The organism is Candidatus Symbiopectobacterium sp. NZEC135, assembly GCF_025962695.1.
Genome location: NZ_JAGFPF010000006.1, coordinates 1 through 57,671, shown reverse-complemented (window position 1 = coordinate 57,671; position 57,671 = coordinate 1). Strand labels below are relative to the sequence as shown.

The window sequence follows — 57,671 nt, the reverse complement described above, 5'->3', positions numbered from 1 at the left end:
CCAGTAGTTGGGATTGCGTTTATAGACAATGTGGCTGCCGCGTACCCATTCGCTGAAAATATACGGACCGGTGCCGACCGGCGCATTGTTATTGGCATTTTTCAGCGGATCGCTGCCCGGCACGTCATAGATGTGTTTTGGCAGAATCGGTGTTTCGCCGGCGGCAAACGCGCGCAGCAGATAAGGAGCCGGGTGTGATAACTCAAAGACGGCAGTCAGCGCATCGGGGGTTTTAATATCGCTGACGTTAGCAAAGGTGCTTCTGGCGCGCGGGTGTATTTGTTTAAGCAACTGAATAGAGTAGGCCACGTCAGCGGAGGTAAAAGGCTGACCATCGTGCCATTTTACACCCTGACGCAAATGAAAGGTGTAGGTTTTACCATCGGGGCTGATGTCCCAGGACGTTGCCAGCTGCGGTTGTGGATTAAGATCGTAATCGTAGGTCAGCAACCCTTCCGTGACTTTGCCACTGACCGCAATTGCCGGTTGAGCGACAGTCGCCAATGAAACCAATGTGGACGGCTCACTGGACAGTATCAGCGTCAGTGCACCACCGCGCTGCGGCGTGGTGGCGGCGTGTGCGCTGGCTGCCAGCCATCCTGAAAGCAGCAGTGCGTTGCCTCCCCAGCGAGACAAACGGGTAAACCATGACATAAAACCCCCTGGTTGAAGATCAAAAAAGCAAAAATGGACGAATGAAATTCAACCTAACAAATATATATTTTATATTGTATAAACTTTATGGGATAACCAATTGCGTAAACTGGAAATGCACGCCACGCGGTCCGTCTATGCCTGTCCTTTAACCGCTCACAGCGCTTTTTCTTCCCCCCCGAGCACAATCATTTCCTGAGAGGCGTGAAGCCACACGCTTTTCACATGAGTCGGTTGGCGAAAGGCGATTGTGCCAGCAGGGGGCATCGGCATGCGTTGGCAATGCGTCAATTCAATACCACCGTTATCTATCTGAGCGAGTTGGCTCAGGCAATGAGGTTTTTGGCGCGCGCGGGGCATAAATTCCCCTTTGCTGACGTGGAACAAGCGGTAAAGGCTGTCTAGCTTCATTAACTTCACATCCATAGACGCTCAGGTGGCAACATGCCCCCGAAATAACGGCGCTATTATGCTGATAAATAAAGGTATGTCTGTCAAAAATCGGTCTGTTGGATAGACCGTATAGCAAACAAGTTACGGATGCGCCGTCGTGCTTGGTTGTACGGCGCTTGCGGGGATGATGGGGAGCTGTTCATCATGGTGGATACGAGCACGTAACGAATCGTCCGGCTTTTCTTTGCCCGAACGCGAATAGTCATAAGGCAACAGCAAGGTATCCATAACGGCAGAAAACGGCATATCGAGGATCACCAGTGGCGTCATGGCCCAACTGGCATCTTCACTGTGCAGGGCGTCCATATTGGCACGCGTACCGGGATAATAACCCTGATGGGGGCCGGTATGTGTCATCACGCTGGAACAGCCGCTGGTAAGTGCCAGCCCGCTTCCTGCTATCAACAAAGAGAGTGCAGTACGCCTCAGTACTTTCATATCGCTGTCCATTGAGAAATGGTTTGCCTTTGTGCCATGGGCTCTATGTAAGATGTCATGTTTTGTGTTGTGGCGGTAGTACTTCATTTTCCGATAAATTTTTTGGAAAAGGAAAAATTGCGTCGATCGTGGCCTTGAAAGTTTGAACCCGGTCCCCATCTTTATGGTAACCCCAGATTATGACGCTATGCCGACAGGGTAGCCGATGGGGTGTAGGGCCTGTCTATCAAAGAAGGTTCATATCAATCCTCGCTGAAGGTTTAGGAGGCTGTAATGCGTAATTTTGATTTTTCACCCCTGTATCGTTCCGCCATCGGTTTCGATCGTCTGTTTAATCTGCTGGAAGCCGGACAAAGTCAGGGTAACGGTGGGTATCCTCCCTACAATGTTGAACTGGTGGATGACAACCATTACCGCATTGCCATCGCTGTCGCTGGTTTTGCCGAGCATGAGCTAGAGATTACCGCTCATGACAATCTGTTGATTGTGAAAGGCGCACACGACGGTGAGCCGGTAACACGTAACTATCTCTATCAGGGCATTGCCGAGCGCAATTTTGAGCGCAAATTCCAGTTGGCTGAGCACATTCAAATTACCGGTGCCAATCTGGAACACGGTTTGTTGTACATCGACCTGGCGCGCGTGGTGCCGGAAACGATGAAGCCGCGCCGTATTGATATCAAATAAGACGACGTTAACGTTTTAACACCCAGTTTAACGCCCGCCCGCCGTTAGGGGGCGAATTCGGTGGAGCCTGTCTGCTCCTCTGAAGGCACACTCTCGCTTCAAAGAAGGAGTCACATTATGCGTAACTATGATTTATCACCGCTGCTGCGTCAGTGGATCGGTTTTGACAAATTGGCCAGCTCAATGCAGGGCAGTCAGGAGGCCGTTGAGTTTCCTCCCTACAACATTGAGAAAAAAGACGACAACCACTATCGCATCACGCTGGCCCTGGCTGGGTTTCAGCAAAGCGAACTTGCGATCGAAGTGGAAGGGCCACGTCTGACGGTCAGTGGTACGCCGACGCCGCCGGAGAAGAAAGTGGAATATCTGCATCAGGGACTCACATTTAAACCGTTCACCCTGAGCTTTACGCTGGCGGAGCACCTGTCTGTCTCCGAGGCGAAATTTGAACTCGGTTTGCTGCATATCGATCTGGTGCGTGAAGTGCCGCTAGAACTGCAACCGCAGCGTATCGCCATTGGCGGCAGCCGCCCTGAGTTGACGCACGCGCCTGACTCGGCCAGTGAGGCTTAATTCGTAAAATAACACGGCGAGTCTGTTACCTATCCCCGGCTTTGCCGGGGATTTTTGTTTTTATAGATAGGCTAAGGTTAAAGCCTGGTGTTAATTTATTTTTTGATGTTTTATTGTTTTGTATAACATGATTTTTTTTGAGTTATTATATGATTTATGTATTTTAATTTGTCTATAGACTCATCTCTTATTGAGAGTGAATAGATTTTAGATTCCTGGTGTTGGCTTATTTTGCCGTCTGGCCCTTGTGGCCAGTTTTTTATTTATAAGTACTATAATTTGTTGATGTCACTTGGTAAATAGGCTGTTTTTACAGGGTGTTGCTGTCCCTTTGGACAGTGGCTGTTTTAATCATCGTATGAGTTCAGTGCACATGAGGTTTACACTTGATAAAAATGCTAATGAAGTTTTACGTTCTTACTTAGAACAAAAACTAAAAATCATCAAAGGCGTGGTTTTCGCTTATAGCATAATAAATAAAAGAAATCTTTCGGAGATTTCTGTTATCTCCAATTATCATGAGGAATGGGTAAAGACTTATTTGGATAACAAATTTCAGTATATAGACCCGGTTGTGATAATGGCACTTAGACGTAGTTCTCCGTTTGCATGGAATGAAGATATTACAATCTTTTCAGATATCAAATCCACAAAGATCTTTTCTCTTTCTAAAAAATATAACATTGTGAATGGATATACATTTGTATTGCACGATCACGCAAATAACTTGGCGACATTATCGTTAATCCTTGACGCGGATTCAAATAGAAATTTGGAAAGTGAAATCCAAGAAAACAAAAGTAAATTACAGTTATTGCTCATTGAGAGTCATGAAGAAATAGCAACATTTTATGCTGATAACAGTAAGGCTCCATTCTCGAACAGAGCCTTATTAACAACAAGGGAAAATGAGGTTTTATATTGGTGTAGCATGGGTAAAACTTATTCAGAAATAGCTCTGATTGTAGGTATCTCACCAAGGACGGTTAAGTTTCATATGGCAAGCGTGACATCAAAGCTTGGTGTTATTAATGCAAAACAAGCAATCCGTCTTAGCATGGAGTTAGATCTAATCAAAAGGCCGCAATGATAGAGGCCATGTGTGTAGCTCTGAATTAGAGCACGATAGCTTAGCGCTTATTTTTGATGATAATTCCATCTGGTTTTCTATTCCAACCGGAAGGAATAATAAATAGATGCGTTCCTGTTCCGATAAACATCCCTCTTTTATATTTTCAAATTTCCATCCGGATCGTTTTAAAATCGACAACATTGCCTTGCTTACGATAGTGTAAATGCCATCAAATCCATGATGGCGAGAGTAGTTTATCATTGATAATAGAAGGATTGTGCTAATTGGATAATCACAGCTTAAGAATTTTTTTGCTCTATCTTTTTGCACAAAAAAGCGACTTGATTCTATATAATTTCCATTTTTAAAATCAACCTCCCCAAAATAGGAATGGAAAGTATGTGTTATCATATTAGGTTTATTTATTCTTATAAAGCGTACGCTACAAATGATTTTTGATTGTAATGTTCCTATTATATAGTTTGTGTCCATGTTATCATATTCATCAAATTCCATATCATTTTTGCATTTCACCTGCCAATTTAGCCTCTCTTTGAAAGTTTTCCTTCTCAGATGAAATATATTATTATGATTTTTTTTAATGTCATTGTAACTGGTTTCAAAAATTTTGAACATAATATCCTCCATAAAAAACATATTAAGTTAATGAAATTATAATTTTATGATTAATTATTGTTAAGTTCGTGGTTGCTACATTCCATGTGAAAATTTAACATATCTTAAAATAAAAATCACTGCTGGCTTAATTTAATTGATATTATCGTAAGTATAAAACCTTAAATATGATGGAAAACACTTAAAATATTATCGCTGATCACTTCGATTATCATTTTGTTGAATGAGTGAGCCAATTAATTAGTTAATTTTTTGGTAGCAATAATCGACATGTATGTAAACAATGACCATAAGTTAGCTAGGTCCAACCCCCTTGCTCTTTTGCCGTCGGGGGATATTTGTTGAGAGCACTTAAGGAATAACAAAAGTTTAGCTAGCGTTATTTTTGGAACTAAATAATCATAATTACGGGAGAGTGTAGATTATAATCGACTGAATGTGCACGTCATATGATTGTTTTTGCTAAATATTATTAACAAAGCTGCTTAATCATACAGTGATTTTTTATTTCCCCATCACTCATAAGGATTTGTGCTGGAAGGCACGGATTCTCGCTTCCCCTTCTGCCAGACTGCCTGTCAGTGGCGCTTTTGTCGCGTCGGTCTAGACTGATTTTCAAGCGAAAGACGGCTGCACAAGGATACGGCTATGAGTGATATCGCACTGACCGTGAGTATGCTGGCGTTAGTAGCAGTATTGGGGCTGTGGATAGGCAATTGGCGTATCTACGGCGTTGGGTTGGGCATTGGCGGTGTGCTGTTTGGTGGCATTGTGGTGGGGCATTTTGCCCAATACTTCCAGTTCACCCTCAACAACGACATGCTGCACTTCATTCAAGAGTTTGGACTGATCCTGTTTGTCTACACCATCGGTATTCAGGTGGGCCCCGGCTTCTTCTCTTCATTACGCGTTTCCGGCCTGCGGCTAAACGGCTTCGCGCTACTGACCGTGCTGTTGGGCTGTATTGTCACCATCATCATTCACAAGCTTTTCGCTGTTCCGTTGCCGATTATTCTGGGGATTTTCTCGGGCGCGGTGACTAACACCCCGTCTCTGGGGGCCGGGCAGCAAATCCTGACCGACTTAGGCTCGAATCCGGGGCAGGTCACCCTGATGGGAACCGGATATGCGATGGCTTATCCGCTAGGTATCTGCGGCATCTTGCTGGTGATGTGGCTGCTGCGCGTCGGGTTTCGCATCATGGTTGAGGCAGAAGCCAGGCAATTTGATAACCGTAACGGCCATCACCATGAGCAGTTGCAAACCATGAATATCAAGGTGAACAACCCGAACTTGCAGGGGTTGGCGATTCAAGATGTGCCGATGCTCAATAGTGATGCGATTGTCTGCTCCCGGCTGAAACGCGGCGATACGCTGATGGTGCCTGCACCTGCCACCTTGATTCAACTGGGCGATTATCTGCATCTGGTAGGAGCCCGACATGATTTGGATCAGGCGCGTCTGGTGATAGGCGATGAGGTCGATACGTCGCTCTCCACGCGTGGTACCGATCTGCACGTAGAGCGTGTGGTCGTGACGCATGACAAGGTGCTTGGGCGAAAAATTCGTGAGTTGAATCTAAAGCAGAACTACGACGTCGTGATTTCACGGCTCAATCGTGCCGGTGTGGAATTGGTCGCCAGCAATAATGCCACGTTGCAGTTTGGCGATATTCTTAACCTGGTGGGGCGCAAGTCGGCCATCGATGCGGTCGCGGATATTGTTGGCAATGCCCAGCAGAAGCTACAGCAGGTGCAAATGCTGCCGGTGTTCATCGGCATTGGTCTTGGCGTGTTGGTGGGGTCTGTGCCCCTGTTTATTCCCGGTTTCCCCGTTGCTCTGCGGCTTGGATTAGCCGGAGGGCCTTTGGTGGTGGCGTTGATCCTCGGGCGTATTGGTGGCATTGGTAAGCTCTACTGGTTTATGCCACCCAGTGCGAATCTGGCATTGCGCGAATTGGGGATTGTGCTGTTCCTTTCCGTGGTGGGGCTAAAATCGGGTGGTGATTTTTTTGATACCCTTATCTACGGTGAAGGTATCTGGTGGGTGGCCTACGGTGCCTGCATTACTATCATTCCGCTGTTAATCGTCGGTGTGTTGGCGCGAACGCTTGGGAAAATGAACTATCTGACGCTGTGTGGGATGTTAGCCGGTTCGATGACGGATCCGCCTGCGCTCGCCTTTGCCAACGGATTGCATGCCACCAGCGGGGCCGCCGCGCTCTCGTATGCGACGGTTTATCCTCTGGCGATGTTTTTGCGCATTATGTCCCCTCAACTGCTGGCGGTATTATTTTGGAGCCTGTAAGTGAGAAGGGTTAGAGCGAGAGAATAACGCGGTATTATTTACCGCGTTATTCTCTTATTTAGTATATCACTTTTTCTAATAACTTAATTTCCATTTATTACACTGTGACTGATCGCCCTTTTTTTTCGTAACACATGATGCTAAATGACCAATATATTTAAACTATTAAATCGGTTTAGTAAGTAAAATAACGATCATTAAACTGCCGTTTACTTTATTATGTTCAACGTTAATCATACGATTTGATGGGGCGAGAAAAATACCCTGACCAATTGTTTTCTCGCCTTTTTTTCTGCTGCTGATGTATCCGCTTTACAAAATATCCTTATTACCGAATTAGAATGACAATCAAGAGAATAAGATATTGGTAATCGGGGTGATGAAGGAAGAATAACGAAACACCGCTCCTCCGCACTGCATTGGGTGGGAAAAAACGAATTCCGTTTTAATCTTCTAGCGTGGTGTTTTTATGTCTGCAAACAGTAGCAGGTTAGTTAAGCTCCTCATCATTATCGGTATTGCTATCGCGTTATGGTTATTGCCTGTGCCGGAGGGCGTCAAGCCTGATGCTTGGCACCTGATGGCCATCTTCATTGCCACCGTTATTGGTCTTATTCTCTCCCCGTATCCCCTCGGTGCCATGGCGATGTTCAGTTTGACGTCCGTGGCGATCCTTGGTTTGCTCTCGATTAAGGACGTGTTGGCTGGCTTTAGCGACCCGACCATCTGGATGATCGCCTGCGCCTTCTTTATCTCGCGCGGCTTTATCAAAACCGGCTTTGGCCGTCGTATCGGTTTGTTGTTCATCAGCAAACTGGGTAACAGCTCGCTCGGTCTGGCTTATGGTCTGGTGTTTACCGACCTGTTGTTTGCCCCGGCGATGCCTTCCACCTCGGCGCGCTGCGGTGGGATTATCACGCCGCTATTCCGCTCTATCTCTGAGGCTTATGATTCTACGCCGGAGAAAGGCACCCAGCGCCGTATCGGGGCGTTTCTGGTGCAGTCCATTTTCCAGTGTAACGCCATCACTTCAGCCATGTTCATGACCTCCATGGCGGGTAACCCAATGGTGGCGAAGCTGGCGGCGCAGCTCGGTATTCACATCAGTTGGACCGATTGGGCGTTGGCAACGCTGGTGCCGGGTATTCTCTCCTTGGCACTGATCCCTTATCTCATCTATCGCTTCTATCCGCCTGAATTGAAAAAAACCACGGAAATGCGTGCCATTGCCGTGGAGCGTTTGCGTGAAATGGGGCGCATGACACGTGACGAATGGGTGGTCTTAGGCGTATTCCTTGGGCTGGTGACCTTCTGGGTGTTGGGTTCCACGCTGAATATCGATGCAACCTTGACCGCGCTGGCGGGGCTGAGCGTGCTGTTGTTGAGCCGTGCGCTGAGCTGGGATGACGTGGTCGGCGAGAAAGAAGCCTGGCACACCGTAGTATGGTTCGCCGTGCTGATGACCCTGGCAGGGCAGCTGAACAAGATGGGGCTGATCGCCTGGTTAGGTCAACTGGCGGGCAACGCTGTCAGTGGGTTCCATTGGTTGCCGATGCTTGGCATCTTGCTGCTGGTGTACTACTACAGCCACTATCTGATGGCGAGTGCGATTGCCCATATCAGCGCCATGTATGCCATCTTCGTTTCCATTGCCTTAGCCGCAGGTGCACCGCCGATGTTGACCGTGCTGGCATTTGGTATCTTCAGTAACCTGTTCATGTCCACCACGCACTATTCAAGCGGTCCGGCACCGATTCTGTTTGGATGTGGTTATATGCCGTTGGCAACCTGGTGGAAAATCGGCTTCTTTATCAGCCTGGTTGTGATTCCTATCTGGCTGGGTATTGGCGGTATGTGGTGGAAGGTATTGGGATTCTGGTAATCCCTGTCGGCCTGCGATTTTCGTTGCCCCGTCACGCGGGGCAATAACGCAGGACGATAAATATGGCAAAACAGGTTAAGATAAGGATATCCAAGGTGATTCCGGAGCAAGACATGAGCAGGACAAAAGCACCGATGAAGCTGGGAACATCCGTTTTTCTGATGGTCTCTGTCGTGCTAGGCGCCGTGTTGCTGGTGGTCTATGCTCTGCTGTTTTTCCGCATTAACCAACTCTCCGAAGACAGCCTGCGCGATAAGGCGTTTGCCATTGCGCGCACCTTTGCCGCTTCCCCGGTGGTGATTGATGAGCTGCAAGGATTGGGTAACCCCGAAGCGGTGCAACGCGCCGCCGAGACCATCACGCACCGCAATCAGCTTCTGTTTGTCACCGTGACCGACATGGACACGGTGCGACATACCCACCCGGAACGGGAGCGTATCGGTGAACATTTTGCCGGGCGAGACATTTACCCGGCGCTGTTTGGGCTGGAAAATACCTCGATCAATCGCGGCACGCTGGACCCGGCGCTGCGGGTATTTACACCGGTTTTTAACAATGATGGCAAGCAGGTTGGCGTCGTAGCGTTAGGGATTGCGCTGACCAGTGTGCAGAAAGTGATCAGCGAAAACCGTTGGATGATCCCCTGGGCGCTGTTGGCTGGGGCGTTAGTTGGCGGGCTTGGCACGTTAGTGCTGGTGAAAATCCACAAGCGCATCATGCTGGGGTTTGAACCCTATGAAATTTCCAATCTGTTTGAACAGCGCAACGCCATGCTGAAACAGATTAAGGAAGGGGTGATTGCCGTGGATGACAGTGGTCGGATTACGGTGATTAACGATGAAGCGCGCAGGCTGTTCCGACAAGGCAATATGGCGGCCAATGCCTCGGCAGAAACCATCAGCGAGCAGTGGATGGAGCACCTTCGACTCAGACAAGTGCTGGAAAGTGGTATCGCCCAGCGCGATGAAGAGATCAATATCAACGGCAACTTGCTGCTGACCAATACTGTGCCAGTGACGGTGAAAGGTAACGTGATTGGTGCTATCGCCACGTTCCGCGACAAGACTGAAATTGGCCAGTTGTTGCAGCGTTTGACGGGGATGTCCTATTACGCCGATGCGTTACGGGCACAGTCCCATGAGTTTATGAATAAGCTGCATGTGATTTTGGGCATGCTGCATTTGAAATACTACTCGCAGTTGGAAGACTATATTTTAAAAACGGCGAACAACTATCAGGCAGAAATCGGCTCGATTATTCGCAAGGTGAAATCGCCGGTGATTGCCGGGTTCTTACTAGGTAAAATCAACCGGGCGCGCGACCTTGGCATCCAGCTATCAATCACTGAAGAGAGCCTGTTGCCCGAGACCGACGATATGGATGCCACCAATGAGTTGATCACCGTTTTGGGTAACCTGATTGAGAATGCCATGGATGCAATGAGTAACATGGAAAACGGAGAAATCAGCGTGAGTTTCCATCATCAGGATGGGCGCTTGCACTGCATCGTGGGCGATGATGGCCCCGGCATTACGCCAGAAAATCAGCACCGTATTTATGAACAAGGATTCTCCACCAAGGGATCCGGGCGCGGAATCGGTCTTTACCTGACCAAGCAGAGCCTGGAAAAAGTGGGCGGCAGTATCGATTTTGAGTCGGAACCTGAGGTGTATACCCAGTTTTTCGTGAATATCCCTTATCAAGCCAAGGCTGTTTAACCATGATAAATGTACTGATTGTTGATGACGATGCCATGGTTGCAGAACTTAACCGTTCCTATCTGAGCCAGGTGCCCGGTTTCAACTGTTATGCAACGGTGCCAACGTTACAGCAGGCGCGAAATTTACTGATGCAGCCGGATTCCGAGATTGATCTGGTGCTGCTCGATATCTATATGCAGCAGGATAACGGGTTGGATCTGCTGCCGACCATTCGTGAGTTTAGCGAACAGACGGATGTGATTATCATCTCCTCCGCCAGTGATGTGTATACCATTAAGAAAGCACTGCATTACGGCGTAGTCGATTACCTGATTAAACCGTTCCAGTTCTCTCGCTTTGAGCAGGCGCTGACCGCCTACCGCGAAGAAGCAAATCTGCTGAAACATCGAGAATTTGTTGCTCAGTCGGATATTGATAGCCTGATTCGTCGCACCAGCGGCGGCGTGGCCGGCGAGCGTAAAAAGCTACCGAAAGGGCTGACCAGCCTGACGTTACGCACCGTCTGCGAATGGATTGAAGGCAATCAAGGGGCTGAGTTTTCCACGGAAATGCTGGCGAACGCGATTGGTATTTCCCGCGTATCTTGCCGTAAATATCTGATATATCTCGCTGATACTAATATTCTCGCCACCAATATCCTCTACGGATCGACCGGCCGCCCTGTCTATCTCTACCGCCTGCTGCCCGAGAAACAAGACGCGCTGCGTCAGTATTGCGAGTAATCGCTGTTTCTCTCTTCGTGCTATCGTATAGGCGATAGCGCGATGTTTTTATCATCATGTTCTTTCTATATTATTCGTGTATTCTCATCAGTTGGCATTGGTATCTCCACACAGCGTTCTCCTCTTTTTCGTATTTCAATCAAGACTAAATAAAGAAGTATTTTCTATAAATAAATAATCTCTAGTGATGCTAAGTTTAACCCGTAATTGCTAACGTTGATTCGTTTTAAAATAGAATATGACTTTGGCAGAGACTGTCCGTTGGATATGGCGTAGAAAATATAATAGTCGAGGAGTATGGATGCGCTCGGACCTAAAACTATATGGCCTATTTGTTGGTTTAAATGTTACCATAATGGTAACCTGCGATACGCTTGTATATAAGGTTTATGAAATAGGTGATTTTAAAATAACAGCAAGCGGTATTGTTTTTTCATTTTGCTTCCTGTTTTCAACGCTTCTCACTGAGGTTTATGGATACAGGCTGGCTGTCCGTTCTATATGGATCATGGTTTTTTGTCAGTCGTTATATGTTATTTTATTAAATATAAATGCATTGATTCAAATTAACAACAATGAAATCTCAAAACACTATTACGGGCTTTATTATGATTTTTGGCGCGTAATGATTGGGTCGTGGCTTTCAGTTCCAATTTCTTATTTTATAAATGGCTTCATTATCTCTAAAATGAAGGTGATATTCTCCGGGCAATGGTTTTTTGTCCGTTATGTTCTCGGTTCAATGTGCACACAAGCTGCATTATTGCTGACATCCTATCCTATTAGCCTCTCGGGCAAGTATTCTTTTGATGAGTTGGTGAATATAATATCTACCACATGGAGTTATAAAGTTGTTATATCTATTTTGTTATTGCCCTTGGCAATATATTTGGTAGGGTTGGTGAAGAGAGTGGAAAAAATAAATCATTTCGATTTTAAAACATCGTATAACCCATTTAATGTTTATGGTGCTAAAAAAGATAAGGAAGATTAAATGCGAGTTTTACACATCACCGACACACACCTTTTTTCAGATGAAAATAGCGTGCAGGCAAAAATTCATTATGAAAACTTTATAAATGCTCTCAGCCATTTTAATGCAAATAGAAATATATTTAATGTTGATCGTATCATTGTCACAGGCGATATTTCTCACGATGGCGGCACATTAAGCTATGAACTGTTTTTTAAAAATATGGACAGGCTGAGTCTTCCTTATGCTGTTTTGCCTGGAAACCACGACGATATAGAACATTTAGATGCTGCAATGAAAGCTGCCAAACATGCAGTGACTGTAGAGCAGCTATCTAGTGCATCATGGGCGCTATTTGGCCTAAACAGTGTTGTACCGGGCGAAGACTATGGAGTAATAAGAAAAGAGACATTGTACAAGCTGCGGGAGGATTTAACAGGCACGGCATGTGAGAATATTGCAATTTTCTTACATCATCATTTGATACCTGTTGGTACACCATTAGTTGATGTTTGTCAGTTGATGAATGCCGATGACTTGCTGAGTATTTGTCATGATAGCCCAGTAAAATTTATCGGTACGGGTCATGCTCATACTTTGTTTCAGCGTAAGATAGGGAACATTCTGGTGTCTGTATCGCCTGCGCTCTGCTCACAGTGGGAAAATGGGACATCAACTGTCAATGTTGTGAATAATTCTGGTTTCAGTATTATCTCTTTTGATGAAAATTTATTTATAGAAACGCATTTTATTTAATGATCGTTAACGTGGGTTTACCTCCTTCTTTTTTTGATAAACTTGGAGTGGAAAGATATTCAGCGATCTCTCTGCCCTTTTTAAATCCGGTGTGATAGGCTATTCTTGATGCATCCATGACATCTGTATAGTTTACAATTTCACGATCTTTGATAAATTCTTGACCAGTGATAGTAATTTTTTTCCCTGTGCTGGTTAATGTCCATATATCCATTCTACTTTCTTTACTGATATAAAACTTATCACTATTTATTTTTCTCATCGCTTCAACCTCAGCGATAATCGCTATATCTCTTGGGTTTACCTGTCGTAGAAAATAACCACCTTTCAGTTGCGCCCAACTCTTTTTTACAAAAGTATGAGTGCCATATTCTTTAAAAACCCAATTTATTTCATTGGTATAGTCAACAGTTCTATCAAGAGTATAAATGAAGGCTGGAGAGAAAATTCGTTTAATTTTGTTTGTTATGAATAATAAATAAAGTCTCATTTACTTTAACCTATTTATTTTGTTAAGTAATACGCCGACTATGACATATTCTGTACATTCAGTAATGTTAATCTCTGACTCTAGAGAAATATTGCAGAACTGAAACCCATTAACACCAACAAAAACGCGGCGAAAGCATATGGGATATTCTTTAATTTTTACTAATACGATATCGCCATCACAAACATTTTCATTAGCTGAGACAATGCAGATGGTACCTCTTTCAAACTCCGGTGATAGTGCATTGTTTGATATTTCTATGGAGAATAAAGAATCATCTTGCAGGTTATCAACTTCTGTGGAATATGTTTTTGTCGCAAAGAAGGTCTTAGCAAGATATCCATCTATTTCATCATATCGTATTAATGGTAATGATTTTACTTTTCCATAAGAATTTGATTCTTCTAAAAGATTGTTGTCGGTTAAATCCCCTATGCTTACTTGAAAGAAATCTGCTATTGAAGACAGTGTCATAATCGTTGGGTTGCCATGCCCTTTCTTAAGGTTGTTAATGGTCGCAATACCAACGCCTGTTCGATCGCTGATTGATTGTGCATCTATATTTTTTAATGACATCAAATAATTTAAATTTTTACCAATGTTTTTCAGATGGTTACCTGCTTCTTCTTCAGAAATGTCATTTTTTGATTGCATTATATTACCTGTTTTCTACATTATAATGTTAGTGTTGATGATATATTGTACAGGAGGGTGTTATCATAGCATCGTAATTTTATAATAACTAGGTATGCTAGTTGAATGGCACATGATTTTTGGTATTCGGCACCAGGGATGTTTTTTTGAAAATAATTTTATAATGATAATTGAATAGATGTAGTAATAATGTTTAGCCCAATGAAGTGACACTCTTTGTTATTTGGTTTTTCTGTGTGTGACTTAGCCATTTGCTTATGCGAAAAAGTGTTTTTTGGATAATATGAAGAAATCGTATTTTCAGCCATGAATATTTTTTCGGCACTAGTGAACAGTCTGCTTATCTCTACCGCCTGCTGCCCGAGAAACAAGACGCGCTGCGCCAGTATTGCGAGTAATCAGTGCATTTACGTGAATAAGAGAGACCGCGACAAGCTGAGTTATTCCCCCCCTGTCGCGGCCCTGTTTTATGTCACCGAGCGTTCAACGATTACGCTTCTTCTTCGAGAAAACAGACTCTGAGCCGGTGACCGTCAGGATCGAGAACGGCAAAGGAATACCCAAAGTCGAGTTGGGCCGGTTTTTGGATCACGGTTACCTGATGCTGCGCTCCCCAGGTTTGATAAAGCGCATCAACTTCTGACTTATCCTGTACCGTAAACACAATCTCACCCGAAGGTATACTGGCAATCTGGTTGACGCTGGGTTCTACGGTATAGCATGACCATAGGCCGAGCTTGAAGCCATTTTCAAACACAAACAGCGCGAAGGTGGGGCTTTTTTCTACGGGGTTGATGCCAAACAGCCCGGTGTAGACGTCGGCACTTTTCATTACGTTACTGACATAGAGAATGGAAATATCGGCGGATAGCATGGCGGTCTCCTTAGTGGTAGACCGCCATGTTAATCGGGAGTAGTGACAGTTTTTGTCAGCAACCTGAGCTTACAACAACCAGCCCATCAGCAGCGTTGCGCCGATCACGGTAGAGGCACCACCGATGCGCGTTGCGATTTGTGCAAACGGCATCAGCGACATACGGTTGGACGCCGAGAGAATGGCGACGTCTCCTGTGCCGCCCAGACCGCTGTGGCAGGTGGTGACGATGGACGCTTCAATCGGATACATGTTCAGACGCGGTGCAATCAGGAAACTGACCAGCGCCATAGAAAGTACGACTGAGCCGCAGACGATAACGTAGCCCACAGAGAACACGGCGACCACGCTTTCCAGCGGGATGTAGAGCATCCCCAAGCCAATCATCAACGGCCAGACCAGTGAACTGGAAACGAATTTATAGACGCTGTGCGCGCCGGTTTCCATGCTTGCGGGAATAACGCGGCTGTATTTACAGAACACAGCGATCAGGATCATCAGTACCGGGCCGGGAATGTGCACCAGCTTTTCAAACAGGCCACCGATAATAAAGAAGGCGCAAATCATCAGCAGGCCGCCACCCATCAGATGGAAATCCACCGGTTTTGGTGTGTCGTTGACTGTGAACAGGTTCTGCTCTTCGTCGCTGCGCACCAGACGCCCTTCGCCGTTCAGATCCTTACGACGCATGCCGAGGCGAGACAAGATACCCGCGCAGAAAATAGCGAAGATATTACCCACCACCGCCGCAGGAGCCAGTTGTGCCACATAGACATCCGGTGCTTGACCCAGCAGTGCAGAATACGCCAAGGACAACGGTAAAATGCCTTCGCCGATACCGCCACCAATAATGGGCACAATGATAAAGAAGAAGGTGTGATACAGGCTGTAGCCGCACAGTTTACCCACCAGCAGACCCGTTACCACGGCGGTGACGGTGCCGATGACCAACGGTACAAACATGCGCACCATTCCTTGAATCAGGATCTTGCGGTTCATGCCTAAAATACTGCCGACCACCAGACACGCGATGACGAAGTAGAGAAAGTTGGCTTCCTTCATCAGCAGGTGCACGGTCTTCATGGTGTTGTCGTTAAACAGATGAAAATAGACCAGAATAGAAGGCACCATCAAACACAGGATTGCCGGGCCACCGATATCTTTAAATACCGGAATGGTATGGCCAATATGCGCCAGTAGAAAACCCAGCGTCATAATAACAGCGAAGCCACCGATCATATTTCTCGGCAGATAGCCTTCATACGCGGCAGCAAAAACGACTGCTGCGATAGCAATAAATAATGCAACGGGTACGGCACCAATTTTAGTTTTTAAAAACTGGGTGAAGAACGACAGTTGCGACGTTGAGTCGGCAGCGAGCGTGCTCTCATAGAGGACATCGGTTTCAGTTCTTTTCATTATGTTTACTCCGCGTAAACGGGTTATATATTTACGGGTTGTTTTTATTGTTAGAAAGCTAAGTGTTTTACTATCAAAGAGTAAGGTGATGCTTAAAGTGAGTGGTTGAGTCAGTGGAGATATTATCCCTGAGTAACCTGTCATGATTAAATGTTAAATATAATAAAACATCCATGAGTAAATGAAGTAATTGTGAGGGCGGCGACAACTCTTTTTTAAATAAGTTATCTCAAACTAATGTAATTAAATTTATTTTTATTCTCTGGGCAGGGTTAAATTGATTGCATTACTATTTATTAAATTATTCTATTTGTAATATAACTAAACAATATGATTTTTAATTTAAATAACCATTCTTTTTAAGTGGTTTTTGGTGGTTGATTCGTCTATTTTTAATGGATATTGCTAGGAATTGCTATGAGAAGTTTTTTCAAGTAGCGTAACTAGTTAGTGCCAGGCTAATGATGTCTGTGATGCTTATCACTAATTCTTATGTTATTTCAGGATTTTTACCTGCCATTAACGTTTTTAACAAGCGTTGTTGCTCATTGATTCATCATTTGACATAAGATGTTTCATGTTTTTTTTGTGGTGATAATTTCTGCCTTAACAAAAACTTGAAGAATATTATCTGGCTTTTTTGTTGTTGGTTATGATTTTGTTTAGTTTTTTTTATAGTTTTTCAGATTGTATGCTATTGTTGAAGATGTGGCGATTTTGTAAATCCACACCCATTATATTGACGTTAGGGTGATCTGTTGCCACATTGACGGGGTTGGAAGGGGGGACAACGGATTGTCAGGCTGATGCCGGGTTCGCAAACCTATCCGCAGGCCACTCACATATACTGCCTCGTCTCCCTCCTTATTAAGTGAATTTTATATCCAAAATCATTCGAGTTGCAGGATGACGGATATAGCCTTCGGGCAAAAAGTACAGACCACAGCCACCACATGACGCGCTGCGTCGATGCTGATGAGAACGGCCTCTTGTCGGCGGCGAGTAAAAATATCCTGGTCTGACTTTCATCAACACACAACATCCACAATGGAGTACACGTAATGGAAAAATCCTTGGCAAAATCAAGGGTGCTCAAAATCGGACTCGGCTTGCTGGCCATGTCTGTGGCAGCCGGTCTCCAGGCAAAAACCCTGGTCTATTGCTCCGAAGGTTCTCCTGAAGGTTTTAACCCACAACTGTTTACATCCGGCACCACCTTTGATGCTAGCTCAATTCCTATTTATAACCGTCTGGTTGAATTCAAAAGCGGTACGACCGAAATTGAACCGGGTCTGGCAGAAAAATGGGACATCAGCGAAGATGGCAAAACCTATACCTTCCATCTGCGTAAAGGCGTGAAGTGGCAAGACGGTAAAGAGTTTAAGCCGACGCGTGAATTCAATGCGGATGACGTGCTGTTCTCTTTCCTGCGTCAGCAAGATCCAAACCACCCGTACCATAAAGTGTCTGGCGGCAGCTACGAATACTATCAAGGTATGGGCATGCCGGAGCTGATCAGCAAAATCGAAAAAGTGGACGATTACACCGTTCGTTTCGTGCTGACCCGTCCGGAAGCGCCATTCCTGGCTGACCTGGCGATGGATTTTGCGTCGATTATGTCCGCAGAGTACGGTGCCAACATGCTGAAAGCTGGCACCCCGGAGAAGATCGACCTGAACCCGATCGGTACCGGTCCGTTCCAGTTACAGCAGTACCAGAAAGACTCCCGTATTCTCTACAAAGCGTTTGATGGCTTCTGGGGCAAGAAACCGGGCATCGATCGCCTGGTATTCTCCATCACGCCGGATGCGTCCGTGCGTTATGCCAAGCTGCAAAAAGATGAGTGCCAGATCATGCCGTATCCTAACCCGGCCGATCTGTCCCGCATGAAAGAAGACAAGAACATCACGCTGCTGGAAAAACCCGGCTTGAACGTGGGTTACCTCTCTTTCAACGTGCAGAAAAAACCGCTGGATAACGTGAAAGTGCGTCAGGCACTGACCTACGCGGTAAACAAGGGCGCCATCATTGACGCGGTGTATCAGGGCGCGGGCCAGGCGGCCAAGAACCTGATCCCACCGACCATGTGGGGCTTTAACGACGATGTGAAGGATTACTCCTACGATCCGGAAAAAGCCAAAGCGTTGCTGAAAGAAGCGGGCATGGCGGATGGCTTCACTGTGGATCTGTGGGCAATGCCGGTTCAACGTCCGTACAACCCGAACGCGCGCCGTATGGCGGAAATGATCCAGTCTGACTGGGCCAAAGTTGGCGTCAAAGCCAAGATTGTCACCTACGAGTGGGGCGAGTACCTGAAACGCGCCAAAGCGGGTGAACATCAGACGGTGCTGATGGGATGGACCGGCGATAACGGGGATCCGGATAACTTCTTCGCAACCCTGTTCAGCTGTGACGCGGCAGAAAAAGGCTCTAACTACTCCAAATGGTGCTACAAGCCGTTTGAAGATTTGATTCAGCCTGCGCGCGAAACATCCGATCACCAGAAACGTATTGATCTGTACAAACAGTCACAGGTTGTGATGCACGATCAGGCTCCTGCGCTGATTGTTGCTCACTCCACGGTCTATGAACCTATCCGTAAGAACGTGAAAGGTTATGTGATCGAACCGCGTGGCGTACACAGCTTCAATAACGTGACCCTGGATTAATTCAGCCTGCCATTTCATGGGCACCCTGGCCCTGCCCTGAACGTACCGTTGGTGCGTTTGGGGCGGGGCTTTGGTGCCCGTAAAAATCTAGCTGTGAGCATTGATAAGCCTGTCAGCCTATGAGCCGTCAGGCACTTATATACAGAGAGTTCGGGATATGTTTCAGTTCATACTCCGGCGTTTGGGGCTGGTTATCCCAACGTTTATTGGTATTACCCTACTGACGTTTGCCTTTGTGCACATGATCCCCGGCGACCCGGTGATGATTATGGCAGGCGAACGCGGCCTTTCTCCTGAGCGCCATGCGCAGCTGCTGGCTGAGCTGGGGCTTGATAAGCCGTTATGGCAGCAATATGTCACCTATATCAACGGTGTGCTGCACGGCGATCTGGGTATTTCCCTCAAAAGCCGCATCCCGGTGTGGGATGAGTTTGTGCCGCGCTTCAAAGCCACCCTGGAACTGGGTGTCTGCGCGATGCTGTTTGCCGTGAGTGTTGGTATCCCGGTGGGGGTGCTGGCGGCGGTTAAACGCGGTTCCATTTTCGATCACACGTCTGTCAGTCTGGCACTGACCGGTTACTCCATGCCGATTTTCTGGTGGGGCATGATGTTGATCATGCTGGTGTCGGTCAATCTCAATCTGACGCCCGTCTCGGGCCGCATCAGCGATACGGTGTTTCTCGACGACAGCCTGCCGCTGACCGGCTTTATGCTGATCGACACCCTGGTGTATGGCGAATCGGGCGAGTTTATCGATGCCGTGATGCACATGATTCTGCCTGCTATTGTGCTCGGTACGATCCCGCTGGCAGTGATCGTGCGTATGACCCGCTCCGCCATGTTGGAAGTGCTGGGTGAGGATTATATCCGTACTGCGCGCGCCAAAGGGCTGAGCCGTCTGCGAGTGATTGTGGTGCATGCGCTGCGTAATGCGATGCTGCCGGTGGTCACAGTGATCGGCCTCCAGGTGGGGACCATGCTGGCAGGGGCCATTCTGACCGAAACCATCTTCTCCTGGCCGGGATTGGGGCGCTGGTTGATTGATGCGCTGCAACGCCGCGACTATCCGGTGGTGCAGGGGGGCGTGCTGCTGGTGGCGACCATGATCATTCTGGTCAACCTGCTGGTCGATTTGTTGTACGGCGTGGTGAATCCGCGCATTCGACACAAGAAATAAGGGGAGAGGCGAAGATGACTCAAGTCACTGAACCGGCTGTTGATAATGCGCCCGTGCCGATGACCCCGTTACAGGAATTCTGGCATTATTTTAAACGTAACAAAGGCGCTGTCGTGGGCCTGGTATACGTCACACTGATGTTTATTATCGCCATCGGTGCTAACGTGCTGGCACCGCACGCGCCCGCCGAGCAGTTCCGCGATGCGTTGCTGCGCCCGCCGGTATGGCAGGAAGGCGGTAGCTGGCAGTTTATTCTGGGTACCGACGATGTGGGTCGCGATATTCTTTCGCGCCTGATGTACGGTGCACGCCTGTCGCTGCTGGTTGGCTGTCTGGTGGTGGTGCTGTCGCTGATTATGGGCGTGGTACTCGGGCTGATGGCGGGCTACTTTGGCGGCATGGTCGACACCCTCATCATGCGCGTGGTGGATATCATGCTGGCACTGCCCAGCCTGCTGCTGGCATTGGTGCTGGTGGCGGTGTTTGGGCCGTCCATCGTCAATGCGTCGCTGGCGCTAACCTTCGTGGCGTTGCCGCACTATGTGCGCCTGACGCGCGCGGCGGTGCTGGTCGAGGTCAACCGCGATTACGTTACCGCTTCCCGCGTGGCGGGGGCTGGCGCGATGCGCCAAATGTTCATCAATATCTTCCCCAACTGCCTGGCACCGCTCATCGTGCAGGCGTCATTGGGCTTCTCCAACGCCATCCTCGACATGGCTGCATTGGGCTTCCTCGGCATGGGCGCACAGCCGCCAACGCCGGAGTGGGGCACCATGTTGGCCGACGTGTTGCAGTTTGCGCAAAGTGCCTGGTGGGTCGTGACCTTCCCTGGCCTTTCGATCCTGCTCGCAGTGTTGGCGTTTAACTTGATGGGGGACGGCTTGCGTGACGCTCTCGACCCCAAACTCAAGCAGTGATCCGGGGGAAGAGATGGCATTACTCAACGTAGAAAAACTGTCGGTGCATTTTGGCGAAGGGAATAACCCGTTCCGCGCCGTTGACCGCATCAGTTACCAGGTAGAACAGGGGCAGGTGGTCGGCATTGTCGGCGAATCCGGCTCCGGTAAATCGGTCAGCTCGCTGGCTATCATGGGGTTGATTGATTTCCCCGGCAAAGTGATGGCGGACAAGCTGGAGTTTAACCGGCGCGATCTGAAAAGCATTTCGGAGAAAGAGCGACGTCAGTTGGTCGGCTCCGAAGTGGCGATGATTTTCCAAGATCCGATGACCAGCCTTAACCCCTGCTACACCGTGGGCTACCAGATTATGGAAGCGATCAAGGTGCATCAGGGTGGTAATCGCAAAACGCGCTATCAGCGTGCTATCGATTTGCTGACGCAGGTGGGTATTCCCGATCCGGCTTCTCGCTTAGACGTGTATCCGCACCAATTGTCAGGTGGGATGAGCCAGCGTGTGATGATCGCAATGGCGATTGCCTGTCGGCCCAAACTGCTGATCGCCGATGAACCGACCACCGCACTGGACGTGACCATTCAGGCGCAGATCATTGAACTGCTGTTGGAGTTGCAGCAGCGGGAAAACATGGCGCTTATCCTGATCACCCACGATTTGGCGCTGGTGGCGGAAGCGGCGCACCACATCATCGTGATGTATGCCGGTCAGGTGGTGGAATCCGGCAAAGCGGCAGATATCTTCCATGCGCCGCGCCACCCGTATACTCAGGCGTTGCTACGCGCACTGCCGGAATTTGCGGTCGATAAAGCACGTCTGGCCTCGTTGCCGGGCGTGGTGCCGGGCAAATATGACCGACCGTTGGGCTGCTTGCTTAACCCTCGCTGCCCCTACGCCAGTGCGCGTTGCCGTGAAGCAGAGCCCGAATTGCGTGACATTCCGGGCCGTCAGGTGAAATGTCATACACCGCTCGATGATGAGGGGAGGCCCGTCGCATGAGCCAGAGCATGAATGCCGCCGGGCAGCACTACCTGTTGCAGGCGATCGATTTAAAGAAACATTACCCGGTTAAAAAAGGGTTCTTTGCCCCCGAGCGTGCGGTGAAAGCGCTGGACGGCGTCTCCTTTACGCTGGAGCGTGGCAAAACGCTGGCGGTCGTGGGGGAATCGGGTTGTGGTAAATCGACCCTTGGCCGCTTGCTGACCATGATCGAAACCCCGTCCGAGGGCGAACTTTACTATCAGGGGCAGGATCTGCTGAAACCGGATCCGGCGGCGCAGAAGTTGCGTCGCCAGAAGATCCAGATCGTGTTCCAGAATCCTTACGGATCGCTCAACCCGCGCAAGAAGGTGGGGCAGATCCTGGAAGAGCCGTTACTGATCAATACCGAGTTGACCAAGGCAGAGCGCCGTGAAAAAGCACTGTCGATGATGGCAAAAGTTGGCCTGAAAACCGAGCATTACGACCGCTATCCGCACATGTTCTCCGGCGGCCAGCGTCAGCGTATCGCGATTGCGCGTGGTCTGATGTTAGACCCTGATGTGGTGATTGCCGATGAGCCGGTATCGGCGCTGGACGTGTCGGTGCGTGCACAGGTGCTGAACCTGATGATGGACCTGCAACAAGACCTGGGTTTGTCTTATGTGTTCATTTCCCATGACCTGTCGGTGGTTGAGCATATAGCCGATGAAGTAATGGTGATGTATCTGGGCCGCTGTGTGGAAAAGGGTAGCAAGGAGGCGATTTTCAACAACCCACGCCACCCTTACACCCAAGCGCTGCTGTCAGCAACGCCGCGCTTGAACCCGGCGCTGCGCCGTGAGCGTATCAAGCTGATTGGGGAACTGCCCAGTCCGTTGAATCCGCCGCCGGGCTGTGCGTTTAACGCGCGCTGCCAGCATCGTTTTGATACCTGCGTCCAGTTCCAACCCACGTTGAAAGCCTATGGCGACCAACTGATTGCCTGCTTTGCCGTCGACAGGGATGAAGCCGGTTCACGGTGAGTTTGTTTGATATGAAAAACGCGGGCAAAACAGCCCGCGTTTTTTTACGTGAAGAGCGCGTACTATTCGTTAAAGAATATCGTCGACCACACCGCCATCAACACGCAGCGCAGCGCCCGAGGTGGCAGACGCCTGCTGCGAACAGATATAGACCACCATGTTGGCGACCTCTTCCACGCTAGCGGCACGTTGGATGACCGAACTGGGGCGATGCGCCATCACGAATTCCCGCGCCAAGACCTCAAGGGATTTGCCGGTGCGTGCCACTTCATCTTGCATCATGGTGGCGAATCCGTCGGAAATTGTAGGACCCGGCAGCACGCTGTTCACCGTCACGCCAGAGCCCGCCACCCGTTTTGCCAACCCGCGCGCCAGCGCCAACTGCGCCGTTTTCGATACGCCGTAGTGGATCATGTCGGCAGGAATGTTGCGTGCGGATTCAGAGGAGATAAACACCACCCGTCCCCACTGTTTTGCCACCATGCCCGGCAGAAAGGCACGTGACAGACGAACGCCCGACATTACGTTGGTTTGCCAGTAGTCTTCCCACACCGCATCGTCGGTGTCATAGAAATCACGCGGACCGTAAATACCGGCGTTATTCACTAGAATATCCACGAACGGCACCTGATCCAGCAGCGCGGTTACCCCTTCGGCACTGCCCAGATCGGCCACCGCGCCGCGAAGATGGGCCTGCGGGAACTGCTGTTGCAAACGGGACAGTGCCGCATCAACCGACGAACTGCTGCGGCCATTGACGATCACCTCGGCATGGCTTTCCGCCAGTCCTGCTGCAATCGCATACCCAATGCCGCCGCTGGACGCGGTGACCAACGCTGTTTTTCCTGACAGATCAATATTCATACAGAAACCTTCCTCCGAGGAATGGACGCCGTGCCTTGCGCGGCGTTAGCGACGACCCAAAACCCGGCCGTCAACCGGAAACCGTCCCCCATTGTAGGCCACTCTGTTCTGTTTTTTTATCTCTACGCAGGCGAAAGACCTTTGCTAAAACGTTGATAATCGCCCGTTCACCCACGGGCAAGGCGCTGTAGTCATAAGATTCGCTTACTTGTGTTTTTGTGAGCGATGTTTCATTTTAGAATGATGAAATCGCGCGAGCGAAGCTGTCGCGCATCCGCTGGGGAATGAAATGTCGGTAAAAGATTGGCTGTTGGCGCTGTGCGTGGTGGTTGCCTGGGGCGTTAACTTTGTGGTTATCAAAGTCGGGTTGCAGGGGATGCCGCCTTTTTTGCTGGCGGGGCTTCGTTTTACACTGGTGGCGCTGCCCACCGTTTTTTTTGTGCCGCGTCCTCGTTTGCCGCTGCGCTGGCTGGTCGCCTATGGCATGACCATCAGTTTCGGCCAGTTTGCCTTTCTGTTTCTGGCGATAAAACTCGGTATGCCTGCGGGCATCGCCTCGCTGGTACTGCAAGCTCAGGGCTTTTTCACTCTGTTGCTGGGGGCGCTGTTGCTGGGTGAGGTGCTGCGTTGGAACCATTTTCTTGGCATTGCCATCGCGACATTGGGCATGTTTGTGCTGGCGGAAGGCGGCATGCTGAACCAGACCACTACCGGGTTAACGCTGCTCACGCTGCTGCTGACGTTAGGCGGTGCGCTCTCCTGGGCGTTTGGCAATATCAGCAATAAAGTCATTATGAGCCGCCACGGTGCGGGTTTGAATGTGATGTCGCTGGTGGTGTGGAGCGCACTGGTGCCGATTGGGCCGTTCTTTCTCTGTTCTTGGCTGTTCGACGGGCAGCAGGCGATAGTTGCCAGCCTGACCAGCGTGCAGATGAGCACGGTGCTGGCACTCGGTTATCTGGCGTTTGTTGCCACCATCATGGGATTTGGTATCTGGAGCAGTCTGCTCGGGCGTTATGAAACCTGGCGCGTTGCGCCCTTAACGCTGTTGGTGCCGGTGTTTGGCATGCTGAGCGCTGCGCTGTTTCTCGATGAACACATGACCCTGCTTCAGGTAGCAGGTGCGCTGTTGATTATGGTCGGGCTGTTGGTCAACGTGTTTGGTGGGCGTCTTGCGGTGCTGGTGAGGGCACGCAGCGCACCGTAGCGAAAGCGCATTCCCCGATGCGCTTATGACGTTTTTAGTATTCTCGAACACGGCGTTCCTGACTCTGCATTTTTCCCCAACCGCTTAGCGCGCAATTCTAACCGCTTAATAGGCTATGCCGCCGTCGATACAAATTGGTTCTGCGCGCTCGCTCGCACTGCCGTATCGTCGCGCCATCACCACACCCCACACAGTCAACGATTCCTGCCTTGTCCAACATGGACGCCAACGGCGTGGTGGATGCTCGATATTGTTCGATAAAGATTAAAAAACAGACCATTAAGACTTAATTTGCCTGAAGGATGTCTTATGAAAAGCAGTACCATACTCAAACATATTCCCTGGGTGATGCTTGCCGTCATCGGGGCATCTTGCCTTGGCGTGGTAGCACTACGCCGTGGCGAACACGTAAGCGCACTGTGGATTATCGTCGCTTCCGTGTCCGTCTATCTGGTGGCTTATCGCTACTACAGTCTCTATATTGCACAGAAAGTCATGCAGTTGGATCCGACCCGCGCAACGCCTGCGGTGGTGAACAACGATGGCCTGAACTATGTGCCGACCAACCGTAACGTTCTGTTCGGTCACCACTTTGCGGCTATCGCAGGCGCTGGTCCGCTGGTAGGGCCGGTGTTGGCGGCGCAAGTGGGCTACCTGCCGGGCACGCTGTGGCTGCTGGCCGGTGTGGTGCTGGCCGGTGCCGTGCAGGACTTCATGGTGCTGTTCCTCTCCACGCGCCGTAACGGTGCGTCATTGGGCGAAATCGTTAAGAAAGAGCTGGGTCCGGTTCCGGGCACCATCGCGCTGTTCGGTTGCTTCCTGATCATGATCATCATCCTGGCGGTGTTGGCGTTGATCGTGGTGAAAGCGCTGGCAGAAAGCCCGTGGGGCGTGTTCACCGTATGTTCTACGGTGCCGATCGCGTTGTTTATGGGTATCTACATGCGCTTCCTGCGCCCAGGCCGTGTAGCGGAAGTGTCCGTTATCGGTATCGTGCTGCTGGTCATGGCTATCTGGTTTGGCGGCGTAGTGGCTCACGACCCGTACTGGGGCCCGGCGCTGACCTTTAAAGACACCACCATTACCTTTACGCTGGTGGGTTATGCCTTTGTTTCTGCTCTGCTGCCGGTATGGTTGATTCTGGCACCGCGCGACTATCTGGCTACCTTCCTGAAAATCGGCGTTATCGTTGGCCTGGCTATTGGCATCGTGATCCTGAACCCGGATCTGAAAATGCCGGCAGTGACCCAGTTCGTTGACGGCACCGGTCCAGTATGGAAAGGCACCCTGTTCCCGTTCCTGTTTATCACCATCGCCTGTGGTGCAGTGTCGGGCTTCCATGCGCTGATTGCTTCCGGTACGACACCGAAACTGCTGGCGAATGAAAACGACGCGCGCTTTATCGGTTACGGCGCAATGCTGATGGAATCCTTCGTAGCGGTCATGGCACTGGTGGCGGCGTCCATCATTGAGCCGGGCCTCTACTTTGCCATGAACACCCCGCCAGCGGCGTTGGGCATCACCATGCCGAACCTGCACCAGTTGGGTACGGCGGATGCGCCGATGATCATGGCGCAGTTGCAAGAGGTCTCTGCGCACGCCGCAGCAACCGTGAGTTCCTGGGGCTTCGTTATCTCTCCTGAGCAGATCATGCAAACGGCGAAAGATATCGGTGAACCTTCTATTCTGAACCGTGCAGGCGGCGCACCGACGCTGGCAGTCGGTATTGCTCACGTGTTCCACCAGATTATTCCGGGCGCCAACATGGGCTTCTGGTATCACTTCGGTATCCTGTTTGAAGCGCTGTTTATCCTGACGGCTCTGGACGCAGGTACCCGTTCTGGTCGCTTCATGCTGCAAGACCTGTTGGGTAACTTCGTACCGTTCCTGAAGAAAACCGATTCACTGGTAGCCGGTATCATCGGTACCGCGGGTTGTGTCGGTCTGTGGGGCTACCTGCTGTATCAAGGCGTGGTCGATCCGTTGGGCGGCGTGAAGAGCCTGTGGCCGCTGTTCGGTATCTCCAACCAGATGCTGGCTGCTGTGGCGCTGGTGCTGGGTACCGTGGTACTGATTAAGATGAAACGTACGCAGTACGTTTGGGTGACCGTCGTGCCTGCTGTGTGGCTGCTGATCTGCACCACCTGGGCGCTGGGCCTGAAACTGTTCAGCGACAACCCGCAACTGGAAGGCTTCTTCTACATGGCGAACATGTTTAAACAGAAGATTGCTGACGGCGGTGCTGACCTGAGTGCACAGCAGATTGCTAACATGAACCACATCGTTATCAACAACTACACCAACGCGGGCCTGAGCATCCTGTTCCTGTTCGTGGTGTACAGCATCATTGCCTACGGTGTGAAAGTGGCGATTGAAGCGCGTCAGGAAGATAAGCGTACCGATGGCGAAACCGATTATGTACCGGTTCCGGCAGGCGGCGTGAAGATCTCTAACGGTCACTGATTTGTCACTTTCTGCGCCTAACCCGCCAGAAAGATGACGAGTTGCGCTACCCCGTATAAGATATATACGGGGTAGTTTTTTTAGGAGACCAGCTATGTTTGGCAATCTTGGCAAAGCGGGAAAGTATCTGGGACAAGCAGCGCGCATGCTGATTGGGATTCCGGACTATGAAACCTATGTTCAGCACATGCAGACCAACCATCCCGATCAACCACCGATGACCTACGAAGAGTTCTTCCGTGAGCGGCAACAGGCGCGCTACGGTGGCGATGGCAAAGGCGGCATGCGCTGCTGTTAACCGGGTTCAGCACAGGAAGAAAACGCATTATTATCAGGAGCCGCGATGACGCAGCCGATTCATGTCACCATTCTGTCCGGGTTTCTTGGGGCAGGTAAAACCACCCTACTCCGGCATATTCTCAATGCCGACCATGGTTATAAAATTGCCGTTATTGAGAATGAGTTCGGCGAGGTGCCGATCGATGATGCGCTGATTGGCGAACGTGCCAGCACCATCACCACACTCAGCAACGGTTGTATCTGCTGCACCCGTGCCAATGAGCTGGCGGATGCGCTGCTCGACTTGGTGGACGGTATTGATAAAGGCACACTGGATTTCGATCACGTCGTGATTGAGTGCACCGGTATGGCCGACCCCGGCCCGATCACTCAAACCTTTTTCTCCAACGAGCTGATTTGTGAACGCTTTATGCTGGATGGCATCATCACGCTGGTGGATGCTGTGCACGCGCAGCAACAGCTCGATCAGTTCACTATCGCCCAATCGCAAATTGGTTACGCCGATCGCATCTTGCTGACCAAAACCGACGTGGCAGGTCAGGATGAAGCACTGCTACAGCGCTTGCAGCGTATCAACGCGCGTGCGCCGATTTACACCGTGGTTAACGGCGAAATCGATCTTAGCCTGCTGTTCGATGTCGATGGCTTTATGCTTAATGACAAGCTGACGGTGAAAGCGCCGCTGTTCCGTTTCGTGGCACCGCAACAGAACAACGTGGAGTCCATCGTGGTGGAATTGGATCACGCGGTAGATTTTGCAGCGGTTTCCGACGTGATGGAAGGTTTCTTGCTCAAGTATGCCGATAACCTATTGCGTTACAAAGGTATTCTCGCTATCAACGGCGACGATCGCCGCCTGCTGTTTCAGGGCGTGCAGCGCCTGTACAGCGCGGATTGGGACAGAGAGTGGCTGCCGGAAGAAACGCGCGGCTGCATCATGGTCTTTATCGGACTGGAATTGCCTGAGCAGGAAATCCGTGACGGCTTTGCCCACCTGATGTGACTTATCGTCAACATTCCGCCTCTCCATGGCTTGCGAGAGGCGGTGTGCTGAATGTGCTAGGCCGCCCTGGCCTCCTGCGCGGGTTCATTATGCAACCGCTGACGCTGGCGCAGTGACGGGAACCATTTCATCCACAGTGCGACCACCAACAGCGTGCCAATGCCGCCAAGCGCCGCGGCGGGCACCGCGCCTAACCACGCCGCCAGCAGACCGGATTCAAACTCGCCCAGTTGATTCGACGTATTGATAAAAATGGAATTGACCGCACTCACGCGACCGCGCATGTCGTCCGGGGTATCAAGCTGCACCAGCGAGCCGCGAATCACCATGCTCACCATATCAAATGCCCCGAGGGCAAACAGCGCCAGTAACGACAGCCACAACTGAGTGGACAGCGCAAACACCAGCGTGGCGACACCAAAACCGGCCACGGAGGCGAACATAATCTTGCCTACGTTACGTTCCATCGCATGCCGGGTGAGCCAAAAGCCCATCAGTAGCGCTCCAACAGCGGGTGCGCCGCGCAGCAGCCCCAATCCCCACGGACCGGTGTGCAGGATATCCTTGGCAAAGATGGGCAACAGCGCCGTCGCCCCGCCCAGCAATACGGCAAACAGATCGAGCGAAATCACGCCCAACACATCCGGTCGGGCGCGGATAAAACGCACGCCAGCAAACAGTGTGGCGAAACTTGCCGGTACGCGCCGCACTGGCTCTTGCACATAGCGCAGTCGGCTGACCATCAACATGGAGATCAGATACAGCAGCGCGGCGGCGAGATACACCGTGCCTGCGCCCGCCACATACAGCAGGCCGCCCAGTGCCGGGCCGACCATCATGGCGGCTTGTCCCGCCGCCGAGTTTGCCGCCATGGCGCGCGCCAGCATGTTGGGTGGCACCAGCGCAGGCAGCATGGAAAGCATTGCCGGGGCTTCCAGGGTTTTGGCGATGGCGATAAGCAGTACCAGCCCAAGAATGGTTAACTCATCCGGCGGCTGGGTAAACGCCAGTATCGCCAACAGCGCGATGGCGAACCACTCCACGAATTGGCCGATTAACACGATACGTCGGCGGTCAAACTGATCGGCGATATGCCCAGCGGGCAGGGCCAGCAGCACAGAAGGTAAAAACTGCGCCAGACCAATCAGGCCCAGATCGAACGCGCGGCCGGTGACAGAGTAGATTTGCCAGCTCACCACGATGTTAAGCATCTGAAAACCAAACATAGACGCGGAGCGGGCCAGCCAAAATGCAACAAAAGAACGTTGACGCAGCAGAGAGTCTGCGCCCGGTGAGGCAAACAAAGCCATGGTGAATCCCGGTGTTAATCCAATACGACTATTCCCCGTTGGCGGGGTTTAGGGGGGAGTGACGTTATTTTTCTTACCATCCATGGTGTGGCGCAGGCAAGGTATTTTCGTGCTGGTCGAGCGCATTGCGCACGGTATGCGCGCAGCCAGCACGATGATGGTTTAACGAGAATTCGCCAGCGCGGTGGTGCGTTTCACTGCCGCCAGCACGCTGCGCTGGAGTCCGGCAGCAAAATCGCTGTTGTTCAGTTCATACAAACCGTGCATGCCAACGCCAGCGGGCGAGTTATTGATATCCAACAGTTGGCGCGGATGCTTTCCGCTTAAACGCAGCATTTCCACGGCACCCAGCAGGTTTTCCTGCACCACTTTGGTTGCCAGCGGACGCGGCAGCCCTGCCAACACGCCAGCATCGGTCAGCGATTCGATAAAGTAGTAAATATAGTTTGGTCCGGCCACGCCAAAGCCAGTGAAGACGTCGATCAGACGTTCCTCCAGATACAGCACTTTGCCGAACGCGGTGAAGAACCCATCCAGCGCTTCCGCCCGCGCATGTTGATTCAGCGTCACGCCGCTATAGCCGTAGCCCGTGTCGGTCAGGGTATTCGGGATCACGCGGGCGATGGCGCGCGTTTCGCCTAACAGGGCCGTCAACTGCGCCAGCGTAACACCGGCCACAATGGAGATAACCGTGCTGTGCGCTGAAGCAAGCTGGTTAATGCGCTGCGCCACGGCCGGAATATCATCCTGCGGGCGCACGGCAATCACTACCAGATCCGCGTGTGCCAATGCGCTATCCGGCGTTTGAGTGGGCAAGGCATAGGCGTGCGTCAGGGTGGCGACGCGCTCGGCATCGATATCTTCGATGCTGAACTGTGCATCCGTCAGCGCTGGATTGACCCGTGCGGCGCGGATAATGGCTTCTGCCATTTGGCCTGCGCCAATAAAATGAATGTGTGCCATAGCTTTTCTCTCGATCGAATGAACATCAGGCCGGTTTGGTGTCTTGCGACAGGCGTACGGACTTCAAGGTGCTGGCGCGTACCGCCTGATAAATGGCTGCACGGAAACCTTTGTCTTCCAACACCGCGACACCTTCAATGGTGGTGCCACCGGGGGAGCAGACGTTGTCTTTTAGCGCCCCGGGATGTAGCCCACTTTCCAGCACCAACTTGGCGGAACCCAACACGGTTTGTGCGGCAAACTGATATGCCTGTTTGCGCGTCAGGCCGCCAGCAACGGCGGCATCGGCCATTGCCTCAATCAGGATAAACACAAAGGCGGGAGCCGAACCGCCGACGCCCGTGACGGCGTGGATCAGGTATTCCGGCACCTGCTCGTAACGACCAATGCTGCCGATCAACGTGTTGACCAGCTCCAACTCTTCGGCGGTCACCTGTGCGTTGGGTGTCACGGAACAGATAGCTTCGCGCACCAGCGCCGGGGTGTTCGGCATAACGCGCACCACCTTGCGCTCCGCACCTACCACCGCACCGATCGCCTCAAGCGAGATCCCGGCGGCGATGGAAACCAGAACCTGATGGGGATTAAGTAAATCAGCAATGTCGTGCAGCGCGCGATTCACCACATCCGGCTTCACCGCCAGAAAAATAATATCTGCCTGAAGGGCCAGATCGGCATTGCTGGTTGCCTCGACAATGCCGTATTGGCTGGCAAGCCCGGCGGTAATATCAGGGATGATGTCGTAAGCGATAATCTGCTGCGGTGAAACCACGTGGCTGGAAATTAACCCTAACAGAATGGCGCGGCCCATATTACCGCAGCCAATAAAACCAATTTTCTTATTCATGGTGCTGTCTTTTTATTTGATAACCATTTAATCGGATGCGTGAATATTAAACAAATTGATATTCGCCGCCGCCCAAAATCACCGACGTTCCTTTAACGGCATTATTATCTGTGGCGATATGCAATGCCGTGAGGCGGTTCTCTTCACCCGGTTGGAAAATAAATTGCTGTTCACCGATATACAGGGTGGTCGGTGTGTGTTCACTGGCGGAAAACGAGAACAACTTTTGCCAGTGCCGTGCCACCTGTTCTGGATGCTGCACCGTGAAGACCGCCGCCTGAAGGCGAGCCTGACCCACCGGGTGCGGTCTGTCGATGTTGTGGGTGCGCAGGAAATCAAGACGGGCAGCGTCATTGGTTTTCCATTGCAAGACAAAAGGATAAGGCACACCTTGAAAGTCCCCGCTGATGGTGAAGATGCGCCACTCGATCAGATTACCCTGTTTGTCATGGCGTTTGCCCTCCACAATCGGCGACAGTGCTAAACCCTGATCACGCAGCGCCTGATGGGTGGCATCAATATCATCACTGCGCAAGGCTACGCGGTACAGCACCTGCTGCTCCGGCAGCAAGCGCTTTGCATCCTGAGACAGCAAAAAGTCTTGCGCCTGTTCTAGCTCGTGCGCATCCCGAATGCTCAGGAATTCGAGGTAGGTCAGACCAAAATAGCTGAGCGCATTGTGGGTGCCCCAACCGGGGTGCGCGCCACCGGGGAAAGCGACCAGTTGATTATCGGTAAACGTAGTAACCGCGTCATCCAGATGGTTGACATAATGTACGGCGTGATCCCAGCGTAATGTAGCCATTATTTTTTCACCCAATAAAAACAGTATTCGAGTATTAAAAAGAGATTAACTACAGTTAGGTAGTGATTTTTTTATCTTTGCTTTTCTGAAAAATAAATATAGCGATGCAGAAAATGATATATGCCAATTTCCTATTTCGATATGACGAAACATCATTTACGTAATAATTATTACTGACTTTATGCTCTGCGCTATTCTCCTATTAATTCGAGTGACGATTCATGAATATTACCCGCAGACGCTTATTGCTTTCGACGGCCGCCGTGACGGCGACCTTGCCTTTTACGTCTTATTTATCTGCCGCGCAGGGAACGGGGGCGACGGCAGCGGGCACCCCGGTGAAAGGGGGCACGCTGAGCGTTCATTTGGCTTCTGAGCAACGTATTCTTAACTCGGCGCTGCGCGCCTCGACTGGGGTATACATTGTCACCAGCAAGATTATTGAATCGCTAGTGGATTTGGATGCGCTGGGCAACGTGGTGCCGCAGTTGGCAACCGGGTGGCAAACCTCGCCGGATGGCAAACGCATTACGTTTACGCTGCGTCAGGGCGTGAAATGGCACGACGGCAAGCCATTCACCGCCAGCGACGTGCAGTACAACGCGCTGGAATTGTGGAAAAAACACCTGAACTACGGCACCGCGGTGCAACAGTATTTGGAAACGGTAGACACGCCGGATGACCACACCGTGGTGTTCAACTATTCACGCCCGATGCCGATTGGCTTGCTGCTGCGCGCACTGGCGGATCTCGGTTATGTGGTGCCGCGCCACATATATGAAAATACCAACGTGCTGGAAAACCCGGCTAACACGGCGCCTATCGGTACCGGACCGTTCAAGTTTGTGCAGTACGAACGCGGACAATATATCGTTGCCACGCGCAACCCGGACTATTGGCGTGAAGGGCAGCCTTATATCGAGCGTATTGTCTGGCGCATTATCACGGACAAATCCGCCGCCACCGCCGCGCTGGAAACCGGACAGGTACAGCTGAGCGCCTATTCGCAGCTCTCACTGGCCGACCTGGATCGCCTGCAACGCCACCCGGATTTCGAGGTTACACCGCGCGGCTCTGAAGGCAACATCTTCAACAACACGGTGGAATTTAACTTCCGGCGCAAAGAGATTGCCGATATTCGTGTGCGTCGCGCGATTGCTCACGCCATTGATGTGCCGTTCTTTATCGAAAACTTCCTGTATGGGCAGGGTAAGCCTGCCACCGGCATTATTCCGTCTACCGCCACCAACTTCTATCCGGCGAACAGCAAGCAGCCTTATCCGTTCGATCGCAAAAAAGCGGAAGCCTTGCTGGATGAAGCCGGCTACCGCCGCCAGGCCAACGGAACACGCTTTACGCTGAAGCTGGTACAGATTGTTAACGGCGAAGACGTGCCGCTGTTTGCCACCTTTATTCAGCAATCGCTGGCGGAAGTGGGCATCAAAGTGGAGATTGCCAACTACGACTATGCGGGTGCATTGACGGCGGTCTACAAAGAACACAACTTTGATATCGCTACCGGCTGGCACCAGTATCGCGGCGATCCGGCGGTGTCCACCACCGTGTGGTTGCGCTCCGGCAGCCCGGCGGGTGCTCCCTGGACCAACCAATACGGCTGGCAGTCTGATGCTATCGACAAGCTGATTGATGATGCCGCGTCAGAAGTTGATCCGCAAAAGCGTCGCGAGCTGTATGCCACGCTGGTCGCGCAGGTGAACGAGCAATTCCCGGTGTGGTTTGCCACCGAGCGCCAGTTCCTCACCGTCATCAATAAGAAAGTGAAGAACGCATTGAACACGGCGCGCTGGCCTTCCAGCAGTTGGCATGACACCTGGTTAGAGGGTTAAGCACCGATGAGGCTGTTACTGCTGAGCGGTCGCCGCTTGGCAGCAGCGTTACCCGCGCTGCTGTTGATTCTGGCCGGGTTGTTTCTGCTGCTGCAACTGGCACCGGGCGATACCGTTGATGCGTTGGTGGCACAGGTCGGCGGTGCCGATCCCACCATGATTGAGGAACTGCGCCGCTACTATGCACTCGACCAATCTACCTCGGTGCGGCTGTGGGACTATCTGTGGCGGCTGGCGCACCTCGATCTCGGGCAGTCGGCCATTTACGGCAAACCGGTCGCCAGTGTGATTGCTGAGCGTTTGCCGGTGACCCTGCTGCTGATGGGCACCTCGCTCGCTTTTGCTATTCCGGTCGGGATGGTACTGGGTATTGTGTCCGCCCGTCGGGTTAACCGCTGGCAGGATACGCTGATCTCCCTGTTGGGCCTGCTCTGCTACGCCACGCCCTCATTTTGGTTTGGACTGATGGGCATCTTGCTGTTTTCCATCTACCTCGACTGGCTTCCTTCCGGTGGTTTTGAAACCATCGCCAGCGGGCTGACGGGCTGGGTCAGAGTGCTGGACATTGCCCACCATTTGGTGCTGCCGACGTTAACGCTGGCACTGATTTTTCTGGCGATTTATCTGCGCATTATGCGCGCATCGATGCTGGAAGTGTCGACGCTGGATTTTGTGCGCACCGCTCGTGCCAAGGGGGTACCGGAGACGCGCATTGTGGTGCGCCACGTGCTGCGCAATGCGCTGTTGCCGCTGGTGACGCTGATTGGGCTACAAACTGGCACCATGCTGGGCGGCTCGGTGGTAGTGGAGAGCGTATTCGCGCTGCCGGGGTTGGGGCGATTGGCCTATGAATCGGTGATGCAGCGCGACTTGAACACCCTGCTCGGCATCGTGTTTGTCTCCGCGCTGTTAGTGATAGCAATCAATTTTCTGGTGGATCTGCTGTATGCCCGGTTGGACCCCCGTATTGCAGGTGAAGGCTGATGGTGAACTTTTTTAAACGCTATGCGCGCAGCCCGAGCGCGCTGTTTGGCTTGATCTTGTTGGTGCTGGTGATCGGCATGGCGCTCTCTGCGGGCTGGTTCTTCCCGGCCGATCCGCTGCGCCTTGCAGGGCGTCCGTTGCAGTGGCCGTTGCATAACGCCCGCTTCCTGCTGGGCACGGACCATACCGGGCGCGATATTGCCGCGCAGATCTTCCACGGTGCGCGTGTGTCACTCACCATTGGCGTGGTGGCGACGGCGATCGCCATTGCCATTGGCATTGTCGTCGGTGCGCTGGCTGGCTTTTACGGCGGTGTGGTCGATGACATGCTGATGCGCCTGACCGAAGCGTTTCAGATCCTGCCTAACTTCTTGTTGCTGCTGGTGTTGGTGGCGGTATTTGGTTCTACGTTGTCGACGGTGATTCTGGCGATTGGCGTGGTTTCCTGGCCGCCTGCGGCGCGGCTGACGCGAGCTGAGTTTCTGTCATTGCGCCACCGCGAGTTTGTGCAGGCGGTGCGCTCATTGGGGATGCGTGACATGCCCATCGTGTTTCGGGAGATTTTGCCTAACGCGCTGCCGCCCATTGTGGTGTACGCCAGTGTGATCATGGCGGTGGCGATTCTCTTGGAGAGCGCGCTGGCGTTCCTGAACTTATCCGATCCCAACGTGCCCTCGTGGGGCAACCTGATTGGTGGCGGACGCAGTGTCTTACGGCAGGAGTGGTACGTGTCTGCCATTCCCGGCGTGGCTATCTTATTGACCGTGCTCGCTGTCTCCCTGGTGGGACAAGGGCTGAATGATGCATTGAATCCAAGGCTGAGAAACCGATGAGCGTACTGTTATCCATTAATCATCTCAGTGTGGCGTTGCCGCCGGATGCCGATCGCCCCTGGGCGTTACGCGACCTGTCGCTGGACTTACGCTATAACGAAATTCTGTGTGTGGTGGGTGAGAGCGGATCGGGCAAATCCATGACTGCCAGCGCCATTATGGGGTTGCTGCCGGAGCGGGTACAACCGACGCAGGGCAGCATTACCTTTGAAGGGCGTGACCTGCTGCAACTGACGCAAGAAGAACTCCGAAAGTGGCGCGGTGCGCGTATAAGCATGATTTTTCAAGATCCAATGACGGCGCTTAACCCGCTGCACCGGGTGGGTGACCAAATTGCCGAAATGTTTCTTATCCATCGTCCCAAACTGACTAAACAGGACGTCGATGCACGCGTGCTGCGCTTGCTGGAAGATGTGCATATTCCTGACCCGACCGCCACGGTGCGTGCCTATCCGCACCAGCTTTCTGGCGGCCAACGCCAGCGTGTGATGATCGCCATGGCACTGGCGCTCGAACCGTTGGTGCTGATTGCGGATGAACCGACGACCGCGCTGGATGTGACCACACAGGCACAGATTTTGCGCTTGATTCGTGAGTTACAGCAGCGGCGCGGTACTTCGGTACTGTTCATTACCCATGATTTCGGCGTGGTGGCTGATATCGCCGATCGCGTGGCGGTGATGCGCCACGGTGAGCTGGTGGAGCAAGGTCCGGCGGCGCAAGTGCTGTACGCGCCGCGCCATGAATATACCCGTTCGTTGATTGCCGCCGTGCCATCGCTGCATCCCGCGCTGCCGCGCCCGACGCAAGAGCAGCCCGCGCTGCTCACCCTGAAAAATATCAATAAAACCTTCCGCGAGCCGGGGCTGTTTCGCCGTCGCCAGCGGCAGGTTGCTGCTGTGCAGGATGTCAGCCTGACGCTGCCACAGGGCAGCACGCTGGGGATTGTCGGTGAAAGCGGCTCCGGCAAATCAACGTTGGCGCGCTGCATCGTGCGGTTATATCAGCCCGATTCCGGCGAAATCCACTTTGACGGACACGATCTGGCTCAACTGAAATCTCGCGCGCTGCGTGAGCAGAGCCGCGATATTCAGATGGTGTTTCAGGACCCGTTTGCCTCGCTGAACCCGCGCCAAACGGTGGGTGAAATCGCCGCCAAAGGGCTACTGATTCGCGGCGTGCCGCGTGCGCAAGCATTGGAGAAGGTCAAAGCCCTGTTTGCACTGGTGGGATTGGATGCCGGTGCGATACACCGTTATCCTCATGAATTCTCCGGCGGTCAGCGCCAGCGCATTGGCTTGGCGCGCGCACTGGCGGTGGAACCGAAAATTCTGGTGGCCGATGAGCCGGTATCGGCGTTAGACGTCTCAGTGCAAGCGCAGGTGCTGGCGCTGCTGGCGGACTTACGTCAACGCCTGGGCCTGTCGTTGATTTTTATCACCCACGATCTGCGCGTGGCGGCACAAGTGTGCGATCGTATTATCGTGATGAAATCCGGCAAGATTGTGGAGCAAGGGCCGACCTATCAGGTGTATCAGCAGCCGCAGCACGCCTATACCCAGCAACTGCTGGAGGCGATTCCGGGGCGTGAGTGGCAGGTGTCGGCGGCGTGAAGTTGCTTGTTGCTATCATTATCACCTTTCCGGTGATAACCCTCACTCATCTTTACCGGGTTTAAAGGGAATACGGTGGCTTCGCCGCCGCTGTATTTTGATCTGCATCTTTAATGATTAATGGAATCTGATTCTAGGGCCGTTTTCTTAATGGATTTATTGCCTCTCCACATTTGGTGGCCTGTCAGTCCACTTTGTGTGCGTCTGCCTTTTCCTGTGCGGCAGGAGCGGACATTACCAGAGCCCCTTTATATTTATCAATAAGTTGCAGATCGGCCTGGTGAGTTTTATCCAAATAAGATTTTACAGCCAGTTATCATTGTAAACGTCATTATCAGATAAAAGAACTGACGTTGTGAAAGTGAGGGGAAGCAACCTTTTCTGGCCAGCGTATAGATAACACCTGCAAGTAAAATAAACGCAGTTGTTGAAGATGGCAGTTCACTGAGCAAAATCCAGAATGAGCGGTCCATCAATACACCTCACCGTTGCCAAAACGGAATGTTATATTTTTTTTTCTTGTGTCCCTCACGCCTCCCATGCTGAGTAAATTTTCAACAGCTATGTTTATTGATGAACTTGGTATTCCATCATCAAAGTATGGTTGTCTTACTGGCCCTGGAACTAAATCGACATTATTTATTCTCTCAAATGACATTTTCCCTGAGAAGCCAGAACTGCATAGTGAATGAAGCTGCATACGGATGAAACCGCTGACATACGCAGCAAACCACGGCCTGCTGAATACCGTTGTGTATTTTTTTTCTGAGGGCCATAGGTAGCTGTCCAGTTCTCTACATTTGTAGTTCAGTGTGTTTCCATCAATATGTAAATATCCATACATTCTGAATCCAAACCATGGAAAGCTAATATGAGGATTGACTGTTTTGGTACGCCCCGCCAGAGCAGTCCGTTTGGCGAGCAACACTAAACATCTGTCTGTTTCATCGAGGACTTTACACAAGGAAACCGGAACTGGTTCACCCCAGTATTCTTCGTTATACAGGCAATTATAGATCTGAACGATATCCAGATCGTTTAATGTCTTTATACGGTCATTCACCACTGCCTCTGTTAAGGTGCCCTTCAGAGCTGCTAATTGGGATAATCGTTGTAGATCAGGTGCTGGCAGATGGTTTCTGTATGTCTGGAGTTCTTTTCGCATGTGAGCGACGATTTGCTGATCCCCGATAGCTATATCACTGGTGGTGTGATTTAGCAGATCTCCCCAGCTAGAAAACCGATAAAAATACGCGACCATCTCATAGGCATGGTTCAATTGAATATTGCAGTGATCTCTGAGGAAGCGAGCCTGTTTGCGAAGCTGATCGAGTGATGGGACATAACGGTGATCGTTAATATCGAGGTGTGGGAGCATTGCATATTCCTTTTACAAATACTCTGCGGCCTGTAAACACAGAGCAAAGTTAAAAGGATATGCTCTGAAAACTAAAGGGTAGAAAGCGCTTTGGCGGATTTGTCTACAGGCTGACAGGTCTGCGCATAACCTGTTAAGCAGATTATTAAACAATCCAATGGCAGTCAATAGCCTGTGTTAATTATGTGCTCATGACTTAACTGCCCCTGAGACAACTATAGTTTCATAACCCGCATTCTACATATTTTATTCTTAGGGAAAGTGAAGTACTATCAACATCTGCTCCTCGCTCACAGCAGGTCTGATAACCATCCAGCTTGTCCGTTGCGTGCCAGGAGCGGACATCAGTGCCTGGCTATCCCTTTCTCTTAAATAATTGTAACAGTCCTTTTACTGTAACATCCAATTGACTCCCCTCATTATACAAAGCAGGAACAACATAATTAGCCCTCTCTTCAGCTATTAACTTCTCGACTTTTTCTTGCGTAGTCTGATTATTCCATTTTTTATTGTCAAATACGGCCAAAGAAACTCCGCCTTGATATCGAACCATTTTCATTGCTGGAATGTCTGTGTCTCCATCTCCAAAGTATATCATTTTTTGGAAAGGGATCTCGCGATCTTCAGGCTCAATGAATTTATTGATGGCTGCATTATCCCATGAGTTAGGAATTCCTTTATTTATTCTAAATAAAAATTGAGTCTTTGTAGTGTAATTGATTGCTTGTGCTGGCCATGTGACGGATTTACCATCAGAAGAATAATGATATTTACATGCATAGATATCACGGAATTTACAGCCTATGGATGTCCCTCTAATCATCGCATCTAAACCACTGGAAATTATGTAATGATGTAATTCCAAACCGTGTTGTTGAGCATAATAATTTATTCGCTCAAACCAGTTTTCAACACCGGGAAATAACGGGATTGATTTTCCATGTTTTTTCAAGTTGGCTTCAGTTAACTCTTGGGAACCAAGCTCACTCGCTTTCTCAGCAAGAAGTCCAAGATAAGACAATATTTCATCGCCATCATCATTCTTGGCCCGTTGTTTAACAGACTGCCAAAAAGAAGCAACATCATCAATTCCTAAAGCAGGCATAAGTCCATGTTGGGCACAATCACCTTCTGCTAGAGTTCCATCAAAATCATAAATTAACGCACATTTCATTGGTTATACCTACTTAACGTAACGCAAAACTATGGAATATAGTATGCAATGGTTGGAGGCAACACAGTGATGTCAAAGAACAACACTATATTAATACTGCTTCAGCGAATATATGTCAAAATATTGATGCCGATTTAAAATCGATCAATAGAGATTTGAGCAATATGTCAAAACTCTGCTCCATCAACTGACTATTTCCTTTTGATTAATACAACCAGATGCTAGTGATGCCATAACTAATTGGACAAATAACAGTGAACGTCAGCTCCTCGCTCACAGCAGCCCCAAACCGACTATTTCGAAATAACATAAAGTGCGATAAACGGGCATACCAAACACAACGGTTTGTTCGTCATCAGGGAGAAGATCATCCACTTCACCTATGATTACAGAGCGCCTCTGCCACCACAACAATTGGAATAAAACGGCTTGCTGTCGCCCAAATGTGCAGGGTATAGTCTGGCCGTTGCTGCAAAATCGGCGACCGGGAATCTCACCCCGTGTAACTTACTGGCGACACCGGGCGCACCTTGCGTCTTTTTTAATACTCGCTGGAGGTTGACGCTATGTCATCTACCCCTATCCAAATTCGCACTGAATTCAGCATTTCCCCCTCTGAACCCTATCTCTGTTACCTACTGGCGTGTGATTGTGTGCCTTGTTTTGCTGGCTATTTGTTGGTGGGAGGGGCGTGCAATGTTTGATAACACCCCCTTGGAACTGGAAGAGATTATCGACCAATGCCGTGCGCTGGCGTCTACTTTGGTTGAAATGAAAAATCCCGAAACCAAAGAGATCCTGACCTTTCTGTTGCAGGAACGATTGGAAAATTTGCACCGAGTTTTTCACCAGCCGGTCGCGGAGACGTAATAGGGATCAGGGATGCACATGATGACCATCCATTAAGTTGAGATCGCTATGCGTTAAGCGCTGTATGGAACTTAACGCATTAGCAAAGACGGCTGCGGGAAACGCGGTTCCATACCCGTCAACTGCTGGAGGCGATCCCGGGGCGTGAGTGGCAAGTGTCGGCGGCGTGAGTTTGCTTTTGCTCATATCCGCTTTCTTCTGTGCGGCAGTTATGTGCCGTTATTAACATTACGGTGTGTTAAACAATCGGCGCAGATCATTTGATGACAATTTTCATCTGAAGTCGTTTCCAGTGGCCGAAAGGCCACCAAGCTGACTAAATAATAACGCGAAATTTACTCAATTCTTTTACTGTTTGTGGTAAACCTTGGCGGAGTAGCGCATCAAGATATTCGTCAACTGATTTTGGAGGCTTTCTCATATTGTGACGCTGCTTGTTTACGGCCGCCAGAACGAGCGCCTGATTCAAATCGAACAAATCAGTAATAAAATCATCTGGGTGTAATGCTTCAATGCTGAAATTATCCAAATATTGCTGTGGAAAATCTTTCAAGTTGAACGTAACGACGATTTCAGCATGACTACAAATGGCAGCGGCAACAACATGTCTATCATCAACATCGGGAAGATCGATACTGGCAACGAGTGGCTCGAAACCTGTCACCATTGCATCAGGCAATGCCCGATTCATAAGCTCCCCCGTTTGTTTGATTTGGTCAGAATTTAAGTCAGGTCTATTCTTAATCAAATTACGCTGCCATTCGTTTTCAATAATGGCTGACCATTTAGGTTGATACAGTCCGGTCAGTCCCAGGTGCATCAATAAATCCCGCAGTAAGGATGGATAGAGTACGCAAGCATCTAATACCACAGGATAAGGTGAGTGAATCATCAGTAAAATCCAAGATCCTGGCTATGATCTGCCAATACCTGCATTGCTTTGTGGCTTTCGTTATCTCGCTGATCTTTGTACCTCATTAAATCGGCGAAAAGCACGCGGCGATGGCGACCTGTTTTGTGAAAAGGGAGCTTACCGTCTTCCAGTAGTTTCACCATATGAGGGCGAGAAACATTCAGAATGTTGGCGGCTTCCTGCGTGGTTAATTCAGCATGCACAGGAACAACCTGAACCGCGTTACCGACGGCTAACTCCCCTAAAATCGACATAAGCAGCGTCAATGAAGACGTTGGCAGCTCGATCTGGCGAGTGTTGTTATCTGCGTCCTGAATCGAAATTCTCTGTGTTTCCATCTTCGTGGAAAGGTAGGCAGCAAGCTCCCTTTGTCCACGTACAGCCGCCTCAATTTCCCCTTGAGCTGGAAGGCTCAGGCTATCAAGAATTGAGTTTGTCATTTGAGTATCCAATGTTTAGTTTCAGTTTATGAGTTTCAGTTTATGAGTTTCAGTTTATGAGTTTCAGTTTTATGAGTTTCAGTTTTATGAGTTTCAGTTTTATGAGTTTCAGTTTTATGAGTTTCAGTTTTATGTTTAGTGTTGACGGCAACTGTCGATGACAGATTAGTCGAAACAAACGAAAAACGCAACAAACGAAATAAACGAAAGGTGCTTTAGACGGGAGCTGTTACTGCGCTGCGTACCCACTGGTGGCTCAGGCCGTAATCTGTTTAATGGATGCTTGCTTCTTAGCTGCGTGAGATCGGGCACAACCGCAGGCACTGATTAAGCGCTCCTGTTTTATTACGAAGCGCCTCTGCCATCACAACAATCGGAATAAAACGGGCTGCTGCCGCCCGAATGTGCAGGGTATAGTCTGGCCGTTGCTGCAAAATCGGCAACCGGGCGTTGCAACCCGAGCATACTATCGACGACACCTGAATACTCGGCAACTGTTGGACGCGATTCCGGGGCGTGAGTTTGCCTGCATCACTCTGCTGTTAGACTGGGAGCCCGTGTTTTGCCACGACAAAATACGGGGAGAACAAGGAGGTACAAATTTGTCATAAATTTGTTTCGTTCACTTCAGGTAATGGGTAAACTACATTGAGTGATAAATCGCCTTTCCGTGTGGGCCTTTTATCAAAGGGTGTGGATGAGGTTTTATTTGCCTGAGCGTTAGCAGAATCATTCAGCTGCTTGTGCAACACGAGTAGGGTACAACGGTGAGAAGCCAGGACCGCGGAGGGCTAACCACCGTAAAGTGAGTGACACTTTACCTTGTAACAACAAATCTTCTGGCAGAATCACTCACCAGCGAGGAGATATCCGTGAGGGTAGTAACTATGACAACCACTATGTCCCAAAAAGCAGTTCGTGAAAGCCTTGGCAATCCAGAACTTTTTGAAGGCGGCGTGTATGTAACAAAGAATGGCACTGCTGAACTTTTTGTTCAGACGGCTGCAGAGCGGGAGGCAGAACTTGCCGAGCGTGAGTATCAGCGCCAACAAGACGCCCTGTTTCGGATCTTAATGCGGTCTAAACAGGATTTTGCAAACAACCGCAAGATGACCCCCGAAGAAGCATTGAGGAGGCTGAATGCGACAACCTGACATAGGAGACTAAATGTTTAAATCCCTATACCTTTCCGAAACGGCCTATGTTTCGTTGCACGAAATCAAATCTCGCAAGATCGACATGGCCCGCATGTCTGGTCACTCAGAAGAAGAGAGCCAGAGAATAGGGACTGAGTTTGTCCAGCACTTAGTCAATGAAACCACTCAGGCGTTATCAAGTATGGTTACTTGGCCCATCGATCCACAGATGGCCTCCCGTGGTTATCCCTTCCGTAAATGGCGACAAGAAAGCACAGGTTATTTGTGCCAGCATGAAGTCACTGATGCCGAGATCCAAATCCATTTCTTTTGCCACGGCAAAACCGATTATGTGAATGCCTTTTCCCGCCTGACGACCGTATACACCTACGTTCCTTATTACCTCCCCGGTGACGATCCTCACTAACACAGCGTCCTCGCTGCTGCGGCATAGCAAGCCTCTTTAATGCAACAACTCTGTTATGAGCGCTTGGGCGATTCATGATGAACACCTGTTTGCGGATATATGAGAGATAAAAAATGGTTAACATGGTTAACTAATTTTCGTGTCATCTGCCATCGTCATTCAATGCAGGCCAGATTTATGAAAAAAAATGAAATTCGTCAGTTCCGTGCCGCCTTGCGCGAAATGGTCAGAGAGCTGGGTATGCTCAGCCGTAAAAGCAGCGGAACGGAGTTATCTCCTCTTCAGAGCCACATTCTCATTGAACTGAATAGTAAACCTGCTGGCGCAACCGATCTGGCTGCGAGGCTCTGCGTTGAAAAAGCCAGCATGAGTCGCGCGCTTCGGAGCCTGATGGAGGCAGGGTATCTACTGAGGGAACATGACGATCAGGATGGTCGGGCGTCAACCTTCCTGTTGAGCGAAACCGGAAAGCAACGGCTCTTATTTCTGGAAGAGAATGCTGACCGGTTCACTGAGGAAGCCCTTGCTTCATCCGCAGATGGAGAGGTTGTGGAATTCCTTGAAACCATCACGCGATTCTCTGGTAGCTTGCGCAATGCGCGCCGCCAGCGTGAAGAGGGGCTGCTGTTCCGACCTATTGAGGCCAGAGACAATGCGGCTATCGCCGAGATCATCCGCAACAGCTTTCGGGAAAACAAAATAGATCATTTAGAGGGCGTTAGCCTCCACGATCCCGAACTCGGGCGGTTAAGTGAGGTTTATAGCCAGCCCGGAACCGGATACTGGGTTGCCGAGGCCAACGGCAACATTGTCGGTGGGGCGGGAATCGCTCCGCTTGCCGGTGAGGAAGGAACGTGTGAAATGCAGAAACTGTATTTCAGCAGTGACGTTAAAGGCATGGGGATGGGCAGGCGTATGATCGCCTTTGTTATTGCGCAGGCCACTGATATGGGGTATCGCTCCTGCTATCTCGAAACGCTTGATGAGCTGAAGGATGCCGTTCGTCTTTATGAAGCTTTCGGGTTTCGTCATCTCCCTGAAAGGCTGGGCAATACGGGCCATAACAGCTGCGGCATCTGTATGCTAAGGGCGCTGTGACAGCGCAAAATAGGTCTGGGCGTGCAAAATGCTAGCTTCAAATCTACGGATGTTGATTATGCGGGAACGATCAGTTCCATCCCCGGCAACTGCCGGGGATGTCTTTCAGAAGAGATGCGATGTTGGCTGCAATAGGTGTATAAATATGTACACAATTAATACACGCACTACTATGCTTTAATATGCCTACGCGAGTAGAATGAGTGAGAGTGCTGATTGGCACTTCTGCAAAGCGGTATCCAAAACGATCAAGCGACTGTTCTTACAAGTGAATCTCATTTTAAGTGGATAAGAATATGACTCAAACCATGTCCCAGAAGCTTGCCAGAGACAGCCTTGGCAATGCGGAAACGTTTGAAGGTGGTGTTTATGTGACCAAAAATGGCGTCTCTGAACTGTTTATCCAGACTGCCGCAGAACGTGAGGCGGAAGTGAGGGAAATGCAGCAAGACAGAAACATAAACGCGCTTTTTAAGCTGGCAATGCAAGCGAAAAAGGAAATCGCAGATGGCAAAGGCCTGTCTCCTGAGGAGGTCTTAGGGAACCTGCGTGCTGCGCGAAAGTAGAAGAGAGGCATAGCGTGTCAAATTCGTTTTCAATCGTCGTTGCACCTTTAGCACAGCAGTGCCTGGCAGATATTGAATCTTATAAAAGTGGCACTGTTGGTGCGCAAGAAGCGGCTAACTTCGTTGATAATCTACTGATGGGTTCTGTCGCAAACATTATCCAGGATCCTGAAAGATACCGCTTTAACGTATACCTTTCCGATCGTGGTTTGATGTTGCGTGAACGGCTTGATGTTGAAGGTGAGTATCGTGTGCTTTACGATTTTGATGGAAAAAATATTGAGATACTGCTTTTTGTCAGTATGAAACAAGATTTTGGAAGATTACTTTACCGCTATAACATACTGAAATAATGTTCACAGCCCCGTGATTCGGTTTTTTTGTTTCGTCGCCCTAGCGCACCCATTTTTACGGTATTTCCCCTCTCCAAACGGGTACTCGTGAAGAACGAGACAGCACCGCGCAGCATACGCAGCGCAGTGCTGGTATTGATATGAATTACACCGTCCGAATCAAATAATCAAACGCACTCAGAGAGGCTTTCGCACCTTCACCGGTGGCGATGATGATTTGTTTGTAAGGCACGGTGGTGCAGTCACCGGCGGCAAACACGCCTTTGACGGTGGTTTCGCATTTGGCATCAATGATGATTTCGCCCATGCGGTTGCGTTCCACGCTGCCTTCCAGCCATTGGGTGTTCGGCAGCAAACCGATCTGCACGAAGATCCCTTCCAGCGCCAGCGAATGTTGCGTATCGTCTACACGGTTAAGGTAGCTCAGGCCAGTCACTTTCTGCCCGTCGCCTTTCACTTCCGTGGTCTGCGCGTTAAGGATGATGTCTACATTCGGCAGGCTGCGCACTTTGGCTTGCAACACCGAGTCTGCTTTCAATTCGGGGGCAAATTCCAGCAGGGTGACGTGTTTCACCACGCCAGCCAGATCGATAGCCGCTTCCACGCCAGAGTTGCCACCGCCAATCACGGCAACATGCTTGCCTTTGAACAACGGGCCATCGCAGTGTGGGCAATAGGTCACCCCACGTGTGCGGTACTGATCTTCGCCGGGCACGTTCATGTTGCGCCAGCGTGCACCCGTGGCAAGGATGATGCTGCGCGCTTTCAGCGTCGCGCCGGAGGCGGTTTCAATCTGATGCAGATCGCCGGGTGCTTTGGCCGGGATCAGCTTACTGGCCGTTTGCAGGTCAATTACATCCACATCGTAGTCATCAACGTGGCTTTTCAGCGCGGTAGCCAGTTTGGCACCTTCGGTTTTTGGTACCGAGATATAGTTTTCAATATCCACCGTATCCAGCACCTGGCCGCCGAAACGTTCGCCCATCAAACCGGTGCGGATGCCTTTACGCGCGGAATACACGGCGGCCGCTGCGCCTGCCGGGCCGCTGCCAATGATCAGGACATCATAAGCGGCACGCGCGTTGAGCTTGGCCGCTTGCTTATCGTTGGCACCGGTGTCGAGCTTCGCGACGATTTCACCCAGGCTCATGCGCCCCTGGCTGAAGTGTTCACCGTTCAGGAAAACGGTGGGTACTCCCATCACGTTGCGGTCCTGTACTTCCTGTTGGAAGACGCCGCCGTCAATCGCGGTGTGGGTAATGTTGGGATTCAGGATCGCCATCAGGTTCAGTGCCTGAACCACGTCCGGGCAGTTATGGCATGACAGCGAATAGAAGGTTTCAAAATGGTAGCTGCCGTCAATGTCGCGCACCTGCTCCAGCAGTTCCTGCGCCTCTTTCGCCGGATGGCCGCCGGTTTGCAGCAGCGCCAGCACCAGCGAAGTAAATTCGTGGCCCATCGGTGAACCGGCAAAACGCGGACCGCTGTGCGAGCCGGGATTGGTTATCTGAAATGAGGGCTTACGTTCGGCGCTGGCGTTATCTTCTTTGAAGGTCACCTGCGCGGATAAGCTCGCGATATCCGTCAGTAATGCACGAATTTCGGTGGATTTAGCCGAGTCGTCCAGCGTGGCGATTAACTCGACAGGTTTGGTTAATTTTTCCAGATAGGCGGCTAACTGGTTTTTCAGATTGTTGTCGAGCATGGGTCATCCTTACGCGGTGCGACAAAGCGGGGGTAATCAGACGACTGGCAGTGCCTGTTGTTAGGCAAAGTGCGGCGATGGGGTCGTAGCGGCGTAAGCCGCCGGAGTGCCCCACGGCGTGATTTGCCGGGAAACTCGGATGTACCGAAAAGGCCAGTCGTCAGTCTTAATCGGGTGCGGCGCACCCGATAACGGTAGACAAAATCAGATCTTGCCAACCAGGTCCAAAGACGGTGCCAGCGTAGCTTCGCCTTCCTGCCATTTGGCCGGGCACACTTCGCCGGGGTGGGATGCAACGTACTGTGCTGCTTTCACTTTGCGCAGCAGGTCAGAGGCGTCACGGCCAATGCCTTCGGCAGTAATTTCTACGGCCTGGATGATGCCTTGCGGGTCAACGATAAAGGTGCCGCGGTCGGCCAGGCCTTGATCTTCACGCATGTTTTCAAAGTTACGCGTCAGTTGGCCTGTCGGGTCACCGATCATGGTGTATTGGATTTTCGCGATGGTATCAGAGCTGCTGTGCCAGGCTTTGTGCGTGAAATGGGTGTCGGTGGACACGGAGTAGATTTCTACGCCCAGTTTCTTGAATTCTGCATAGTGGTCAGCCACGTCGCCCAGTTCGGTCGGGCAAACGAAGGTAAAGTCCGCCGGATAGAAGAAGAACACGCTCCATTTGCCTTCGATGTCCCTTTCGGTAACTTCGACAAATTTTCCGTCTTTGAATGCTTGGTTTTTGAAAGGTTTGACTTGCGTGTTAATGACAGACATCACGTTATCCTCATGTGTTGGTATGAGGCATAAGGTACAAAAGTGTGATCGATATCGCTAATGCGTTGTCGTTATCGAATCAATAAGTCATACCTTACAACGCACTGGCAATATCGCGTCGGTTGGCGATAAACGCGTTGGCTACATCTTGCACCCGTTCATCCTCACTGTGCTGTGCAAGGTGAGCGATATAGCGCAGATCGCTCTCATCAATGTGCATCAACCCTAATGCGCTGATGGCGTGAATCTGGATATCCGCGTTTGGCGTGCGTATCAGATGATACAGCGCTTTCTTGATGGCGTTGTCGTTGCTGTGACCTTTGAACAGGCCGATGACATTTATCGCTTCTTTGCGCAGCGACGTCTCTTGTGTTTTGTCGAGGGCGATGCACAGAAAGAAATCACATAACTCTGCGTCAAGGTTCTGATTAAAACTGCGCAGATAGGCGATTTGCTCCTTCGGGGAGAGGGCAAGGTAGTCACTGATGATCTTTTCACTTCTACGCATTATCACACCTGCTGCCATAGGTTTTTCTTATTGATTTTGACGCACGCATCCCGCTGTGGTTTGCGTAACGCGTCATCCTATCCGTTTTTACGCCGAAGAGGTAAGGAAACTGTGGCTTGTTTACTCTGTGAGAGAGGTGACACAAGAAGATAGCGTCAGTGCCGTAGGGCGCAAATCGGAGAAAAACCGTTCCGGTTCAACGAGCATTCCCTGATGATGTAAACCGGGGGGAAACGGTGGGCCGCTCAGCCATTGGCGAATGCAGGCAATCGCGGGCAGTACGGTCATCAAATAAGGGTCACTGCCGCAGAGAGAAAGCGTCATGCTGACGTTATCCCTGGCAACGCGCCCTTCCGCCATCAGAGTGATTTCCAACTGATGGGGCGGTGGGGAAGAGGCGCAATGCGTTAACATATGGCGCAAACTACGCAGCGCCAGCGTGCGCGCCCCGCAGCGCGTTAACATCATGATGGCGGGGAGCAGCAGCCAGTCGCACACTGGGGAAAACCCGGCAATGTAAAAGTTGGCGCGTTGCAGCGTGGGGATTGCGGCGATAAGCGCCTGCATTTCTCCCAGCGGCATCGGGGTGCAGGTTTGTTGTCCAATGGGCGCGGCAAACGTGAACGTCGGCAACGCAAACAGATTGAGCCGTCGGCGGCGGCCTTGTGCCCAGATGTGCATATCAAAAGCGCTGAATTCGTCGAGGGCCTCGGCAAGTGTGGAATCTGATAGCGTACTGGCTTGCCAGTTGATACGTAGTGCGGCATAGATGTCTGCCTGCGTCAGTGCATCCACCCGGTTCGCAGCCCAGCGCGCCATGGCGGCAGGCAGGCCGGGATGAAAACCGCCGTCGGTGATAAAGCAACGGCCCTGTTGCTTCATTGCGGGTGACAGCGCCATCAACGCCTGCCATTTAGCGGGGGTGGAGAGCATGATATCCAGCCAGTCTGCCCCAATCTCCAGCACCAGTGCGGCGAGCGGCGCGGTGTGTTTGCCGAGCGCTGCGGTGACGACCACCAACTGCGTACCCGCCAGTACGGTGCGCATACGCGGCAGATCGCTAAAATCAGCGCAGGCGGTGTGTGCCAGAGTCCGCCCAGCATGGTGGTTTATCTGCTCACACAGCACATCCAGTGGCGCTTCTCGTCGCCCAACCAGCAATAGCTCGGTGCGATCATCAAGCTCAGGGGCTAACTGCTGTGCCAGCAGGCGGCCAGCGTTGCCCACAGCCCCTAAAATAGCGATGCGCATCATCCCTCCTGCGCCTGCCGTAGCGGCGTTGCGCGCTATTTAAAATCAGAATACGGCGTTGGCGGTTGCGGCGGGCTGTCCAGACTTCCTTGCCAACCCGCGAATGAGTAACGCAAATAGAGTATGCCGTGGCTCGGTGTGTAGTCTTTTGCCTGTTGAATATCCACCGCGGCACCTAACGTCCAGTGTGATGTGAGTCGTCGTTCGAGCAAGGCGCGCAGCGTGTAGCCGAAGCCAGTGCTGCTGCTACCTGTTTCAATGCGATCCCGCTCATCGGCGGTTAACCCAGCGGTGCTGACCAGACCGCTTAAGGGATAACGGCGCTGATTTTTGGTTTTGGCATAAGACCAGGAGACGGTACCGCCCATTTCCCATGACCAGTTCTCAGTGCGCTGACGGTAATTGATGGGGAGCCCAAACGAGACATATTGCTGCGGGCTGTAATAACCCCCTTGCCCAAGGGAATAGCCGCTGAGATCTTTCTGGTAGCTCCACCACATGGTGTTCGTCCCGACGGTGAAGCGGCGATTATCTTCATTGATAAGCTTATAGTAGTAACCCGCCATGGCGCGGGCGCGATGGTTATCTGCCACATTTTTCCCGGTGATCTGGTGGATGCTTAAATCGCTCCATACGCCGTGTGCTTCACCGCGATCGTAGCTGAGTCCCAGACTGGCACCGGTCGCGCGCACGCCGCCCCACGTCGTGCCGGTGATAGGATCTTTGGCCCCGCCGAAGGCCAGCAGTGAGCTGGAGATAGGGCGGCGTGACGCCGTGGCCGTCCAGCCTATCTGTTGCCAGTCGCCGCTGTAGCTGACGCCACCGACTACGTCTACCACCTCGAACCCGATGGGCGTGGTGCCGATATCCGCCGTCCAGCGATCGTTTTTCCAGCCTGCGGCGACGCCGGTGCCTGAGGTTTTCTGCGTTCTGCCGCTGTAGCAATCCAGCGTGGCGCAGGTGCCAAACACATCACGGAAGGCTCCGTTGCTGTTGGTGTTAAAGCGTCCCGCGTTCATCGCGATGGTATCGGTGCGCACGAAGCCACGCCCCTGATAGAGCGGAAAATCGGCTTGCAGCACCGTGTTGTGGGCTTTCAGGTTGGAGATGCCGTTAGTGCCGCTGGAACGCCAGTAATCGTGGCCGAGGGTCACGTTGATGTCCTGCTGCCGATACTGATCGGCCGCATCGGCACGAATGCTGCGTTGCAGCCAGTCATCATGTTGCTGCGGGCGTGTCAAACGGGTGTAGCTGTCGTTATCCTGTGGCGACGTGCTGCTGATGCCGCTGGCAACCATCGCCTGACGGTAATCGGCCTGCGCCTGGGCGGATTGTCCCTGCTGTGTTTCCAAACGCGCCGCATCGCGGTAGATCCACGCTTTAATCTGGCTGGCTGGCGCTTTCTGCGCTGTGGTTTTCGCTGCTTGTAGCGTCTGGTTGGCTAACGGCGTGTTGCCGACTGCATACCAGGCATTGGCGACACGGCGCTGGGTATTGAGCGAACTGTCATCGGCTATTTTTAGCGTTTGCAAACGCTGACTGGCCTCATCGCGCTGTCCGATGGCGATTAACGCTTCCACTTCCCCGAATTGGGCATCCGCGTTTTGCGCATCCTGTGCCAGCACGTTGCGGTAGCGTGTCAACGCATCGGCAGCGTTGCCCCGCTGCAGCGCCCAGTCCGCCAGCATCAGCGAAATGCGGGTATTGGCGGGCTGTTGTTGCAGGTAGCTGACGGCACCGGTTTCATTGCCTGCGTCATACAGTGACTGAGCGTGTGCCAGCGTATTTTCCATTGAGAGCCGTTGTGCCAGCTCTCGTATTTTCTCGTCCCATTGCGATTCGGGCAATGTCCGCAAATGGGCCAGCGCTTGAGTTCCTCGCCCAGCAGAGGAGAGATAGAGTGCATAAGCGTAGGCACGTTCTGCGCTGATGGGCGGCATGTTGGCCATGCGTTGCATCATTGCATCTGCTTGTGCGTTTTTCCCTAATTGGCGCAACACCTGGGCATAGTGGTAGGGCAGCCAGATTTCGTCTGATGTGGGCTGATACACCTTTTGATAGGCCGCTTCCGCCTCGCGCCATTGTCCTTGTTGTGCCAACTGCTCGGCTTGCTGCGAGGTGATATCCCGTTGCAGTGTGCGCATGGCGTCTTGCAGTGGTTTTTGTTGAGCTGCAAGGGGCGTGTTGATTTGATGGCGCTCCGATGTTGGAAGGGCGCTTTCGGGGGATATTGATGTAGGTCCTGATGCTTGCGGCGGTGACGGTATTGGGGGTGTTTCTGCTGATGATGCCAATGATTGGCGGGCATAAATTGCCGTAATACCACGAATAGCACCCCCGTTGTCCGCTTCGAGCTGCAACGCCTGCTGATAAAAGCGCAGCGCGGCGGCATCATCACCACGGGCTGCTGCGACGTCACCTAACCCGCTCAGGGCGTAAGCATTGGTGTTATCTATATTTTGTGCTTGTTGGAAATGTTGTTCTGCCTCTGACACATTCTTTGCGTTGAGGGCTCTGTTACCGGCATCGATTTCCTGCCAGTAACGTGTGCTTTTAATGAGAGATTCCCACTTATTTCCATTTTCTCGATTAATATCAGCATTTTGAGCCTGTTCAAACAGCGTGATCGCTTTAGTGCGATCGCCATTACGCATAGAGACCATCCCTAACGCACCGATCAGGTTCGGGTCGTTAGGATATTGGGCCAACGCTTTATTTAAATCATCGAGAGTGCTGCTGTCGGAGGCACCTTGTTCAACACGAGCTATCCCTCGTTGCCGAGCTTGATAAGCAGGATCATTGAGCATTTTTTGCTGCCGATCCAGTTCGTTTTGTGCATCGGATGTGTTGGGATCGTCTGCGAAGACAGTGATAAAACGGTTAAGACGAGCGACACTTTGCGGAGATACCGCCATGCGTTTGACCATCTCCATCCACATGCCTGCCGCTTGACCGCGTCCGACTGGGTCGTCCGCCAGTTTTTCCAGCAGCGCATAGCCTTCGGCATCGCGATCCTGACTGAACAGGCGGCGTGCCAGCGTCAGTCGTAAATTAGCGTTGCCGGGATAGCGTTTATCCAACGCCTCCAGTTGCTGAATGGCTGCGGGCTCCTGCCCCGGTAGGCGCGCGACCAGTCGCCAATATTCAACGGCCAGATCGAGCGTCGGCGGTTCGCCGTGGAACAGTTCGTCGTAGGCTTTCTTCGCGTCTTCATAATGCCCGGCGGTGGCTTGCAGCCGCGCCTGTTCCAGCTTCTGGCGCGTGTCCTGTTGTGTGAGGGACAGCATCATCGCTGACTGTCGGTACTGCTCGGAATCAGGCGCAACGCTGCGCAGCTTTTCCAGATGCTGCCGTGCCTGTGCCTGATCGCCCTGACGCAGCGCCAGTCGCAGCTGTGCCGCGATCACGTCCGGGTTGTCCGGGTCAATAAGTATCAGGCGTGCCAACGATTGCCGTACCAAATCGTCTTTGTTGCTGGCTTCTCCCAGCCTGATCTGATCCATTAAAAAGGCGTTAGGCGTGACGTCGTTTGCCCCAATGGCGGGCGATATCATCACCAGGCTTATTGAAAATAACCCAGCGCCTATTATGGTGAAGTTACGCATTGCTTATCCCAGGAAGGTAAAAGTTCACCCTGTTGATTGAATCGATAACGCTGTTCATCCCACCCCTGACCGAACAGCATCAGAGAAGCAGAAAAATAGGCGTTGTTGTCAGTCGCTGCATCGTGCAAGCGTTGGCGCTGAACATCACGTGCCGTCGGGTTGGCTGCCAACAGTGGCAGCAGCGCGGCGGAGAAACCCACCGAACCCGTGCCTTGTGCTTTCCCGGTCGAGGTGTTGACCTGCTCGGGCGGCATGCCCGATTGCGCCGTCAGTGTCGCCATCGGCTGGAAATGGGTGACCAGTGCGGCACGTTCTTTGCTCTCTTGCGCCAGCATGGCTGCCCACAGATAGACGCGAATCGCATCGTAACTGCCGATATTGGGCTTGGTTTCATCTGCTTGCCAACCCTGCTGCTTGCTCCAAACCACCCAATCGGGTGAAAAGCCGTGGGGGGCACTCTCTTTCAGCAGCCTCAGATTCACCGCACGCATCGCTTTCCACGGGCCTTTTAGCGTGGCGAAACGCGCGAGCAACTGGGGAGGTTGGTAGCTGGGGTTCAGTCGCCAGCGGTCGCCGTGCACGAACCCCACTTTGCCCGGCAGCAACATCACACCCAGACCGGGGATCTCAGCCACTTCTTCACGGGCGATACGCTGCAACAGCAGCGTGCCCAGCGTCAGAAAGCGGCGGCTTTTCCACAGCCGCCCGGCTTCCAGCAGGTTGTAGGCAATCCACACATCGGCATCGGAGGCGGAATTAGGGTCTAATACGCCCCAAGGAGAATCATCGGCCTGCGGGATCTTTTTTCCCCATTGCCAGGCAGGCAGGTGTGCGCTGAGATCGCCGAAGGCCAGATTGTTTTCGGTCCATTGCAGCAGCTTTTCGAACATCGCCCGGTCATTGGCCACCAGTGCGAAAAACAGGCCGTAGCTCTGCCCCTCGGACGTGGTGATCTGGCTGGGTGTCGATGGATCGATAACGCGCCCTTCCGTGCTGATGTAGTCACGTTGGAACTGCTCCCACGCGGGCCAGTGACAGACGCCTGTGGCAGCCACAGCGTGACCGCCCAGCAGCAGCGTCAACAACAGTGCACGCCACAGTATACCCATCGGTTAATCCTTCTCGTCAGCCGAGAGGCGACGACGGCTGAGCACTTTCAGGCCGCGCCACAGCAGCCAGGCGAAAATGATCGTGACCAGGGTAGACATGCCAGCCAGCCAGAGTGGGTGTAGCGCCAATGCGTGCCAGACGCGTTCCCACCATGGGAGATGACCCACATAGTACATATCGCCCACCCGCAAGCTGCGGACGCCCGACTCGCGGATGACAGCCGCTGAGCCGAAAACGGTGGCCCGTTTGGTGCTATCTATCAGGGCATTGTTGAGCAACGTATAGCCCTGCGGGCTGTCTGCCAGCAGCGCGACGATGCTGCGTTGGGCAAAATAGGGGGACTGCGTACCGATAATGGTAGCGATGGCGGTTTCGGCGCGGATGTCGGTTCTGCTGTCCGGTCTGCCGTCCGTTTGGGGGGAGCCTTCATCCGGCAGTACGGTTTGTCGTACTGGCATCTTGACCCAACTCTTGGTGGTTTCAGTCAACAGCCCGATTTTGGCTTCGTCACGCAGCGATTCAGGCAGTGAACCGATCAACAAAATATCTTTGTCCACCTGGCTAAGCTGTGCCGGATCGTTGGTCAGTTGCAACGCCAACGCTGGATAGCCAGTTTGCGCACCGATGTTGCCGACGGCATTAAGCAGCGCGCTGACCTGCTCTGCATGCGGTTCTTTATCCATCAGAGCCACGCTTTGCGACATATCTGCCAGACGGCTGAAGGGGAAACCGGCATTGGCGAAGGCACGCAGGTCCGGCATTGCCATAAAGTGGCGGTAGCCCGAGAAATTAATGGTGGAGTTGCCGTCGATAACCGCATGGTTTTCGATGGGCGCGATAGTTTCACAGCGATCCGCTGAGATATTGCTGGTGGTGACTGTCGCGTAATCGAAGTCAAAGCGCAGTTCGTTGACGGTGCCCAGTTTTAACGCCGGAATGGACAGGTTTTTATCCGAATCCAATAGTCCTTGAGTGATCGGCAACCGGAGCAGCAACGAGCTTTTCTCACTTTCTGGCACCAGATTAAAGGCCTGAACAAACTGGTTGTTCAGGTTGATTGCCAGACGGGAGCCATCCAGTGTGCGCGGCGCGGTATAGCGATACTTCAGGTGCATATCGATACCTTTGCTGCGGATAAGGAACAGGTCCGGCGGCAAATTCAGCGTCATCATCAGCGGGTCGGGAGCGATACCGCGGCTCTGCAACTGCTCCGGGTATTGCTGTAATTCGGCAAAGGTCATCGGGCGGTCGGTACGGATCCAGTTTGGCGCATCGTAGGGTTGACGCGGTGCCAGTTGCTCAACGCGATCGACGCTGACATTCTGCCCACGGAATAGAATGTTACCTTGCGCGATCCCTTTCGCGGCGGTGATCAGGTCATTGTCATCGCGGCCTTGCACCAGCAGCAACTTAACATAAGGGGTCTGCGGATGGCTGATGACCTCCACCGTCGGGCCATCAACCGGCGGGTAATCGCGCAGGAAATCCGGGCGTTGCGCATTGGTGGCGAACACCACCGCGTGGCTGTCGGGCAGTTGGTTGAACAGCGCCGGGAAGGACTGACCGCGCCACTGCGCGCGGGCACCAAACCAGGAGGCGAGGATTGCGGCAGCCTGCTGCTGTCCCAGATCCGGTTGCTGATTAAACACCATTGGCATCGTCAGCGGCCGGTTATCGCGGGCATCAAAGAACGGGATAGGGAATGACGACAGATCGTTTTTCAGCGGCAGTTTTTGCATCTGCACATTGAGCGAACTGGCTTGGCTGATATTCAGCCACAGGCTACTGCTGGAGGGGTCTTGGCATATGCTTTTGTAATGCCCGATAAATTCTAGCCGCACGCGGTTAAAATCGGTGATATAACGCGGGTCCAGCGGCAAAGTGGCCTGCGTTGGCTGGCCCACTTGCTCTTTGGTGATGGTAACGACGCCCATCAGCACCTCATTGAGATACACTTTGAGATGTGATTCAACCGGCGTTAACGTAGGCGAGGGGGTAAATTCCAGCTGTAGCGACGCTTGCGTCACCACTTCATCATGCCGTACACCAAACTGGATATAGCCAACAGGGGACGTTCCCCGCAATGCGAAACTGCCCGGCGCAGGTGCCAGTTGCTTAAACGCCAACTGCTGGCTGACGATGGGGGCGGCCATAGCAGCATTGTTGGCCTGCGTGATCGGCGGGGCTGCGGTTTCAGCCTGAGATAACGGCACCATGCCCAGAGCCAGAGCGGTAAACCAGGTTATTTTTTTCGTCAT

52 protein-coding genes (1 of these 52 running past the window's edge) are annotated in these 57,671 nt (G+C 51.6%); 28 read left to right on the top strand and 24 right to left on the bottom strand.

What is annotated here, in order from left to right:
• From J5224_RS05565 to J5224_RS05555, 3 genes are all read right to left on the bottom strand, one after another.
• Positions 1-654: the 5' portion of an ABC transporter substrate-binding protein gene (locus J5224_RS05565; RefSeq protein WP_264624414.1), read on the bottom strand. Its footprint begins 954 nt before the window's first position; 654 of the gene's 1,608 nt are visible here — the first part of the coding sequence; the start codon lies at positions 652-654; its stop codon lies beyond the left edge, outside the window.
• Positions 655-810: 156 nt separating this feature from the next.
• The gene (locus J5224_RS05560; protein ID WP_264624413.1) at positions 811-1,065 is read right to left on the bottom strand and encodes a hypothetical protein; all 255 of its coding nucleotides are present in this window, start codon (positions 1,063-1,065) and stop codon (positions 811-813) included.
• A 123-nt stretch (positions 1,066-1,188) separates the two neighbouring features.
• Positions 1,189-1,545, bottom strand: coding sequence for a YceK/YidQ family lipoprotein (locus J5224_RS05555; RefSeq protein WP_264624412.1), 357 nt, complete (start codon positions 1,543-1,545; stop codon positions 1,189-1,191).
• A gap of 273 nt (positions 1,546-1,818) precedes the next feature.
• On the opposite strand from J5224_RS05555, the gene ibpA reads away from it, so the two are divergent.
• From ibpA to J5224_RS05540, 3 genes are all read left to right on the top strand, one after another.
• Entirely contained in the window at positions 1,819-2,232 is a 414-nt protein-coding gene (gene ibpA / locus J5224_RS05550) for a small heat shock chaperone IbpA (RefSeq protein WP_264624411.1), read from the top strand.
• Positions 2,233-2,349: 117 nt separating this feature from the next.
• Positions 2,350-2,805 carry a small heat shock chaperone IbpB gene (gene ibpB / locus J5224_RS05545; RefSeq protein WP_264624410.1) on the top strand — a complete coding sequence of 152 codons (456 nt, stop codon included), beginning with the start codon at positions 2,350-2,352 and terminating at the stop codon, positions 2,803-2,805.
• A gap of 367 nt (positions 2,806-3,172) precedes the next feature.
• Positions 3,173-3,895: a helix-turn-helix transcriptional regulator gene (locus J5224_RS05540; protein WP_413544647.1), complete on the top strand. Its 723-nt coding sequence runs from the start codon at positions 3,173-3,175 to the stop codon at positions 3,893-3,895.
• Here the strand turns inward: J5224_RS05540 and J5224_RS05535 are convergent.
• Positions 3,875-4,513 (bottom strand): acyl-homoserine-lactone synthase, encoded by a 639-nt coding sequence (locus tag J5224_RS05535; protein WP_264624408.1) that lies wholly within the window; start codon positions 4,511-4,513, stop codon positions 3,875-3,877. The two genes, J5224_RS05540 and J5224_RS05535, sit on opposite strands and share 21 nt — an antisense overlap.
• Before the next feature lie 648 nt (positions 4,514-5,161).
• Here J5224_RS05535 and J5224_RS05530 point away from each other — a divergent pair.
• The 6 genes from J5224_RS05530 (at position 5,162) to J5224_RS05505 (ending at position 12,874) form a co-directional block, all read left to right on the top strand.
• Positions 5,162-6,820 carry a putative transporter gene (locus J5224_RS05530; protein ID WP_264624407.1) on the top strand — a complete coding sequence of 553 codons (1,659 nt, stop codon included), beginning with the start codon at positions 5,162-5,164 and terminating at the stop codon, positions 6,818-6,820.
• Between the two features lie 469 nt (positions 6,821-7,289).
• The gene (locus J5224_RS05525; protein WP_264624406.1) at positions 7,290-8,702 is read left to right on the top strand and encodes an anion permease; all 1,413 of its coding nucleotides are present in this window, start codon (positions 7,290-7,292) and stop codon (positions 8,700-8,702) included.
• A gap of 113 nt (positions 8,703-8,815) precedes the next feature.
• Complete coding sequence (locus J5224_RS05520; RefSeq protein ID WP_413544645.1) at positions 8,816-10,420, top strand: sensor histidine kinase; 1,605 nt, start codon at positions 8,816-8,818, stop codon at positions 10,418-10,420.
• Between the two features lie 2 nt (positions 10,421-10,422).
• Complete coding sequence (gene dcuR / locus J5224_RS05515) at positions 10,423-11,145, top strand: two-component system response regulator DcuR (RefSeq protein WP_264624405.1); 723 nt, start codon at positions 10,423-10,425, stop codon at positions 11,143-11,145.
• A 301-nt stretch (positions 11,146-11,446) separates the two neighbouring features.
• Positions 11,447-12,139 carry a VUT family protein gene (locus tag J5224_RS05510; protein ID WP_264624404.1) on the top strand — a complete coding sequence of 231 codons (693 nt, stop codon included), beginning with the start codon at positions 11,447-11,449 and terminating at the stop codon, positions 12,137-12,139.
• Positions 12,140-12,874 carry a metallophosphoesterase family protein gene (locus tag J5224_RS05505; protein WP_264624403.1) on the top strand — a complete coding sequence of 245 codons (735 nt, stop codon included), beginning with the start codon at positions 12,140-12,142 and terminating at the stop codon, positions 12,872-12,874.
• Here the strand turns inward: J5224_RS05505 and J5224_RS05500 are convergent.
• The 4 genes from J5224_RS05500 to J5224_RS05485 all read right to left on the bottom strand — a co-directional run bounded on the left by J5224_RS05500 (position 12,867) and on the right by J5224_RS05485 (position 16,311).
• The gene (locus J5224_RS05500) at positions 12,867-13,364 is read right to left on the bottom strand and encodes a hypothetical protein (protein ID WP_264624402.1); all 498 of its coding nucleotides are present in this window, start codon (positions 13,362-13,364) and stop codon (positions 12,867-12,869) included. The genes J5224_RS05505 and J5224_RS05500 overlap by 8 nt on opposite strands.
• Positions 13,365-14,018 (bottom strand): helix-turn-helix domain-containing protein, encoded by a 654-nt coding sequence (locus J5224_RS05495; RefSeq protein WP_264624401.1) that lies wholly within the window; start codon positions 14,016-14,018, stop codon positions 13,365-13,367.
• Positions 14,019-14,508: 490 nt separating this feature from the next.
• Positions 14,509-14,892 (bottom strand): VOC family protein, encoded by a 384-nt coding sequence (locus tag J5224_RS05490; RefSeq protein ID WP_264624400.1) that lies wholly within the window; start codon positions 14,890-14,892, stop codon positions 14,509-14,511.
• Between the two features lie 69 nt (positions 14,893-14,961).
• Entirely contained in the window at positions 14,962-16,311 is a 1,350-nt protein-coding gene (locus J5224_RS05485; protein WP_264624399.1) for a 2-hydroxycarboxylate transporter family protein, read from the bottom strand.
• Between the two features lie 1,061 nt (positions 16,312-17,372).
• Between J5224_RS05485 and dppA the strand changes: the two genes are divergently transcribed.
• From dppA to dppF, 5 genes are all read left to right on the top strand, one after another.
• Positions 17,373-18,980 (top strand): dipeptide ABC transporter periplasmic-binding protein DppA, encoded by a 1,608-nt coding sequence (dppA, locus tag J5224_RS05480; protein ID WP_264624398.1) that lies wholly within the window; start codon positions 17,373-17,375, stop codon positions 18,978-18,980.
• A 157-nt stretch (positions 18,981-19,137) separates the two neighbouring features.
• Positions 19,138-20,157 (top strand): dipeptide ABC transporter permease DppB, encoded by a 1,020-nt coding sequence (dppB, locus tag J5224_RS05475; RefSeq protein WP_264624397.1) that lies wholly within the window; start codon positions 19,138-19,140, stop codon positions 20,155-20,157.
• Between the two features lie 14 nt (positions 20,158-20,171).
• Positions 20,172-21,074 (top strand): dipeptide ABC transporter permease DppC, encoded by a 903-nt coding sequence (gene dppC / locus J5224_RS05470; RefSeq protein WP_264624396.1) that lies wholly within the window; start codon positions 20,172-20,174, stop codon positions 21,072-21,074.
• Positions 21,075-21,087: 13 nt separating this feature from the next.
• Entirely contained in the window at positions 21,088-22,068 is a 981-nt protein-coding gene (gene dppD / locus J5224_RS05465; protein WP_264624395.1) for a dipeptide ABC transporter ATP-binding protein, read from the top strand.
• Positions 22,065-23,072 carry a dipeptide ABC transporter ATP-binding subunit DppF gene (gene dppF, locus J5224_RS05460; RefSeq protein WP_264624394.1) on the top strand — a complete coding sequence of 336 codons (1,008 nt, stop codon included), beginning with the start codon at positions 22,065-22,067 and terminating at the stop codon, positions 23,070-23,072. The genes dppD and dppF overlap by 4 nt, the downstream gene beginning before the upstream one ends.
• 69 nt (positions 23,073-23,141) lie before the next feature.
• On the opposite strand, the gene J5224_RS05455 is transcribed toward dppF, so the two are convergent.
• Positions 23,142-23,936, bottom strand: a complete 795-nt coding sequence (locus J5224_RS05455) for an SDR family NAD(P)-dependent oxidoreductase (protein ID WP_264624393.1) — start codon at positions 23,934-23,936, stop codon at positions 23,142-23,144.
• A gap of 289 nt (positions 23,937-24,225) precedes the next feature.
• Here J5224_RS05455 and J5224_RS05450 point away from each other — a divergent pair, with 289 nt between their 5' ends.
• The 4 genes from J5224_RS05450 to yjiA all read left to right on the top strand — a co-directional run bounded on the left by J5224_RS05450 (position 24,226) and on the right by yjiA (position 28,909).
• Positions 24,226-25,143 (top strand): EamA family transporter, encoded by a 918-nt coding sequence (locus J5224_RS05450; protein WP_264624392.1) that lies wholly within the window; start codon positions 24,226-24,228, stop codon positions 25,141-25,143.
• 309 nt (positions 25,144-25,452) lie between these two features.
• Positions 25,453-27,606, top strand: a complete 2,154-nt coding sequence (locus tag J5224_RS05445) for a carbon starvation CstA family protein (RefSeq protein WP_264624391.1) — start codon at positions 25,453-25,455, stop codon at positions 27,604-27,606.
• Positions 27,607-27,700: 94 nt separating this feature from the next.
• On the top strand, positions 27,701-27,904 hold the full coding sequence (locus tag J5224_RS05440; RefSeq protein ID WP_195313178.1) for a YbdD/YjiX family protein: 204 nt from the start codon (positions 27,701-27,703) through the stop codon (positions 27,902-27,904).
• 45 nt (positions 27,905-27,949) lie between these two features.
• Positions 27,950-28,909, top strand: coding sequence for a GTPase (yjiA, locus tag J5224_RS05435; RefSeq protein WP_264624390.1), 960 nt, complete (start codon positions 27,950-27,952; stop codon positions 28,907-28,909).
• A gap of 56 nt (positions 28,910-28,965) precedes the next feature.
• Here the strand turns inward: yjiA and J5224_RS05430 are convergent, their stop codons facing one another.
• From J5224_RS05430 to J5224_RS05415, 4 genes are all read right to left on the bottom strand, one after another.
• Positions 28,966-30,219, bottom strand: a complete 1,254-nt coding sequence (locus tag J5224_RS05430) for an MFS transporter (RefSeq protein WP_264624389.1) — start codon at positions 30,217-30,219, stop codon at positions 28,966-28,968.
• A 162-nt stretch (positions 30,220-30,381) separates the two neighbouring features.
• On the bottom strand, positions 30,382-31,182 hold the full coding sequence (locus J5224_RS05425; RefSeq protein ID WP_264624388.1) for a pyrroline-5-carboxylate reductase family protein: 801 nt from the start codon (positions 31,180-31,182) through the stop codon (positions 30,382-30,384).
• 25 nt (positions 31,183-31,207) lie between these two features.
• The gene (gene proC / locus J5224_RS05420; protein ID WP_264624387.1) at positions 31,208-32,029 is read right to left on the bottom strand and encodes a pyrroline-5-carboxylate reductase; all 822 of its coding nucleotides are present in this window, start codon (positions 32,027-32,029) and stop codon (positions 31,208-31,210) included.
• A gap of 46 nt (positions 32,030-32,075) precedes the next feature.
• Positions 32,076-32,834 (bottom strand): VOC family protein, encoded by a 759-nt coding sequence (locus tag J5224_RS05415; RefSeq protein ID WP_264624386.1) that lies wholly within the window; start codon positions 32,832-32,834, stop codon positions 32,076-32,078.
• A 221-nt stretch (positions 32,835-33,055) separates the two neighbouring features.
• Here J5224_RS05415 and J5224_RS05410 point away from each other — a divergent pair, with 221 nt between their 5' ends.
• From J5224_RS05410 to J5224_RS05395, 4 genes are read left to right on the top strand one after another with little or no spacing between them, the layout of a single operon-like run.
• Positions 33,056-34,681, top strand: coding sequence for an ABC transporter substrate-binding protein (locus J5224_RS05410; protein ID WP_264624385.1), 1,626 nt, complete (start codon positions 33,056-33,058; stop codon positions 34,679-34,681).
• A gap of 6 nt (positions 34,682-34,687) precedes the next feature.
• Positions 34,688-35,665 (top strand): ABC transporter permease, encoded by a 978-nt coding sequence (locus J5224_RS05405; RefSeq protein ID WP_264624384.1) that lies wholly within the window; start codon positions 34,688-34,690, stop codon positions 35,663-35,665.
• A complete protein-coding gene (locus J5224_RS05400) occupies positions 35,665-36,498 on the top strand; it encodes an ABC transporter permease (RefSeq protein WP_229044015.1) in 834 nt (277 codons plus the stop codon). The genes J5224_RS05405 and J5224_RS05400 overlap by 1 nt, the downstream gene beginning before the upstream one ends.
• Positions 36,495-38,111: an ABC transporter ATP-binding protein gene (locus tag J5224_RS05395; protein ID WP_264624383.1), complete on the top strand. Its 1,617-nt coding sequence runs from the start codon at positions 36,495-36,497 to the stop codon at positions 38,109-38,111. The genes J5224_RS05400 and J5224_RS05395 overlap by 4 nt, the downstream gene beginning before the upstream one ends.
• Before the next feature lie 472 nt (positions 38,112-38,583).
• Here the strand turns inward: J5224_RS05395 and J5224_RS05390 are convergent, their stop codons facing one another.
• Positions 38,584-39,489, bottom strand: coding sequence for a hypothetical protein (locus tag J5224_RS05390; RefSeq protein WP_264624382.1), 906 nt, complete (start codon positions 39,487-39,489; stop codon positions 38,584-38,586).
• A gap of 355 nt (positions 39,490-39,844) precedes the next feature.
• Positions 39,845-40,663 carry a haloacid dehalogenase-like hydrolase gene (locus J5224_RS05385; protein WP_264624381.1) on the bottom strand — a complete coding sequence of 273 codons (819 nt, stop codon included), beginning with the start codon at positions 40,661-40,663 and terminating at the stop codon, positions 39,845-39,847.
• Between the two features lie 696 nt (positions 40,664-41,359).
• On the opposite strand from J5224_RS05385, the gene J5224_RS05380 reads away from it, so the two are divergent.
• Positions 41,360-41,533, top strand: a complete 174-nt coding sequence (locus J5224_RS05380) for a hypothetical protein (protein WP_264624380.1) — start codon at positions 41,360-41,362, stop codon at positions 41,531-41,533.
• 316 nt (positions 41,534-41,849) lie between these two features.
• Here J5224_RS05380 and J5224_RS05375 read toward each other — a convergent pair whose 3' ends face one another.
• Positions 41,850-42,425, bottom strand: a complete 576-nt coding sequence (locus J5224_RS05375) for a PIN domain-containing protein (protein ID WP_264624379.1) — start codon at positions 42,423-42,425, stop codon at positions 41,850-41,852.
• Positions 42,425-42,886 carry a helix-turn-helix domain-containing protein gene (locus J5224_RS05370; RefSeq protein ID WP_264624378.1) on the bottom strand — a complete coding sequence of 154 codons (462 nt, stop codon included), beginning with the start codon at positions 42,884-42,886 and terminating at the stop codon, positions 42,425-42,427. Before J5224_RS05370 ends, J5224_RS05375 begins: the two co-directional genes overlap by 1 nt.
• Before the next feature lie 887 nt (positions 42,887-43,773).
• Between J5224_RS05370 and J5224_RS05365 the strand changes: the two genes are divergently transcribed.
• The 5 genes from J5224_RS05365 (at position 43,774) to J5224_RS05345 (ending at position 46,466) form a co-directional block, all read left to right on the top strand.
• Positions 43,774-44,040 (top strand): hypothetical protein, encoded by a 267-nt coding sequence (locus J5224_RS05365; RefSeq protein ID WP_195313169.1) that lies wholly within the window; start codon positions 43,774-43,776, stop codon positions 44,038-44,040.
• 13 nt (positions 44,041-44,053) lie between these two features.
• Positions 44,054-44,449 (top strand): hypothetical protein, encoded by a 396-nt coding sequence (locus J5224_RS05360; protein ID WP_264624377.1) that lies wholly within the window; start codon positions 44,054-44,056, stop codon positions 44,447-44,449.
• A 99-nt stretch (positions 44,450-44,548) separates the two neighbouring features.
• Positions 44,549-45,547 (top strand): helix-turn-helix domain-containing GNAT family N-acetyltransferase, encoded by a 999-nt coding sequence (locus tag J5224_RS05355; protein WP_264624376.1) that lies wholly within the window; start codon positions 44,549-44,551, stop codon positions 45,545-45,547.
• 296 nt (positions 45,548-45,843) lie between these two features.
• Positions 45,844-46,113: a hypothetical protein gene (locus tag J5224_RS05350; protein WP_264624375.1), complete on the top strand. Its 270-nt coding sequence runs from the start codon at positions 45,844-45,846 to the stop codon at positions 46,111-46,113.
• Between the two features lie 14 nt (positions 46,114-46,127).
• Complete coding sequence (locus J5224_RS05345) at positions 46,128-46,466, top strand: type II toxin-antitoxin system RelE/ParE family toxin (protein WP_264624374.1); 339 nt, start codon at positions 46,128-46,130, stop codon at positions 46,464-46,466.
• Positions 46,467-46,611: 145 nt separating this feature from the next.
• On the opposite strand, the gene ahpF is transcribed toward J5224_RS05345, so the two are convergent.
• The 7 genes from ahpF to bcsB all read right to left on the bottom strand — a co-directional run.
• A complete protein-coding gene (gene ahpF / locus J5224_RS05340) occupies positions 46,612-48,171 on the bottom strand; it encodes an alkyl hydroperoxide reductase subunit F (protein WP_264624373.1) in 1,560 nt (519 codons plus the stop codon).
• 204 nt (positions 48,172-48,375) lie between these two features.
• Positions 48,376-48,939 (bottom strand): alkyl hydroperoxide reductase subunit C, encoded by a 564-nt coding sequence (ahpC, locus tag J5224_RS05335; RefSeq protein ID WP_264624372.1) that lies wholly within the window; start codon positions 48,937-48,939, stop codon positions 48,376-48,378.
• A 94-nt stretch (positions 48,940-49,033) separates the two neighbouring features.
• Complete coding sequence (locus J5224_RS05330) at positions 49,034-49,447, bottom strand: HEAT repeat domain-containing protein (protein ID WP_264624371.1); 414 nt, start codon at positions 49,445-49,447, stop codon at positions 49,034-49,036.
• A gap of 120 nt (positions 49,448-49,567) precedes the next feature.
• Complete coding sequence (locus tag J5224_RS05325) at positions 49,568-50,701, bottom strand: hypothetical protein (protein WP_264624370.1); 1,134 nt, start codon at positions 50,699-50,701, stop codon at positions 49,568-49,570.
• A gap of 32 nt (positions 50,702-50,733) precedes the next feature.
• Positions 50,734-54,303, bottom strand: coding sequence for a cellulose synthase complex outer membrane protein BcsC (gene bcsC, locus J5224_RS05320; RefSeq protein WP_264624369.1), 3,570 nt, complete (start codon positions 54,301-54,303; stop codon positions 50,734-50,736).
• Positions 54,285-55,412, bottom strand: a complete 1,128-nt coding sequence (gene bcsZ / locus J5224_RS05315) for a cellulose synthase complex periplasmic endoglucanase BcsZ (protein ID WP_264624368.1) — start codon at positions 55,410-55,412, stop codon at positions 54,285-54,287. Before bcsZ ends, bcsC begins: the two co-directional genes overlap by 19 nt.
• 3 nt (positions 55,413-55,415) lie before the next feature.
• On the bottom strand, positions 55,416-57,671 hold a 2,256-nt coding region (gene bcsB / locus J5224_RS05310), incomplete at its 5' end, for a cellulose biosynthesis cyclic di-GMP-binding regulatory protein BcsB (protein ID WP_264624367.1).

Coding starts and splice junctions, on each gene's coding strand:
- J5224_RS05535 (WP_264624408.1), bottom strand. CDS start 4,513: ATGTTCAAAATTTTTGAAACCAGTTACAATGACATTAAAAAAAATCAT.
- ibpA (WP_264624411.1), top strand. CDS start 1,819: ATGCGTAATTTTGATTTTTCACCCCTGTATCGTTCCGCCATCGGTTTC.
- J5224_RS05525 (WP_264624406.1), top strand. CDS start 7,290: ATGTCTGCAAACAGTAGCAGGTTAGTTAAGCTCCTCATCATTATCGGT.
- J5224_RS05530 (WP_264624407.1), top strand. CDS start 5,162: ATGAGTGATATCGCACTGACCGTGAGTATGCTGGCGTTAGTAGCAGTA.
- J5224_RS05495 (WP_264624401.1), bottom strand. CDS start 14,018: ATGCAATCAAAAAATGACATTTCTGAAGAAGAAGCAGGTAACCATCTG.
- ibpB (WP_264624410.1), top strand. CDS start 2,350: ATGCGTAACTATGATTTATCACCGCTGCTGCGTCAGTGGATCGGTTTT.
- J5224_RS05405 (WP_264624384.1), top strand. CDS start 34,688: ATGAGGCTGTTACTGCTGAGCGGTCGCCGCTTGGCAGCAGCGTTACCC.
- J5224_RS05485 (WP_264624399.1), bottom strand. CDS start 16,311: ATGAAAAGAACTGAAACCGATGTCCTCTATGAGAGCACGCTCGCTGCC.
- J5224_RS05510 (WP_264624404.1), top strand. CDS start 11,447: ATGCGCTCGGACCTAAAACTATATGGCCTATTTGTTGGTTTAAATGTT.
- J5224_RS05400 (WP_229044015.1), top strand. CDS start 35,665: ATGGTGAACTTTTTTAAACGCTATGCGCGCAGCCCGAGCGCGCTGTTT.
- J5224_RS05555 (WP_264624412.1), bottom strand. CDS start 1,545: ATGAAAGTACTGAGGCGTACTGCACTCTCTTTGTTGATAGCAGGAAGC.
- J5224_RS05360 (WP_264624377.1), top strand. CDS start 44,054: ATGTTTAAATCCCTATACCTTTCCGAAACGGCCTATGTTTCGTTGCAC.
- dppB (WP_264624397.1), top strand. CDS start 19,138: ATGTTTCAGTTCATACTCCGGCGTTTGGGGCTGGTTATCCCAACGTTT.
- J5224_RS05390 (WP_264624382.1), bottom strand. CDS start 39,489: ATGCTCCCACACCTCGATATTAACGATCACCGTTATGTCCCATCACTC.
- yjiA (WP_264624390.1), top strand. CDS start 27,950: ATGACGCAGCCGATTCATGTCACCATTCTGTCCGGGTTTCTTGGGGCA.
- proC (WP_264624387.1), bottom strand. CDS start 32,029: ATGAATAAGAAAATTGGTTTTATTGGCTGCGGTAATATGGGCCGCGCC.
- J5224_RS05410 (WP_264624385.1), top strand. CDS start 33,056: ATGAATATTACCCGCAGACGCTTATTGCTTTCGACGGCCGCCGTGACG.
- J5224_RS05355 (WP_264624376.1), top strand. CDS start 44,549: ATGAGAGATAAAAAATGGTTAACATGGTTAACTAATTTTCGTGTCATC.
- J5224_RS05490 (WP_264624400.1), bottom strand. CDS start 14,892: ATGCTATCCGCCGATATTTCCATTCTCTATGTCAGTAACGTAATGAAA.
- J5224_RS05425 (WP_264624388.1), bottom strand. CDS start 31,182: ATGGCACACATTCATTTTATTGGCGCAGGCCAAATGGCAGAAGCCATT.
- J5224_RS05440 (WP_195313178.1), top strand. CDS start 27,701: ATGTTTGGCAATCTTGGCAAAGCGGGAAAGTATCTGGGACAAGCAGCG.
- J5224_RS05325 (WP_264624370.1), bottom strand. CDS start 50,701: ATGATGCGCATCGCTATTTTAGGGGCTGTGGGCAACGCTGGCCGCCTG.
- J5224_RS05330 (WP_264624371.1), bottom strand. CDS start 49,447: ATGCGTAGAAGTGAAAAGATCATCAGTGACTACCTTGCCCTCTCCCCG.
- J5224_RS05370 (WP_264624378.1), bottom strand. CDS start 42,886: ATGACAAACTCAATTCTTGATAGCCTGAGCCTTCCAGCTCAAGGGGAA.
- J5224_RS05415 (WP_264624386.1), bottom strand. CDS start 32,834: ATGGCTACATTACGCTGGGATCACGCCGTACATTATGTCAACCATCTG.
- dppC (WP_264624396.1), top strand. CDS start 20,172: ATGACTCAAGTCACTGAACCGGCTGTTGATAATGCGCCCGTGCCGATG.
- J5224_RS05450 (WP_264624392.1), top strand. CDS start 24,226: ATGTCGGTAAAAGATTGGCTGTTGGCGCTGTGCGTGGTGGTTGCCTGG.
- J5224_RS05350 (WP_264624375.1), top strand. CDS start 45,844: ATGACTCAAACCATGTCCCAGAAGCTTGCCAGAGACAGCCTTGGCAAT.
- J5224_RS05395 (WP_264624383.1), top strand. CDS start 36,495: ATGAGCGTACTGTTATCCATTAATCATCTCAGTGTGGCGTTGCCGCCG.
- J5224_RS05385 (WP_264624381.1), bottom strand. CDS start 40,663: ATGAAATGTGCGTTAATTTATGATTTTGATGGAACTCTAGCAGAAGGT.
- bcsC (WP_264624369.1), bottom strand. CDS start 54,303: ATGCGTAACTTCACCATAATAGGCGCTGGGTTATTTTCAATAAGCCTG.
- ahpC (WP_264624372.1), bottom strand. CDS start 48,939: ATGTCTGTCATTAACACGCAAGTCAAACCTTTCAAAAACCAAGCATTC.
- J5224_RS05445 (WP_264624391.1), top strand. CDS start 25,453: ATGAAAAGCAGTACCATACTCAAACATATTCCCTGGGTGATGCTTGCC.
- J5224_RS05560 (WP_264624413.1), bottom strand. CDS start 1,065: ATGAAGCTAGACAGCCTTTACCGCTTGTTCCACGTCAGCAAAGGGGAA.
- dppA (WP_264624398.1), top strand. CDS start 17,373: ATGGAAAAATCCTTGGCAAAATCAAGGGTGCTCAAAATCGGACTCGGC.
- J5224_RS05375 (WP_264624379.1), bottom strand. CDS start 42,425: ATGATTCACTCACCTTATCCTGTGGTATTAGATGCTTGCGTACTCTAT.
- dcuR (WP_264624405.1), top strand. CDS start 10,423: ATGATAAATGTACTGATTGTTGATGACGATGCCATGGTTGCAGAACTT.
- ahpF (WP_264624373.1), bottom strand. CDS start 48,171: ATGCTCGACAACAATCTGAAAAACCAGTTAGCCGCCTATCTGGAAAAA.
- J5224_RS05500 (WP_264624402.1), bottom strand. CDS start 13,364: ATGAGACTTTATTTATTATTCATAACAAACAAAATTAAACGAATTTTC.
- J5224_RS05430 (WP_264624389.1), bottom strand. CDS start 30,219: ATGGCTTTGTTTGCCTCACCGGGCGCAGACTCTCTGCTGCGTCAACGT.
- bcsZ (WP_264624368.1), bottom strand. CDS start 55,412: ATGGGTATACTGTGGCGTGCACTGTTGTTGACGCTGCTGCTGGGCGGT.
- dppD (WP_264624395.1), top strand. CDS start 21,088: ATGGCATTACTCAACGTAGAAAAACTGTCGGTGCATTTTGGCGAAGGG.
- J5224_RS05365 (WP_195313169.1), top strand. CDS start 43,774: ATGACAACCACTATGTCCCAAAAAGCAGTTCGTGAAAGCCTTGGCAAT.
- dppF (WP_264624394.1), top strand. CDS start 22,065: ATGAGCCAGAGCATGAATGCCGCCGGGCAGCACTACCTGTTGCAGGCG.
- J5224_RS05380 (WP_264624380.1), top strand. CDS start 41,360: ATGTTTGATAACACCCCCTTGGAACTGGAAGAGATTATCGACCAATGC.
- J5224_RS05505 (WP_264624403.1), top strand. CDS start 12,140: ATGCGAGTTTTACACATCACCGACACACACCTTTTTTCAGATGAAAAT.
- J5224_RS05520 (WP_413544645.1), top strand. CDS start 8,816: ATGAGCAGGACAAAAGCACCGATGAAGCTGGGAACATCCGTTTTTCTG.
- J5224_RS05455 (WP_264624393.1), bottom strand. CDS start 23,936: ATGAATATTGATCTGTCAGGAAAAACAGCGTTGGTCACCGCGTCCAGC.